The following is a 57,671-nucleotide window of genomic DNA, read 5'->3' on the forward strand; positions in this document are numbered from 1 at the left end:
AATATTTGGTTTAAGGTAGCAGAGCATCCAGAAGCAGCTCCTTATGTTGGTGAAGATATTATTTTTAGTGATGGAACCAGCGTTCTGGGTGCCGATAATAAAGCCGCTGTAACGGTTGTTATGGAATTAATGAATAAGCTGCAGCATGCTGATTTTGATTGTGGCGATATCTACGTTGCGTTTGTACCGGATGAAGAAATTGGCCTGCGTGGCTCTAAAATTATGGATTTATCCCGCTTTAACGTTGATTTTGCTTATACCATTGATTGTTGCGCACTTGGTGAGGTTGTGTATGAAACGTTTAATGCCGCTTCTATCGAGGTTTCAATTAAAGGTATTACCGCACATCCCATGTCAGCTAAGAATGTATTGTTGAATCCTATTCGTGTTGCACATGATTTTATTGGTTGTTTTGACCGCTTTGATACCCCAGAACACACAGAGCATCGCGAAGGCTATTTTTATGTCACAGATTTAATCGCAAACCCAGATAATGCTAAAATTAAAATGGCGATCCGTGATTTTGACCGCCATAGCTTTGCGGCACGGAAACGTTTTATAGAACAAGCGATTGATTTAATAAAAGCTCGTCATCCGCGTGCAAAAATTGAGTGTAATATTGTTGATGTGTATAGCAATATTAGTGACTCATTGGGAGATGACCGTACAGCGATCGATTTAATTTTTGAAGCACTGAAAATCCAAGAGGTTGAGCCTAAGGTAATTCCGATGCGTGGTGGTACTGATGGTTCTGCTTTATCGGCAAGAGGCATTTTAACTCCCAATTATTTTACGGGAGCACTTAATTTCCACTCATGCTTTGAGTTTCTACCTGTCCGTTCTTTTGAGAAAAGCTATTTAGTATCAGAAACCATCTGTCGTTTAGTTGGAAAAAAATAGCGTATCATTTTATTTTTAATATTAAGACCACTCAATAAGGTGGTCTTTAATTATTAATCACTATGAATCATTCCTTTAAATTATAATTTAATATTATTTTTAATAAAACAAAGATAAATAAAAAAGTGTATATAATTTTTTTATTTATTCATTTATTATTTTTACAATTAATTTTAAAGTCCAATAGGGGAATTAATTGATTAATATAATAATAATTGACGATAATAATATTGCAATTCGTGGTTTCGAAGCGTTTTTTTCACGTCATATACGCTATAAAGTTGTTGCTTCTTTTCCATCAGTGGAACATGTGGTTACATGGAATAGATGCCAAAAAGCAAATATGATTTTAATCAGCAGTGATAGTTTCCGCTATGACTCACTAAAAACCATACAAACACTCCGTCGAACTCAGCCGGATGTCGGGATCATTATTTACAATGTCAGAAATAATCCTTCGTTTTTTTTAAAAGCGTTAGATATCGGTATTTTCGGTTTACTAAGTATCAATGTGACAGAAGAGGATATCATTGAAGCTATCCAAGTTGTGAGTGTTAAACGACGGATTATATCTCCAGATATTGCCCAAGATCTTGCTCTTCAGCGGTTAGTCTATAGTAATCAACAAGATTTATATGATTTATTATCAGGGCGTGAATTAGAAATCATGTTGATGATCACTCAGGGAATGCCTATCAAGCAGGTGGCAGAGTCACTTTCCTTGAGCCCTAAAACAGTCAATACCTATCGATATCGAATGTTTAGTAAACTTAATATCTGTAGTGATGTAGAATTAACTCATATAGCCATCAGTTATGGTTTAATTACAGCAAAACAGGGTTTATTCGAGTGTCAGAACAGTTCGAGCCAAAGGCTTTTTTAAAAACAGTGACTAATCAACCTGGTGTATACCGAATGTATGACGCTGGGGAAACGGTTATTTATGTAGGAAAAGCAAAGGATCTTAAAAAGCGCTTATCAAGTTATTTTCGTGAAAATGTGGGGAGCCGTAAAACAGAGCAGCTGGTTAAGCAAATTGCTTCTATTGATGTGACGGTGACTCATACTGAAACAGAAGCACTATTACTTGAACACAACTATATTAAGTTGTACCAACCACGTTATAACGTATTGTTACGCGACGATAAATCATATCCTTATCTATTTTTAAGCAGCGAAGCTCACCCTAGAATTTCGATGCACCGAGGGGCGAAACATGCTAAAGGTGAGTACTTTGGCCCTTTCCCAAGCTCTTATGCAGTAAGGGAAACATTGGCATTAATGCAGAAGTTGTTTCCAATACGTCAATGTGAAGATAGCATGTATCGAAATCGCTCAAGGCCTTGTTTACAATATCAAATTGGCCGTTGCCTAGGCCCCTGTGTCAAAGGTTTAGTTTCCGATGAAGACTATAACCAACAAGTTGAATATGTCCGTTTATTTTTGACCGGAAAAGATAAACAAGTTTTGGCTGGCTTAGTTGACCGTATGGAAAAGGCAAGTTTAGAGCTACGTTTTGAAGATGCAGCGCGTTTTAGAGATCAAATTCAAGCAGTCAGGGCAGTCACTGAGGAGCAATATGTATCGGGTGACAGCGATGATCTGGACGTTATTGGTGTTTCTTTTGAATCTGGCCTTGCTTGTGTGCATGTACTTTTTATTCGCCAAGGGAAAGTGCTTGGAAGTCGCAGCTATTTCCCCAAAATTCCAACAGATACACAGCTTGAGGAAGTGGTTCAAACCTTTTTAGGTCAGTTTTATTTGCAAGGTAGTGAAAATAGAACGTTACCTGGCGAAATATTATTAGATTTTGCATTAACAGAAAAAGAATTATTAGCGGAGTCTCTTTCAGAGGTCGCTGGGCGCAAAATTAATATTCAAAGTCAGCCTCGTGGTGTGAGAGCTCGTTACTTAAAACTAGCGAGAACGAATGCATCGATTGCACTTTCAACTAAACTTGCACAACACTCGACGGTGCAACAGCGCATGGAAGCGCTTGCAAAAGTGGTTAATTTAGAAAATATCAACCGTATGGAGTGTTTTGATATCTCGCATACGATGGGGGAGCAAACCGTCGCTTCTTGTGTTGTGTTTGATAAATCGGGTCCAGTGAAATCTGAATATCGTCGTTATAACATTACTGGTATCACTCCTGGTGATGATTACGCAGCAATGCACCAAGTTTTAACGCGCCGATATGGTAAACACATTGATGAAAGCAAAGTTCCTGACATTATCTTTATCGATGGCGGTAAAGGGCAACTAGGGCAGGCAAAGGATGTATTTAATTCACTTGAGGTTGATTGGGATAAAAAACACCCATTGTTAATTGGTGTTGCTAAAGGTAGTGACCGCAAAGCAGGGCTTGAAACGTTATTTTTAAAGCCTGAGGGCGAAGGTTTTTCACTACCACCTGATTCTCCCGCTTTGCATGTTATCCAACATATCCGAGATGAGTCACATAATCATGCGATTACGGGGCACCGGCAACGAAGAGCAAAAGTCAAAAGTACGAGTGCATTAGAGTCAATCGAGGGAGTTGGGCCAAAACGTCGGCAGATGTTGCTAAAATATATGGGTGGGTTACAACCTTTACGTAATGCAAGTATAGAAGAAATCGCAAAAGTGCCCTCGATCTCATACGCCCTTGCAGAAAAGATTTATAATGCATTGAAACAGTGAGTGTCTTAGGGCAACATATTCATAATATCCAACTTGGTCAAAAAGTTAGTGAGCGTGATGAAATTAAACATACCAACGTGGTTGACATTATTTCGCGTCATCCTAATACCGTTTTTTGTATTAGCCTTTTATCTCCCTGTCGCTTGGGGGCCGTTTGCATGTGCGCTTATTTTTGTTATTGCAGCGGTAACTGATTGGTTTGATGGTTTTTTAGCAAGGTTGTGGAAGCAAACTACAAAGTTTGGTGCTTTTTTAGATCCTGTTGCCGATAAAGTTATGGTTGCAACGGCATTAGTATTAGTTACAGAAAGTTATGATGTTTGGTATGTAACTTTGCCTGCAGCAACGATGATTGCACGTGAAATCATTATTTCGTCTTTACGTGAATGGATGGCAGAGATTGGTAAACGCAGCAGTGTGGCCGTTTCTTGGATTGGTAAATTTAAAACAACTGCTCAGATGATGTCATTAGTCGGTCTATTGTGGCGTCCAACGCCATTAATTGAAAATCTTTCAATTGCACTAATGTATGTTGCGGCTATCTTAACATTTTGGTCAATGTTCCAATATTTAAAGGCTGCATGGGCCGATTTGAGCGAAGCGTGATCGAAATGATTGAAAAAACAGCGAACGATCCAATTATTTAAATAATTGTATTGACTCGATAGGTGAAATCAGTAGAATGCAACGCATCGAACGGCAACATGGTTTACGAAAATAAATAAGTAAATCAGCCAGTTTGAAAAGCATAAGCTGAAAAGTGAAGCTTTATGCGGGAATAGCTCAGTTGGTAGAGCACGACCTTGCCAAGGTCGGGGTCGCGAGTTCGAGTCTCGTTTCCCGCTCCAAATTTCGAAAGAAATTCGGATAAGGCGCGTTAGCAAAGCGGTTATGCACCGGATTGCAAATCCGTGTAGCTCGGTTCGACTCCGGGACGCGCCTCCAAAATTTAGCCCAGGTGGTGAAATCGGTAGACACAAGGGATTTAAAATCCCTCGGCCTTTATGCTGTGCGGGTTCAAGTCCCGCCCTGGGCACCATCTTAAAGTAATCTAAACACGATTAAGTGTTTTATTTTAAGTTTAGCTGACTACAATATATCAAATATATGGGTTAGCCGGGTAAGTTAATAATTTATCCAAGTTTTTGAGAACGAAAATTTAGCCCAGGTGGTGAAATCGGTAGACACAAGGGATTTAAAATCCCTCGGCCTTTAGGCTGTGCGGGTTCAAGTCCCGCCCTGGGCACCATCTAAATTTAAATCAGTTATGGTTTGAAATTAGCAATTAACCACCTCTAGGTGGTTTTTTTGTATTTACTTCCTTTCAAGTATTTTATACCAGCTCAATTAATATCGATTCTTTGTAATGTTTCCTATTTATATTCAATGGTTTATTAAAAAATGAAGCTGTTGTTTCATTGTGTCAATTAACTCGCTATTCGTGTAAAAAACCGTAAGTCAGACCGTTCCGTTAGTATTTTATGTCACTATTCTGATCCTTGAAGAGGAACGAGCTATGTCTAACATGAAAACTGAAGTTGTAGTTGTACGATTAACCAAACACGAACGAGCATTATTAGATACAGTGAAAACAAAACCTTTATTAGCCGACTGGTTGAAGGAAATTGCCATGGCAGAGGTTAAGCAGCAGGAAAATAAGAAAGAGTAAGGCAGATTTAATTATGCAGAAATCAATCGAGTCATTTAATGTGCTTATAGAAAAGTTAATTTTTTGATTAATTATTCGTTTTTGATAGTATCAAATTAGATGACTTAATTGGAATTTGAGAAGTGATGATAAAAGGAATTTTGTTTACGTTAATACTCGTACTCGTTTCTGGTTGTACAACGAAAAAACTAGATGCCCCTTATGGTTTTAAGTGGGGGCAAACCCCCGAGCAGATACGAAAACTGCATTTAAAAGGATTGCAATGTACTGAGTTTCAAGAAGGAGGTGCATTATGTTCATCAACAGACTCCCCTCAAATAGCAAATAAGCTGTTTTTATTGATGTTTTCTCGGGAGAATAATACGTTAATGCTAGTTTCTTCCCAAGGAAAAGATAGTCGAGACCAATCAGCCATTTTGGCTGAGTATGATGCAATTAACCAGAAAATGTTTGAAGTTTATGGTTTACCAATGCAAACCATTGAACGCTATAAACGGGATGTTTATTTCTTAGATAAAATATCGGATGACGAAACAACGCCATTTAAGCGGGTTTATGAAAAAAGTGGCATGCAGATTATGGTCGGTATTGTTAGTAATGCCCATTTTCGTAAAATCCACGATAAAAAAGACATTGTTTACTCAGTGATGGTTATCCATAATTTAATACCAACTATGCCACAATAAGCAGCTATTAAGCTATTTCATACTCGTTAATGCTATTTGTTCTTTCGTTTGGCAATGCGTTTTCATCTATGGTTTTGTCTCTAGATGCACTCTTCAATGGCTGTCGAGTAGGCGGAAATACGCGTCGATGTTGGACAGGTACAATAGCGCGGGAATTAGATCCGTTACGACGTGCTATTAAAGTTCTACTGGTTTTAAATGAACAATTAATGGGAAAGTCATCAGTAAACTGGTCTGTTCTCCTTATTTATTGTCACTCTGTCTTAAGTAAATGGATAATATCAGGTATATTAGAGCCTGATTGTTAGCTACCAAGAAAAAATTACTATGATTATCAAACCTAAAATTCGTGGTTTTATCTGCACTACAGCTCATCCAGCAGGATGTGAAGCCAATGTGCGTGAGCAAATTGCCTACGTGAAATCACGTGGCGAACTGAAAAATGGCCCTAAGAAAGTTTTAGTTATTGGTGCATCCACCGGTTACGGTCTTGCCTCTCGTATCAATGCTGCATTTGGCAGTGGTGCGGCTACCATCGGCGTATTTTTTGAAAAGCCAGGCAGTGAAGGTAAAACAGGCTCTGCGGGTTGGTACAATTCTGCAGGTTTTGACAAAGCAGCAAAAGAAGAAGGCCTGTATGCGAAAAGTATTAATGGTGATGCTTTCTCTGATGAATGCCGTCAAACTGTCATTGATTTAATTAAACAAGATTTAGGCCAAATTGATTTAGTTGTTTATTCACTGGCCTCTCCAGTGCGTAAAATGCCTGAAACGGGCGAAATTGTACGCTCAGCATTGAAACCTATTGGCGAGCCGTATAAATCTGTTGCGTTAGATACCAACAAAGATGTACTGATTGAAGCGGTTGTTGAACCTGCAAATGAACAAGAAATCGCAGACACAGTAAAAGTCATGGGCGGCCAAGACTGGGAACTGTGGATGGACGCATTAGATGAAGCAGGCGTTTTAGCCGATAATGCACAATCCGTGGCTTATTCTTATATTGGTACGGACTTAACATGGCCAATTTACTGGCATGGTACATTAGGCAAAGCGAAAGAAGATTTGGACCGTGCGGCTTATGCAATCAACCAAAAATTGCAAGCTAAGGGTGGAGCCGCTTATGTCGCAGTACTAAAATCTGTTGTAACTCAAGCCTCTTCTGCAATTCCTGTCATGCCTTTATATATCTCTATTGTCTTTAAAATTATGAAAGAGAAAGGGATCCATGAAGGTTGTATTGAACAAATTCAGCGCTTATTTGCTACTAAATTATTCAATGACTCAGTGCCAGATACTGATGAAAAACATCGTCTACGCTTAGATGATTGGGAATTACGTGATGACGTACAAAATACATGCCGTGAAATTTGGCAGCAGCTGAATGATAATAACATCAATGAGCTAACGGATTATCAAGGCTATAAAGCTGAGTTTCTCCGTTTGTTTGGCTTCGGCTTAAATGGTGTCAATTATGATGCAGATCTCAGCGGTGAAGTAAATTTTGAAGTGAAAGAGCTGATTTAATCATATTGGTCATTATGTAATATTTCTTAGAAACCCGCTATTTGCGGGTTTCTATTTTTAGCTATCTTTATAAATCACATATTTTATTTTGTCTTGTTAGCTGAATTATTGTAATACGATAATTTCGCCATCGCGGATCACTGCTTTAGAAATAACAGTTCCATTTTCATCAAATTCGGTGAGTGTGCCAACGAGATCTCCATTTTTAAAAGTACCAGTAATATTTGGCTTATTACTTGGAGTATTGTGGTAAATTTTAAATGGTCCTGATAATTTGCCTTGTAGCGCGGTTAATTCGACATCAATACGGCCATTTTCATGATAGTTACGGACAGTCCCATCTATCTTGCAGTTTTTTAGTTGAATTAGGGATTCTGGTTTGCCATTTTCATAATAGGTTTTGATGTATTTATCCAAGCATCCTTTAGATACCCATGCTTTGAATTTTGGCTGACCATTGTCATACTCAGTTTCAAATGCCCCTTCAGCAAGGCCTTTCGGTGCCTCTGTGGAAGGAAACTCCATCGTTTTTAACTCACTTAATTCTCCAAATTTTGAATCTGAGTTTGAATTGGAATTTGTAGAGCCTCCAAGTTGGCATCCAGAAACTAATAAAATTAAAGAAAGTAATGCAACAGATTTAATTGGTTTTAGCTTGAACATGTAGCCCCTATTATTGCTGTAAAAAAATAATGTATTCAATTGCATATAAAACTATAGCCTTTTTATGACTATATATTGTGAGAATTATCCTAAACTATTTGCTTTAATGAATTATGAGCGATTTTTAGGATGTTGGAGTTGAACAAATATTGATGTTAGTCATCTTGATAATAAGGTAGTTTAGTAAGTTAATACGATTTGTATATTCAGGGAGTCATGAATGTTAGTTGTTGAAATGTTGAGTACTGGTGATGAAGTTTTGCACGGACAAATAGTTGATACAAATGCAGCTTGGTTAGCAGACTGTTTTTTTCAGCAAGGTCTCCCTTTGAGTAGCCGAACCACTGTTGGCGATAATTTAGAAAGTTTAGTAGCTACTTTTCTTGAACGTAGTTTATCTGCAGATGTTCTGATTGTGAATGGAGGGTTAGGGCCAACGAGTGATGATTTAAGTGCTTTGGCTGCGGCTAAAGCTGCGGGAGTTCCATTAGTTGAGCATTCGCAGTGGATTGAAGTTATGGAGCGTTATTTTATTGCTAGAGGGCGAGTTATGCCTGAAACAAATCGCAAACAAGCGCTACTTCCTGCCAATGCTGAATTAATTGACAACCCTGTAGGGACGGCTTGTGGCTTTTCCTTAGTTTTGAATGATTGTCTGATTTTTTTTACTCCTGGGGTACCTTCTGAGTTCAAAGTCATGGTAAATGAGCAAATTTTGCCAAGGTTACGTGCACGTTTTACTTTGCCAGAGCCGCCAATTTGTTTACGCCTAACGAGTTTTGGCCGCAGCGAAAGTAGCCTTGCGAAGCAATTTGATAGCTTACCTTTACCTGAAAATTGTGTTTTAGGTTACCGTTCTTCAATGCCTATTATTGAATTAAAATTAACAGGCCCTGCGTCACAAAAAGAGTTGATGGAGAGGGATTGGCAACTCGTGAAGCAAGGAGTAGGGGATAATTTGATATTTGAAGGTACTGAAGGTTTAGCTCAAAAAATTGGAAAATCCCTAAAAGAAAAGAAATTACATGTAGTCGTCAGTGAACAATTTAGTGCAGGGTTGTTAAGTTGGACATTAAATTCTGCAGGAATAGTCATGTCTTCCAGCCAAATCCTGTCTCTTGATGCGGGACAAACATTAGAAACCCTTGTGCAAAGAGCTCAAAAAATAGCGGCTAATCATCCGTTATCTATTGCTTTAGTCGTTGGTGAATATCATGAGCAATATTTAAACGTTGTATTATCAACACCTGATAAGTGTTATGCGCAAAGAATTCACTATTTACCAAACAACCATTCACAGAAAGAAAAGCAAGAAGTCAGTGTAATGTTAATATTAGATATGCTATCTCGTTGGTTAAATGGTCGAGAGGTTATTGGCTATTATGAATGGTTAGTACAAACTGAAACACTTATCCTTGAGAGTTAGCAGGTTATGAAGTTAAACGATTATGAGTATATTCCTGTTCTTGAAGAGAAACCGTTTCAATCGGAATTTAAGTTAATTATAACTGAATCTATTAATTGGCTTAGGTGCATATTAAAAGAAAAACTCCATAGCGTTTATGTGTATGGCAGTGTGGCAAAAGGCTGTGCAAAGCCACAACAATCAGATTTAGACCTGTGTATTATACTGTGTGATGGTCTTACTCAATTAGAGGCTACCAAACTTAATGAATTACAAATTCAATTAACGATTAATCACGCCGAAGTCAGCAAAATTGATTTTGATATTGGTATTATTACGGATGTGATGAGTGAGGCTAATTTATATAGTTGGGGGTATTGGATTAAGCATCACTGCCGTTGCATTTATGGGGATGATTTAGCAACATGTTTTAGCCAATTTACCCCTTCACGAGCAATAGCCGAAGCCGTTAATGGTGATTTTGTTGATGTGCTTAATGCTTATGTCGACCAAATCAATCATTGTAATGATGACGCTGAGTTAAAGTTATTATATCGGGCGGCATCGAGAAAGCTTATTCGTTCGACTGATATTTTACGTTGGAAAAATGATAATGACTGGCCAGAAACATTATCTGAATATACACAGAAATTCGTTCAACGTTATCCAGAACGACAAAATGAAATAAATTATTTTTTATGTCAAAGTTTACAGCCTTTTGTTGATGAGCAATTCTTGGAACATTTAGTCCAGTTTATCTGCTGGTTGGATGTTGAACATTCAAATATTATTAATAAATGAGCCAATTATGGCTCATCCGGTTGTAGTGCATTAATGATGTAATTAATACTTGAAACCCCTTTCTTGCAGGCTTTGTCTTTTAAAACTGTCGGAGTTTTATCAATGGCCATTTTTACAGAAGACAATTGATCTGTGTAGGTTTGTGCTCCAATAATCTCAGGATTATTATTTAAGTATTCAATAACCTCATCGACTCTTTGATAAAATTGCTCACATGAGTCACCATCAGTTTCTAAGGCTTTTAGTTCATTAAGTGCGTTTGGAATAAGCTGCTTCGTTTGCAACTGTACTTGTTCGATATACTTCCCAGACTTTACTTGCTCAACTATAGTCATTACCTGATTTTTCATGTTAAAAAACAAAGTAATAGCTATAACTAAAGCAATGGCTAGAATAATATTGATGCTAATACTGATCCAAAGTAAGTATTTTTTCATTACATTCCTTGAGCGAAAAATAAATCTGTAATATCAATATATAGTTTAGTCTCGTGATTAATACTTGTATTTAAGATTAACACGAAAAAAAAGGTAACCGAACAATTGGCTACCTAGATTATTATAGTTGATAGAGGTTATCGAACAGTCAAAACAGAAATTTTTGAATTCTGAATAACCATCGATGCGGTTGAGCCTAAAAAATATGTGGACATGCCAGGGCGCTTTGAGCCAATAACGATTAAATCTGCTGAAATTTCTTCAGCAACACGTAAAATCTCATCCCTTGGTGTTCCCATTAAAACTTGTGTACTGTACTTATTACTAGGAATATTAAATTCTTTAATTATCTCAGCCAGCTGCTTCGTGACATTTTCATGTTCACTATCCGCTTTTTCAGCAAAACCAAACCCCATTGTGGTATAGAAAGGAACAGTAGGAATAACCGTTAGAAAATGAATATGTGCTTTTTCATATTTAGCAAAGTATTGAATATGAGCCATAACTAATTGTGCTAAGCTTTTTTCTGTTATATCAATAGGAACCAAAATATTATTGTACATGTTTTTCTCCGGCTTTTATTTATTGAGTCCATGCAGTAATCGGGGTATTGGTTTATAAGGAGTAACTCAGTTAAATCAGTAAATGGCCTAGTTAATTAAAATAAGGTTAATTTACGTATAGGGCTTACATTATTCGGAATTTATGATAGCAGATTAATATGATAAATACTTTGACGGCGGATTCAACTTAAGCAACTTAGTGGTGTTGTTTGTAGGCTGTTTTTCATGCGCTTTGTGCTATGCAAAACTTGAGTACTTTGAATCATCATCCTCCTGTTATATGATCTATACATGGTTTGTATACATATCATATTGTTGAGGTTATTTTGGGTATCGTAAAAATTTCAGATGAACTGCATGATTATCTACGCCATGCGAGCCAGGTTATGTCCCGTTCAATTAATTCACAGGCAGAATTTTGGATTAAAATTGGTATGCAAGCTGAACTAAACCCGAGTAAGACATTTACTATGTTAATCAATGAAATGTTAGAGAAAGAGTCAATTGAATTAAAAGGAAAGGTTCATGAATAATATTACAATTAAAACAGCAGAAGAAATTGAACTGATGCGTGAGTCTGGACGACTTTTGGCTAGTGTTTTCAAAATGTTGGATTCATTTATCGTACCGGGTATTTCCACGATGGAAATTAATGATAAAGTTGAAAGCTATATTGTTAATGAGCTAGAAGCAAGGCCTGCGAGTAAAGGCCAATATGGCTACCAATATGTTTTGAATACATCGTTAAATGAAGTTGTTTGCCATGGTGTTCCAAAAACAGATGAAATTTTAAAAACAAAAGACATTATTAATGTAGATATTACGCTAGAAAAAAACGGTTTTATTGCTGATTCAAGTAAAATGTATGTGATGCCTGAAGCTTCACCACTGGCACGTAAATTGGTCAAAGATACTTATGCTGCTATGTGGGAAGGTATAAAGCAAGTTAAACCAGGCGCAACGCTAGGTGATATTGGTTCTGCTATTCAACATTATGCAGAATCTAAAGGTTATAGTGTTGTGCGCGAATATTGTGGGCATGGTATTGGGCGTGAAATGCATGAAGATCCACAGGTTCTTCATTATGGCGTACGAGGAAAAGGGGTTGAATTAAAAGAAGGAATGACATTTACGATAGAGCCAATGATTAACCAAGGTGGAATGAAAATTAAAACAAAGAAAGATGGCTGGACGGTCGTAACTAGAGATAAAAAATTATCTGCACAATCCGAACATACGGTATTAGTCACTAAAGATGGATACGAAGTTTTAACATTACGTGATGAAGAAAAATAGCGTTAAAAATAGACTTTATAAGCTTGTTACCATAAAGGTAACAGGCTTTTTTTAGATTAATTTTTACTATTGTCTCAATGCTACTGCTATACGGTTAAACGCACTCATTAAACTAATAGCGATAGTTAAATCAGAAATTTGTTCATCAGAAAAATGGTGTTTTAATTCATTAAAGAGAGCATCTGATGTATTGCTGGTAGCTATATTAACGACAGCTTCGGTCCAAGCTAATGCAGCGCGCTCTAATGAATTAAAATGATGACTAACCTGCCAGCCAGCGAGTGTGTCTATTTTTTTGTTACTGACACCATTTGAACCTAATGAGCTTGCATGCATATCTAGGCAAAATGCACAGCCATTGATTTGTGAAACTCTTAAATAAACAAGCTCTATTAGTTCTTTACCTAACCCGCTTTTATCCAATGCATTTTTGCATTAAATAAGCCCTTTATAAGCTTCAGGTGATAAATTGTTATAAGCTAATCTCAGTTCGCTCATGGGGGTTCCTTACATATTTTGTTGTCAGATGAAATGCAATGTTTGGTGCGGTTTAGTTGGAAGGTTGCGCTACTTTATTTTATAAAGAAATCAAGCTCAATAGCATTAAGTGGCATTTGTGGAAACCAATATTAGATTAGTACGACAAAAATCTATAAATTCTTGCTGAATATCGAGTGGAAGTTGGTTATCTGTAATAATATCTGTCAATTCGTCTATTTGAGCGACACGAAATAATGACCATTTACCATATTTACTACTATCAGCAAGCATAACAGAGCGTGTAGCATTTGTTATTAGATCACGTTTTAGACCTGCTTTTTCTTCTGTTGGTGTTGTAATTCCTTTTTCTAAACTCCAAGAGTTACAACTAATGAATGCGATATCAGGATAAATGCTACGTAATAAAACACGCCCATGCTCACCAATACAAGATTGGCTACTATCGTCAATTCTTCCACCAACAATTGTGACTTCAATTTGTTTGAATTCAGAAAGAAAAAGGGCAATATGGAGGTCAGAGGTGATAACACGCAGGGGCATATGAGTGAGCTCTCGCGCTAGCTCAAGCATGGTTGTTCCTGCATCAAGTAGAACCGTGCTACCTGGTTCAATTAAACGGGCTGCCGCTTTCGCAATAGCCCGTTTCTCTCTTAGATTACGCTGGTTTTTTTCGGACGTAGTGGGCTGAACAGGAATGAAACGGTTTAGGGTTACACCGCCATGCGTGCGAGAGATAACCCCAGTTTCATCAAGTTTAATGAGATCACGCCGGATAGTGGCCGCTGACACGGATAATGCTTGTACTAGTTCCTCAACAGTGACGAGGTTATGTTGTTTAAGATACTCAAGTATTAAATCTAATCTATCCATTGTGCTCATTAGTTATACTACATTCATCGCAAGTTTAAGTGAGATGGCCATACTTTCAGGATTTGCTTTACCCGTCCAAGCAATATCAAATGCGGTTCCGTGATCGGCTGAAGTGCGCAAGAACGGAAGACCCGCAGTGATATTAACACCATCATAAAAACCTAATAATTTCAAAGGAATATGACCCTGGTCGTGATACATGGCAACAACCATATCATATTGCCCTTGATAGGCTTGTAAAAATACAGTATCTGGAGGACAAGGGCCATAAACATTAATACCTTCAGACCTTACCTGTTCTATAGCTGGTTGTAAATATACGATTTCTTCATCACCAAATAAACCATTTTCCCCAGCATGAGGATTAACGCCTGCGATCGCAATACGTGGTTTTTCATAGCCAACGCGTTTTAAAAAGTCTGATGCGATACGAGACACGGTTATGATACGCTCGCTATTTAATGTATCTAAAAATTTACGCAATGCAATATGTGTTGTGACATGGATGACTTTTAATTTTTCGGTATAAAGCACCATGGCATAATCTTTGGTATTGGTTAGCTGGGCAAGTAGTTCAGTGTGGCCTGGGTAGTTGTGCCCAGCAAGGTGCAATGCTTCTTTATTTAAAGGTGCAGTGGCAATCGCTTTCACTTCACCTGCGAGAGCTAGTTCAGTCGCACGTTTAATACAACGAAATGCTAAGTCACCAGCTTGAGCTTGGACTTTCCCCGCAATAAGTGCGCTAGGGTCGGCTAGGGGTTCATCAATAATATTGATGGTATCCGCTGAAAATTGAGCTTCTTTGATATTTTGTATCACATTGATTTTTATCTGAGGAACTACCCCTGATTTAATTAATCGCTGCATTGTTGATGCACAACCGATAACAACGGCAGAGGCTCCTGCCAGTTCACCTTCTGCAAGGGATTTGACGATAATTTCTGGGCCAATACCTGCAGGATCTCCCATGGTAATAGCAACAACATTATTTTTCACAATAAATTTCCTCAATATATTTGATGGCTTCGCATAAAGTGGTTATTTGACCAAACCCTCCCGCTTTGGTGATCACGGGTAAGTCATCAATTTCACTGTCAATAAAAGTGCCGCAAGGTATACATGGCAGCACCTCAGATTGAATTCGATAACCTTTTGCTCCCAAAGTATTGGCAACCGCAATCGCAATATCTCCACCTGTTAAAAAAAGTCCCCCGATGCTGGCAACAGACAGCGTATTTAAGGTCAGCAAACTAATAAAGTCGCTGATATTTTTCCCCAATTCATTACGAGTCATACCGTAGGTATTGCATAGGTCATCAATATGATGCCTATCTTGCACATCTCGGCTGGTTCGTATGATGGTGTGTTTTTGTTGGTTTAATGTTTGACTAATTTCTTTGATGAGCGCAGTCATGTAGTTATCTTGTGTAGTGGCTGCAAGTACTTGTGTGACATCAACATCAATGACACTGGCATCACAATGTGTTTGTGCATAGTTTACCTGTTCAATTGTTGCGCTGCTCATTGAGCCAGCGACAATAAATAACGGTAGCCCTTGCTTTTTATCCATGAAAATATTCTCAGGCAATGCATTTGCAAAGCCCGCAGCTCCAACGAGTAGGCAAGGTTGATCTATTGAAAATACGGCTTCAGCAATTAGTGCTAAATCTTCATCATTTTCAGCGTCCATGACGATGATACTGCCTTGCGTTGGCTCTTGTGCTTGTAACCATGTTGCGAATCGCCCTGAACGTATTTGGTCTAGATTCACTTCAATAACGGGCAGGGTAGTCTGCTGATGGAGAATAGTTTGGATACGTGATGAAACTATTGGTGTTTTAGGGTCAGAAGCAAATTCAGTTTCAATAAGTGCTTTTCCATGAACGAGACATTCACCATTTAACGTTACACGTCCTGCCGCAGGAATAGCTGCGGCAACAATAGCAAGTTTTAAGCCTGTTTCTGACATAATTGTCTCTATTTCTGCCCCGATATTACCGCGAAATGTTGAGTCAATTTTTTTATAAATGACAGGTTTATCCTTCTGAGATAAAAATGGTTTCAGGCTATTTCGTAGGTTTTCTGAAGCAACTTGTGCATTTAATGCGCGACTTTCTGTATTAAGCACAACGACATCAGCAAACCAAGAATGTTTTTGTGTATTATCAAGAAGTATCTCTGTGCGCGCATGCTTTTTAGCAAATTGAACACCGGTATCATTTGCCCCTGTAAAGTCATCCGCAATAACTAATAGTTTCATAAATACCTCCTTACTCTTCAGTTTGTTGGGGATGTCTTGCTTGTTGACGTTTAGCAACCCAAGAGGTCAGGATAGGGGTTAGAATAGCGGTGGTGATCACGGATGCAGCAATCAAAGGAGCCGCAGAAAGCGCAATAGCCTCTAAGGATGGGTCGGCTTGTGCGATAGCGAGTGGTGTTGCCACTGCATTTCCTGCGGTACTTGAGGCTGCAGCGCCTGCGATACCTGAACCTCCTACTAGACGGTCTGCTCGAATATTAAACCAGCCGCCAACAAACGTAGTCAGCACACCGAGCAAGATACCTGCGAGTCCACCTTGTAATAGCATTTCTAAGTTGATCCCTGCGCCTAGTGCAAAAGCGAAGAAAGGAATTAATATTGGCCCACCTTTTGTTAGAAAATCGCGCATATGTGGGTCTAGATTTCCTAAGATCATGCCAACAATTAACGGAACAAGAACCGCAACTAATGCCATTAAAGGGATATTTGCCATACCAGCTGCGCCTAGCGCAATCATGGTAAAGAAAGGCCCATCATTAAGAGATAAAATTGAGATAGCACCAACGTCTCGTTTATTACCAAACTCCCCAACTAAAGCGGCATATAAGCCACCATTTGAATTGCTCATTGCTGCAATAATTGCAACACCAGTTAAACCAAAAATCCCTTCCATTCCAAAGAGATAATCGACGCCTAGACCAAGAGCAATCGCAACGACTAGTTTTGTTAAGGTAATTGTACCTCCTTGTAATAAAGCTTGTGGCGCCGCTTTAAAACTAATTCCTGCACCCATACAAAGCAAGAATGCACCAATAAGAGCAGGGGCACCATTTTTAAACAGTGATGTTGTAAAGCCACCGATTTCGAGGGCTTGAGGAGCAAAGGTGTTGATTAGGGCACCGAGTACTAATGGCACAACCATCATGCCACCAGGTATACGTTCAATCGATTTTTTTATTTGCATGGTTTTCTCCGCCATGATTTATTTTAGTCACAATGATTATATTTAATCAATTAAAAACAACAGTGATCAAGATCGCAATAATTCCATTTACCATTAATTGAAATTATACTCTGATTTTCATTATTATATTGGTTTAAAATAATATAAATTTGGTTTTTTGATGAGGTTAATGTTATTTAAAATGAACGAGATAGTGATTATAAATAATCATACATGTGTTTTATGATTGAAAATAAGCATTAATAATTTAAAAGGATAAAACTAGGTTTATAACAAAATTATCTGTAATGGCTCAGCGATTCATTTTTACCAAAATAGAAACAACAGATTTAGTGCTTTCAAATTTAGGAATGTTAGACTTGTAGTTAGAAAATAAGTGGTGACAATAAGGCGCTTTACTATAATTATTAATTTGATAGGGATTAACTCATGCAATTTAAATCAATGATTAAATTGGTTGTTGGCGCTGCATTACTTCTAGTTATTGGTCTCGTAGGTATTAATTCATACACTATTGTACAAGATGGCTCGGTTAAGGTGGGAACATTTTTAGGAAAAGTTGATCCAGTTGCCTATGATGCAGGTTTACATTTTCCAATTAACCCGTTTACAACGTTTGATACATACTCGACAAAAGATATCCGTGTATCACTTAAAGAACTTAGAGTACCTTCTCAAGATAAATTAAAATCTATTGTTGATATTACAGTGATGCTTCAGTTTGATGGTGCTAAAGCTCCGGTATTACGTATTAATGGTGGTACCGAAAGTGAAGCTTTAGATAAATATGTACGCCAAAAATTGATTTCAACTATTTTGGAATTTGGTAAAGATGTCGCTAATGCGCAAGATCTTTATACTGCAGATACACAAAGAAAATTACAAGAATCTATTCGTGATGCTATTCAAGGTTACGCTTCCCCTTATGGCTATACAATAAAAGAAATCATGATCCAAGATATTACTTTGCCTGAAGTTGTTCAAGAGCAAGTGGTTAATACTAAAATGCGTCAAGAGCAAATTAACCAAGCAAAAGCGGAGGCAGAAAAAGAGCGTGAATTAGCTCAGAAGAAGGTTGTTATTGCTGAAGCGGAGAGAGAGTCTGCGGAACAACAAGCCATCGCTAGAGAGCGTAATGCACAAGCAAGCTCATTTGCTATGCGCCAAGAAGCTGATGCAAAATTGTATGCTGCACAGAAAGAAGCTGAAGCTAATGCAATATTGCAACGTACTATTACCCGTGAAATGATTAATTGGAAACAGTTAGAGATTGAACAAATTAAAGCACACAAATATAAAGGTGAGGTACCTAATATTGTTGTTGGTGCAGATTACGATGGTAAAATGATTATGGATATGCGTAATAGCCAGTAATATTAATTAAAATAATTACTGTATTTAAAACCCGTTCTATTAAGCTTGAAGTGACACACACAAAGTTGTGTACTGTTAGTCAGCGGGTTGTATGGCCTGATTTCGATATTCAACCGGAATCAGGCCATTTAATTTATAGAATGGTACACCCAATTTTTCTATAAATTAATCACAAGATGGTTTACCTGTACGATGATTCAACGCGCCGTTATCAATAAGGAATTTTTGCATTTCTGGAAGATTATTCTTACATGCATAAGTTAATGCACTTTGGTCATAAGAAAACATGGTCACATCATCAGTCGTTGTACTTCGGTTAATATCTGCACCTTGCGATAATAAGTATTTAACCGTTTCCATTCTATTATTACTCGCAGCTATCATGACTAATGTTTCACCATCACTTTCAATTTGTTGATTATTCAAATCTACTTCATTTTTCATTAGCTGATGGACTTTTTTTACAACATTGACATTATTACCAAGCACCGCTGATTTTAGTACGTTATATACGTCACCTGTATCGGTAGCCCAAAGATTTGCATTTTGCGATATAAGATAATCAACCATTGCTTCATCGCCAATAAAAGCAGCCCATCCCAGAGCTGTTTGGTCTAAGCTACCTGTGTCTTTGGCTTCTATATCTTGCCCCTCAGTAACCATTTGTTTTACTTTATCTAAATCTCCCTGCTTTACGGCATCAAACCATTCGGCATTGGCGCCTTCGCTAGGACTTTCATAGAAGACTCTCCAAGGTAAGCGTTCTTTATTCGCGAGTTCAAGCATCGTAGCGTAATCTGTTTTGAACTGCCTATATTTTAAAGGATTATTATTATTAATAACTTGGGCTTGAGATACTGCCCCAAAAGTAATTAATGAAAAAGCAAATATAAATTTTTTAATATACATATTGAAGCCTTATTAATATTTGGTTATGTATTAGTATTGAAAAATAAACGACACAAAGCAATACAAATCATACTCATTATACTTTTATGTGGTTATTCTGGTTTATTTGAATATATTAATTTTTATCTTTATCTCAAGGAACGATGACATAATCTGGAGCTGCGATAGCAAATAACTCATTTTTCTAACTCAGGTGGATATATCTACTAGGGATTAATTTCTTGTTTTATTTATTTTACGAGCACTATTAGCGCGAAGTATTTTGTGAACTTATAGTCTAATATAATCGTGCGAAACGCCTTAAAGAGTTAGAACTACTAATAGTAATAGGATTGGTCATGATTGCGGTAAGCGCTTGTTTATTAGGGTATTGTGTAAGATATGATGGGAAGCATCAATTATATACCCCTTTGAAAGAACTCTATGAGGATGGTCTGGTCATCAGTATTTGCCCTGAAGTTTTTGGTGGGTTACCAACACCAAGAGCATCGGCAGAAATAATGGGGGGAAATGGTGATGATGTACTCGCTGGTCGAGCTAGTGTGGTCGGTAGCGATAATGTCGATGTCACGCAGGAGTTTATTCGCGGTGCGCATATTGCATTAGAAAAAATCCAACTAATGAATGTGCGATTAGTTGTACTTAAAAGCAATAGCCCCTCGTGCGGTAGTCAGCATATCTATAGTGGCCAGTTTGATGGTAATTTAAAAGTTGGCATGGGTGTTTGTGCCGCACTATTTAAACGGCATAATATTGATATATTGGATGAAAACTCACCTGATTTAATCATGAAAATTAACGGTTATTTAGAAATATTGTAATGAAAATATCTATAGATAATCAATTTAGGGGAGGGGAGTACTGCATTAGTGAGTTTGTGCTTTATTGTTAGCTAATTGGGTGTCGTATTATGATACCTAATTGCTGTTATTATCTGAAATTTAGTAAAAAAATAGTACTGCCTAGATAATTGTATTGTTCTTGTGCTATATCATTAGTAAATAAACTTTATGAGCTAATGCAATGTTCAATATTTCTGAGTTGATCAATGACTCTCCAATCGATTCCATTCTTTTATTTGTGATCACATTTATCTTGTTAGTTATTTCCGCTTATGTCGGTAAATATATTTTCAAGCGTAAATCAGCCCACGAAGAAGCGACAGATGATGAAGCTAAAATTATTTTAGGGGCGATTTTATCTTTATTGGGTTTATTGATAGGGTTTGTTTTATCAATTTCGATTAATGGTTATAACAACCGCCAACAAACAGAAGAAAATGAAGCTATTGCTATTGGTACAGCATACCAGCGAGCACAGCTATTGAGTACAGATGATAGAAGTAAAGCCTTACAGCTTATTCAACAATATTTGGAAGCTCGGATTGAGTTTTTTAAGTCGGGTATCAGTGACGAAAATAACCAATGGCGGATGACTTCTTTGGAGAAGCAAAGCCAGTTGTGGGAAATAGCAGTAAAGGAAGCCAGCCAAACACCAAACCCGATTGTGGCTTCTGTATTAAGTGCATTTAGTGACCTTTATCTTTCTCAACAAAAGACGATGGCAAGTTGGCGACACCAAATTCCAAATGCCACTTGGTTTTTACTGATCTTTTTTGCTATCTGTTCAAATATCCTTATTGGCTACAATATACGCGGAACAAAAGGGAAAAATTGGTTGATACTCATATTGCCTTCATTAACCACGTTGGCTCTATTTATGATTGCTGAAATTGATGTTCCTGGTGAAGGTATGATCCACGTGACACCGGATGATTTGATTTTATTACAGGAATTCTTATTTAGGGATGCTGCTTGGTTGGGAAAGTAGGGTAGCTGTAAAAAAACTCCCCGCTAGCAAATTTGCCATGGGGAGTTCTGTTTTAGCGGACGATAATACCTAATAGAATTCCGATTGCGCCAAAGTCAGCGTCACTGAATGTAGTATTAGCAATACCAATATCCCCAAGAACAGGTAACAGGAATACGGGTAGGAAGGTAATCAATAGTCCTTGAGCGAATGCACCCAAGATAGCGCCACGACGACCGCCTGTTGCATTACCAAATACACCAGCAGCTGCACCTACGAAGAAATGGGGGACAACGCCTGGAATAATAACCGTCATATTTAATGCATATAGAACGAACATTCCCAAAACACCCGCAGCAAAACTACTTAAAAAGCCGACTAATACTGCGTTTGGTGCATATGGGAAGACCACTGGGCAGTCTAAAGCAGGTTTTGCGTTAGGGACTAATTTGTCAGAAATACCTTTAAATGCAGGGACGATTTCTGCAATAACCATACGCACACCTTGCAGGATAATGTATACGCCCGCAGCAAATGTAATAGATTGCATTAATGAGAACATGAACCAATTCTTACCACCACTGACTTCGCGAACGAAATCACCGCCTGCGAATAAGCATGTAATGATAAAAATAATGAACATGGTGAAAGAGATAGCGACAGGTGTATCTCTCAAAAATAGTAAGCTTTTCGGGACATTCATATCTTCTGTTGAATGTTCTTTATTACCGAATTTGCTTCCAATGAACCCTGCTAGGACATAAGAAATCGTTGAGAAATGGCCAATCGCAACATCATCTGAACCCGTCACTTTTTTCATGTAAGGGTGGGCAATGGCTGGGAAAAATACCATACAAAAGCCAACAATCAGTGAGCCAACAGTGACTAATAGTGTACCTTCCATTCCCGCGGTGGCTAAGATAACCGCAATCATCATGGACATGAATAAAGTATGATGCCCTGTGAGGAAAATAAATTTCCAAGGCGTTAAGCGGGCAATCAAGATATTGATTAGCATCGCAAAGAACATGATCATGGCCATTTCACGACCGAAGCTTTTTTGTGCAATAGAAACAATAGCTTCGTTATTTGGTACCACACCATTAATACCAAAAGCATGTTGGAAAATAGCTGAAAAATCACCTAGCGAGCTGACAACTAATCCAGCACCAGCACCTAAGATCACAAAACCCATGATGGTTTTGATGGTGCCTTTAATACATTCAGTTACTGGTTTTTTCTGCGCGATCAAACCAATAAGTGCGATTAAACCCACAAGAATGGCTGGCTCAGATAAAACATCCTGCATCAGAAAACGAAAAAATGACATAGTGCCTCCGCTTACATTGCACCAAGTTTTTGTAAAGCAACAGTCAGGCGTTCTTTCATTGCTACTTTATCAATCATATTTTCGAGAGCAACGATTTCGCCACCAACTTGTTGTGCAACTAATTGTTCTGCAATATCGCTTGTCCCAACAAAGATGTCACTCACAGTGCCTTTTGCAGATCCTAAATCGACATGGTCAACATCAGCGTTAACTTGCAAGTCTTTCAAGATATTTTTGATGCTCATTTCCATCATCAGACTGGTACCTAAACCATTCCCACAAACAACAGTAATTTTCATAATGTTTACCTTAATATTGAGTTTATTCGTATTTAGCGATGATTTTTAGAATGTCATCGACGTTTTCTGATTGCATGATGTTATCTACATCTTCTTGATTATCAAATAGTTCAGCTAATTTTGCGATAGCACCAATATGGCTATTGCTATCAGTTGCTGCCAATACAATTAATAATCTGATTGGGTCATTGCCTTCGGAACCAAACTCAACGCCTTGCTTAATAACGGTTAGTCCAAGAGATAGTTGGTTTACTCCGTCTTCTGGGCGTGCGTGAGGCATGGCAATACCAGGGCCTAATACATAGTAAGGGCCAATTTTTTCGTGTGATTGAATTATTGCATCAATATATCTCGGTTCGATGAATTTATTATTAATTAATGGGTTACAGGCGATTTTTATCGCTTCTTGCCAATTACTGGCACTGTCGACGACTTGAATGACGTTAGGGGTCAGTAATGTCGTTAGCATCGGGTTGCTCCTGGTAGAGTGAAATTATTATCTTTGTAATGGTTGAATGAATAGTAGTGCTCTATGGTAGCGCTATCTAGTTGAATATTTCATTTTCGTGATAGCGCTATCATTTTAAGAAAATATAGCGAACAAATATGAAATGAGTACACTTGTCGGCTGATTAACAAATTCAACCTGTGGTAAGTTAACCCGAGTTGGTGATTTTTACTGTTTCTTTAGATTTAAGACAATCATATTGGCTGTTTTTAATGTATTAGTTTGAAAACACGAGAAAAAGTAAAAGTACAGGGTAAATGGCCACCAAAGATCTGAATATCTTAGGGTTAATAATAGTTTAGGCTAAGTAAAAGTATTACATGCAAAAAATACGAAAAAGAAAAAATACAGGGCGAGTCACATTGCAGGATGTCGCAAAATACGCAGGTGTTGGATCCATGACGGTATCTAGGGCTTTGCGCACACCTGAATTAGTATCCGATAAGTTACGTGAAAAAATTAATGCTGCAGTTGAAGAGCTTGGTTATATACCTAATTCAGCGGCAGGTATTTTAGCTTCAGGCCAAAGCCGTACTGTTGCTGTTTTAATTCCGTCTTTGCGTGATCATGCTAGTTCAGTTTTTCTGCAATCTTTACAAGAAGCGCTGAACAAAAATAGTTATCAAGTCGTTATTGGTAGCCATGATTACCAGCAAAAAAAAGAGTCTGAGGTCTTATCAACACTATTACAGAGCAACCCCGCAGCTTTGATTGTTTTTGGGGCGATAAACTCAGAAAGCGTTTCGAATTATTTGAAGAATTTAGATATCCCTGTGGTCAGTGTTGCGGGAGAATCTAATCATCCAGTCACGTTGAATATCAAAAGTAATGTTGGAGACGCGGTTAATTTTTTAACCAACTATATGTTACAAAAAGGGTATAAGAAGATAGGTTATATTGGTGCTCAAATGGACAGCAAAATGCAAAGTCAGCAACTAAGTGGCTGGAACCGAGCAATGCTGGCGTATAACCAAAGTGCAGACCAAAGTATTACAACTCCGTATGTTGCAACGATGGACTTTGGTCGCCAAGCAATTAGTGAGATGCTGACCCGCCAACCTGAGCTTGAAGCGGTGATTTGTAGCCATGAAATGATCGCGCTTGGTGTCATTTTTGAGTGCCAAAGGCGTTTAATTCAGATACCTAAAATGTTAGCAATTGCCTGCGTCGAAGGCTCTTCAAATTGTGATCACATCCACCCATCACTGACTTCAGTACGGATTGATTATAGTAAAATGGCTAGAGAGACAGCGAAAAGATTACAAAAATGGCTTGCTGATGCCGATTGTGATTTCATTGAACGTAAAGAAGGGGTTGTTTTCCCCTATAAATTTGAAGCAAGGCAAAGTGCTTAAATTTAATTTATCGTTATTGATCACGTTTTTTTGAATATCTTGCTTGTCCTTAGTAAATAATGGTGCATTTGCTCACTATTTCGGGGGCTGAAAAGTGGTTTTTTTTTCTCTCGAAATAAGATTGTCGGCTTGGTCACTATATCTTTTTTATTCTCTGTTAATGTATGAAAACTGCAGGTAGATGAATTCGGTTCAGCTAGGATTTTATTGAATGCTTGCACTATTTTTGCCGTATTAGATATTAACAGGGGAAAATTATGAAATTACTAAAAACAGCTATCTCCAGCGCAATTTTATTTTCTTGTGGTGCGATGGCTACGATGACGGGTTCTGAAATTCTGAAGGTACAGGATGGGGGAACACCGAATAAAGTTTACACTTCAGACAAACCAACCATTAAAGTAGCCACTTATAACATTGGTAAAAATGAGTTGGCATCAGATGTCAGTGACCTTGATGGGCTGAATAAAGCGATTGCAAAAATAGATGCGGATGTGATTGTTTTAACTGAAATTGATAACAAAACAGCTCGCAGTAAAAAAGTTCACCAGCTAGAAGAAATAGCTAAAGCCAATAAGATGGATTTTGCTTTTGGTAAGGCTCTGGATTTTGATGGTGGAGAGTACGGTGTGGGAATTTTATCAAAATATAAAATCGATAAGTCTAAAGTGATTAATTTACCCTCTGGTGATGCAGAACAACGTGTTGTATTAATATCCCAGATATCAAAACCAGGCTTTGATGCGCCAATCATTGTAATGGGTACACACCTTGATTGGCAGAAAGATCCAACCATTCGCATTGGGCAAGTGCGCCATATTTTAGATGCGAGTATTGGGGACACGGATACGGGATTTGATAATATTGCGGCCTCAATAAAAATATTAGCGGGAGATTTTAATTCAACAGCTAATGAACAGCCTATCCAAGAAATTCGTTATATGTGGAACCCAGTTGAGTTAAAAGGTGTTGATTATCGTAGTTGGCCAGCGGTGAACCCAGCCATTGATATTGACCATATTTTTACATTTAAAGGCCAAGTTTGGGATGTGAAAAAAATGGAAATCCCAACGGATAGTAAAGAGTTTCAATGGTCAAATGTTAGTGACCACCTACCTATAGTTGCTGAATTAGAGCTACAAGAGCAATAAATACTTAACAGAAAAATTTTCGATAAAAGGCCTCATTTAGTTTGTAGGCCTTTCCAACTGTAATGATAAGTTAATTGGCTAGTATTTTTTTCCTTTCAATATAGCGTTTTTCAGCTATGCCTAAATAATACTCAACTGTTGAGTATATCTGCTGCCGCTGCTCAGTTAATTGTTGTGATGTATCTAATGTTGCACTCGTCTGCTGTTTAAATACGGTAAGGAATTTTTGAATGCTATCGAAATGACCGACGATATTAGCATAGTAAAATTGATATACATAAGACTCTTGAGAGTGGCTTAGCTCTGTGTTGTTTTTGATGTTATTAGTTGCAAGTAATAGTAATTGAATATTTGTCATGGTTTACCCTTTTCTTTGGAAAGCAATGCTACATGAGATGGAAAAAATATTTTGTCAAATTTAGCCGGATAATTTTATGTATTGGCTAAAAGAAGCAATTCTTTCTAGGAATATTCTGTAATTTGATTTGGTGGGATATATCAAAAATTGGGAAAAAGTAGGTATATATAAGAGTCTAATGGTAAATTACTATATAGATATTGTTAGGAATTCTTATGTTTTTTGGGTTTGTCTATTATGATTAACTTTTTAATATCAAAAAATTAACATTTTAGTAATTGATTTGTTTGTTATTTTGTTTTTATTAATCAATTGGTTAAAATCTATTGCGCTTAAGGGAAAGCGGCAATTTGGCTAATTCATTCTAAAAAAAATGCAAGATAACGAGACGTTAAGAATAAAGATGGAAGATAATTTAAATCAATGTGAATATTTTCATTTAATTGAATTTAAAGTATTTTTTTGTTTTTGGCTGCGAGAGTAGGCCAATGGGCACTTACTTGAAAATAACGAATAAATTATTAATTAATTCAAACTTACGCTTTTATTGAGTTAAAACACCCACTAAGTGAGTTAATTAATATTTCGACATAACTATTATTAAGTTGAATTGTTTTATTACATATTTTTTCTCATTTTTGTTAAATTATAATGAACACTTAAATCTTATTATTGTTTTCTGTTTTTGGTAAAATAATTTTTTTTAGTTAAAAAATTCAAATTGAAACAGTTAATGTTTTAAGTACTATTTATATTCATAGTTTAATATTGACGTTTTTACTCTCTTGGTGCGTGAAGTAAAGTATAAATACGGATGGTTATATAAAACTAATTGTGTTTTTTACTCTGTTGGTGGCAGCTATCGAGGGTGATAATTAGAAAAAACAGGTCATCTAATAAGGTATTCTTATATAGATAGGGTTAGCCATTATTAAAAAAATTATTATTTACTTACAATTGACTCAAGGTAACTATTTAAGTCTATTCTTGGGGCAAAATTTTTAGGTCATTTTGGTCAACTGGTTTGTTATTGAATAAATGAGAGCTTAAGAATATGAATATCATAAAGTTGCTCACAATTTTATTGTTAGCTGGGAGCTCTTTTATATTAGGAGTGACATTGAACTACTCCCCTAAACCTGATCTTGTGAAAATGGCAAAGAGTAGTGTTGAAGACTATTTATCTTTCCCAGAGTCTGCTTCATTTAGAAATGTGAAATATAATTTTATTCGTCAAACTACGGATAAGGGGGAGTTAGGTTATGTCTGTGGTGAAGTGTTTCGAATTAAAAATGCAAGGTTAGAAGGGTATAAAAAATTCATTATGAAAGCGTATAGTGATAAACAAGGGAAAGTATCCTTGTCTATTCCAATGGTTGAGGGAGATTACGATTTGATGCCAAAGGAAATGGTTGATTCGCTATGGACAAGATATTGCTTTTAAAAGTGAGTTATAACGCCCATCTTCTTATTGAATTAACCTTGATAGGTCATACGCGTTTTAATAAAGAAAGCCGGTTTACGGCTTTCTTTAGTCTAAATATGGCTTGAGAGTTGTATCTACGTGATTAACCTTTTAACTCTCTAGCGCATTGTTGCAAATGCAAGAAAGAGGCGAATCTTGCATCATGACGAGTCTTATAAGCGTTATTTGCTTGGTAGGTTAAGTCAATCGCACTAAATTGATCCATAGCCTGTGCGACATCCTCACAGACTTTCCCTGCAACTGCTCCAAGGATTGCAGAGCCAAGCAATACAGGCTCACTGGCTTGTGTTGAAATCACTGGGACACCACACGCATCAGCAAGTAGCTGGCGGATCAACGGGTGTTGACCAGCACCGCCACTGACAACAATATTTTCAATCGCAGCACCAGAATTTGCTTGTGCTTCAATGATTTGTCGTAATCCATAGCCAATTCCACACACACCAGCAACATAGAAAGAAAGTAAATTTTCCATGCTGTTATCCATGGTTAATCCAGCAATGACGGCTCTGGCATGAGGGTCGGCAAAAGGTGCTCGGTTCCCTAAAAACTCAGGAACTACGTGTATTTTTTCAGCTAGCTCAACAGACTGTGATGGTGAAGATGCTTTTTCTAATACTAAATCCGCTAACATAACAGGCAAAGGTTTACCTTGCTCTTTTGCCGTGAGTTTTGCTTGTGCAAAAGCGGGATGCAAGGAAAGTAGCTGGTCAATTGCTGCGCCAGCCGCACTTTGGCCACCTTCATTTAGCCACATACCCGGTACCATTGCACTGAAATAGGGCCCCCATACACCCGGTATAAATACAGGTTCTTTGGTGGTTGTCATTGTGCATGAAGAGGTACCAAATACATATGCCATATTGGCGGTTGCATCGCCATTAACGCCAACAGTACCAATACCGCCTGCGTGAGCATCTATCATACCAGCGGCGACAGGAGTTCCTGCTAGCAAGCCCATTTGTTGGGCCGCGGCTTCAGTTAAGCCTTCACCACAAGGCGTTCCTGGTTCCACAATAAGCTGGCCAATACGTGCGAAATTCTCATCTGCTAGTTCAGATAAACCAATCTGTTGAAAGTAATCCTCATCCCAGCGTTTCTCATGGGCAAGATATGTCCACTTGCAGGTGACAGTACAGGTTGAGCGAGCTAAGGAGTTAGTCGATTTCCATGTTAAAAAATCGGCTAAATCAAAAAATTGCCATGCGTTATCATAGGATTGACGTAAATTTTCTTTTAGCCATAAAATCTTAGGCGTTTCCATTTCAGGCGAAATCTTACCGCCAACATAATTTAGAACAGGGTGTTTTAATTGATTAATGCGCTCAGCTTGCTCTGTCGCACGGTGGTCCATCCACACAATAATGTTGCGCTCAGGGTCATTCGATGGGCTAACAGTAATAGGCTGTTTATCTGAACCAATGACAACCAGTGAGCAGGTTGCATCAAAGCCAATACCTGCAACTTGTTGTGGTTTTACTGTTGATGATGCTATTGCTTGCTTGACACAATAACAAACAGCTTCCCAAATTTCGTTACTTGATTGCTCTGCAAAATTGGCATTGTCACGAAATAGCGTAATATCACGTTTGGCAGAGGCTAACATATTGCCTGACATGTCAAAGACACCTGCGCGAGCACTGCCTGTGCCAACATCGATACCAATAACGACTTTATCGTTATCTTTTATTTGTGTATGTAAATTATTCATTTTCCCTCCAAGGTGCTAACTGCAATGAATTGCGAGATGACAAGTTAGAGATCAACACTGTTTGGCACAATAACAAGGTCACGAATAGTGACATTGCGTGGGCGAGTTAACATAAATAATACGGCTTCAGCGACTTCAATCGGTTGCATTAAGCTACCATTTGCTAAGGCTTCTTCCATTTTTTCTTTTGGCCAATCATCGAGTAAGGCAGTGACAACAGGGCCGGGTAATACTGCACCAACACGAACACCATGTTCAGAGACTTGGCGGCGCGTTGAATGGACGAAGGCTTGAACAGCAAATTTTGATGCGGTGTAAATCGGTTCCCAGATCACGGGGACAACACCAGCAATTGAACTGGTGAATAATACATCACCGGATTTTTGGGCAATAAAATGAGGTAACACCGCGCGGACACAACGGAAAGCCGCATTAATGTTTAAATTTAATACCTTATCCCACACATCTGGGTCACCCTCAGCAACAGGGCCACCAATATAGGCACCGGCGTTAGCATGGAAAATATCTAAACGGCCAGCTTTTTGTAAGATGGCATCTAACATTCCATCAACTTGTTCTGGTTTCATTAGGTCGACAACTAATGGGATCGCGTTTTCACCTAATTCTTCAACAAGTTGGTTTAATCGCTCTTCTGCGCGGTCAATTAAAACGACTTTTGCGCCTGCTTTAATTAGTGTACGTGCACATTCAAGACCGATACCTGAAGCAGCTCCGGTAATTGCTGCGACTTTGTTCTCAATAGAAATGGCCATAATTTACTCCAATCGGATATTTTAGCGAAATGTAAGAATAAAAAGCGTCTGAAATTAATGAAACAGCAATGAGTCACAGGGATGGATAGGTGGCTACATGCGATGGTTGATAGTATTTATTTTGCAGTCTATCAACTCAGGCATCATCAATTTCAATGTTGCTCAATCGATGTAGCAGTATTGCGACTTTTCGACTTTGGTGTCAAGCTAGTAAAAAATGGAGATGAGAATCTGTGACAAAGATCAGACAAAATAAGAAAACAACGATCTATGACCTTGCTGAATTAGCCGGAGTTTCAGCGAGTGCAGTGAGTGCAATACTTAATGGTAATTGGCAAAAAAGGCGAATTAGTGCACAGCTTGCTGAAAAAGTGATCCGCATCGCCGAAGAACAAAATTATGCAGTCAATAAGCAAGCTAGCTTGTTGCGCAGTAATAAATCCAAAATAATCGGTATGTTAGTCCCGAAATATGACAACCGCTACTTTGGCTCTATTGTCGAACATTTTGAGGAAATGGCGCGTGAAAGAGGGCTGTTTCCAATCATTACCTGCACGCGACGTGACCCTGAGTTAGAAATAGAAGCCGCGCGCGCAATGATCTCTTATCAGGTGGATTGGTTGATTTCAACGGGGGCAACGAATCCAGATAAAATTACCGAAATTTGCCAAGCTTCGGGGGTTTCAACCTTAAATTTAGACTTACCGGGCTCGTTGGCGCCTTCGGTTATTTCAGATAACTATCTTGGTGCAAAAAATTTAACTCAACGTATTTTAAGTAAAAATAAGCCTCAAACATCAATAAATGAAGCCTTAATTTTCATTGGTGGTCGTGAACATGACCACAATACACGTGAACGTATTCGTGGGTTTATTGATGCACATAATGAAAAAGGTATCACGGTTCCACAAGAAAATATTTTGGCTTGTGGTTATGCCCCCGAAAAAGCAGAAAAAGCGCTTTCTCAGTTTTTTGAACAGAATAGTAATGATCCACAGAAAATAGTGAAATGCGGTTTATTTATTAATTCAACCATTTCATTAGAAGGGGTTATTGATTGGTTAGGTAAAAAGGGGTATATCGGTTCGCACCAACCTCATTTAGGCTGTTTTGACTGGGATCCCTTTGTTGCACTTTTAGGTAATGACATCGAAATGGTCAAACAGGATGTGCCAACGATGCTAAATCATATTTTTAAGTTGATAGATAATGAAAATAGCAAAGCACAATTAATTGAAGTGCTACCTGTGGGGGTGGTCAAAGGGTGATATTAAGAAAGTACCGCTTATCGTTGATGACCAATAAGCGGTGGGAGGTCATTATTTATTCAGTGTTGTAACCAATAATTGGTGGCGTTGGTTATAGAATTTTGTATAGGTCATATACCCAGCTAGTATGGTCGAAAGGCTGGCTGTGCCTAACAGCATAAAAGTCACCATAATCTGGTACTTAACGGCTTGTAACGGGTCAACTCCAGCAAAAATCAGCCCTGACATCATACCCGGTAAGCTGACAATTCCGACTGTTTTGGCTGAGTCCACCGTTGGGATCAGTGATGCACGAATACTGTCGCGAATTATAGATGCGGAAGCAATTTTTGGGGGCGCCCCCAAACTTAACATTTCTTGAATTTGTTGTTGCTGGCTTGAAAACCGTTGACCAAGGTTATTAAAGCATAGCCCTACAGCAATCATGGCGTTACCCGCAATCATTCCCGTTATAGGAATGACCTGCATAGGCGTAAATGCGATGGCATTGGTTAATATCAGAATTAACAATGTAAGAAATGTACCAGAGCTAATGGCTATTAATGCGGTAACATAAATTTTATCAATATATTTACTTCTTTTCTTAGCGTTCCACGCGGCATTGACGCAAATAAACATCACCAATGCAATCGTGAGCAATTCGTGATCCACTCTAAATATGTATGTTAGAATATAGCCTGCGATCAACAGTTGAATAATCGCTCGGCAAGTACTCCAGATAATATCTTTTTCAAGGGACAGTTTTTCTTTATGGCTAATAAAAATAGCCACTAGGACTAACAGGATAGAAAAGGTTAGTGATTCATTGGAAATCGTTGGTTGATGCACAGTGGTATCCTATGATTCGGTGTGGTGAACAGGAAGCGTAATAATTTCATTGGTATGAGCGATTTCATCTTGGTCATGAGTTACCCATAGCACCCCTATTTTTTTGTCACTTGCTAAATGATGAATAAATTCGTTCACTTTAATTTTATTTTCTTCATCTAGGGCACTGGTGATTTCATCTAATAGCAAGACTTGCGGAAGAAATTGTAAGTTTCGAATAAGTGACACTCGCTGTTTTTCCCCTCCAGAGAGCTCATTGATCCCTTTCTCTAAAATAGAAGGATGCAGAGAAAACAGCTGTAAATCACTGATGACTTTGTCTTTATTAAATGGCAATTTTCGGATTTGATACGGAAAAACGAGGTTGTCATACACGGTTTGCCCAAATAAAGTAGGCGTTTGAGTACAGTATGAAACCTGCTGACGATACGTCTCTGGGAGGATGGTAGTGATATCTTTCCCTTGAAACTTGATTGTTCCTTGAGTGGGGGAAATTAACGAGGCCACTATTTTTAATAAGGTACTTTTACCACAGCCAGAAGGGCCCGTAATCAGCTTAAAGTCGCCTGCCTGTAAGTTAATCTGCACATTATCAAGAATTGTTTTTTGCTCAATACTATAGCCAATGTTATTCAGTTGTAATAGTAAGTTACTTTCTTCCATATTATCAATAACCTATAAATTAAATGTGCAGTATTTAGTGTAAATGATATTCATTCCAATATCTTACTCAATCACTCACGGTTGATATTGTTCAATATCAATTTAGATATAACTAATATTATGCGCCAATTAACAGGAAAATTATAGGGGAAGAAAAAATACACTTTTGACGGGGTGTTACAACGTAAATGAATTTTTCGGAGGGTTTTCACAGTCAAAAATAAAGTACAAATATTCATTTAAATTATTATTTTGAACATATGCCCATTTAGAATTTAATGAGATATTTAATTTGAGAGATATCTCTTTTTTTTAGATGAATAATATAGAATTTAACCAGTGATAATATTATATTAATAATACCAAGTAATTTAACCTTCGCTTAATATTTTGTTGTCTCTCTAAGGCAACCCTATATTTATTTCACCTATATATTGAATATCACATCATGATATTAAGGAATTGAAATGAAAAAATTTAGTGGCTATAGCACCAACTTTTCACTCGATGGCAAAGTTGCATTAATTACAGGGGGAGCAGCAGGTATTGGTTTCGCGATTGCTCAATTGTATGTTGAAAAAGGGGCTAAAGTCACCTTAATCGACAAGTCAGATAAAGTGATAAAAACTGCGGAAAAATTAGGGAATTCAATTGGTATTCAATGTGATATTACAAATTCTGAGGCAGTTTCTCAGATGGTAAAACAGGTTGTTGAGCATTATGGTACGTTAGATATTGTCGTCAATAGTGCAGGGATAGTCGCACTTGCTCCCGCGGAAAATTTAAGTGAATCAGACTGGGACTTAACCATGAATGTGAATTTAAAAGGGACTTTTTTGGTTTGCCAGGCTGCAGGTAATGTAATGATTAATAATGGAAAAGGGAAGATTATTAATATGGCATCTCAAGCTGGGGTGATTGCCTTAGACCAACATGCAGCCTACTGTGCCAGTAAAGCAGCGATTATTGGTTTAACCCAAGTATTAGCACTTGAGTGGAGCCCAAAAGGTATACAAACCAACGCCATTTCTCCAACGATTGTCATGACTGAACTCGGTAAAAAAGCGTGGGAAGGTAAAAAAGGTGATGAAATGAAAGAAAAAATTCCTGCAAGGCGTTTTGCGGAGCCATCTGAAATTGCCGCATGTGCGTTATTTTTGGCCAGTGATGCATCTGATATGATTACAGGTCATAATTTAGTAATTGATGGTGGTTATAGTATCCAATAAGGATATTAAATTAATAATGAATAAAGCGAGTATGAATAGGTACTCGCTTTTTTATTGTTTATGATTTTATTTAGATAAAAATAAGCCAAATAACATAGATATTATTTGGCTTGTAATAGGAAATTACAAAGTAGGATAACAGATATTAATTATTCCTATATCAATTAATCATTAGGTTTTAATAATGAACGTGACATAGTAATAAGCTTTTCTACGGTAAACCCAAAATATTCAAACAATTTACTTGCAGGGGCTGATTCTCCAAAACTGTTCATTCCCATAACTAATCCATCAATCCCTACATATTTACGCCAGTAATCACTAATACTGGCTTCGATAGCAATACGATGGCGAACATGATTTGGCAAAACGCGCTGCTGGTACTCTAAGGGTTGTTGGTCAAAGGTATCTGTTGATGGCATCGAAATAACATTTACATGAAAACCTTGTTCAGTCAGTTGCTTCCATGCTTCAACCGCTAATGTGACTTCAGAACCAGTAGCAATTAATAGTAATTCAGGCGTCTCACTATTGCTGCGCAAAATATATCCACCACGCGCAATATTAGCGAGCTGTTCGGCTGTTCGTGAATATTGAATTAGATTTTGGCGGGATAATACAAGTGCAGTTGGCTTTTGTTGATGAATGATAGCCTGTTTCCAAGCCACAGCGGTTTCTACTTGGCAACAAGGGCGCCATACCGACAAATTAGGCGTGGCACGCAGCGAAACAAGTTGCTCAACGGGTTGGTGTGTTGGACCATCTTCACCTAAGCCAATTGAATCGTGAGTATAAATAAGAATTTGTGGCAATTTCATTAACGCAGCCATTCTCACGGCATTTTGTGCATATTCAGAGAACATCAAGAAAGTTGCCGTGTAAGGGCGAAAACCGCCATGTAATGCAATGCCATTGGCAATGGCGGTCATACCAAACTCTCTGACGCCATAGTGAATATAGTTGCCTGAAGGTTGTTCATTAATTGGCTGTGACCCAGACCAATAAGTCAGGTTGCTTGGGGCTAAGTCTGCGGAGCCACCGATTAATTCAGATAAAACAGGACCAATAATATTGAGTGTATTTTGTGACGCTTTACGTGTAGCTATCGTTGCCGGGTTATCATTTAATTGTTGAATGAAGTTATCAATGATATCTGTAAATTTTTCAGGGAGTTGATTGGATAATCGTTGCGTTAGTTGCTCTGCGAGTTCTGGGTATTGTTTGGCGTATTCTCGTAGTGCTTGTTCCCAACGTAATTGCTGTTCAGCACCACGTTCTAAGGCATTCCAAGGTTGGTATATTTCATCAGGGATCACAAAAGGCGGATACGCCCAACCGAGTTGTTGGCGAGTCAGTGTTATTTCATCTTGTCCGAGAGGAGCACCATGAGAATCTGCGGTACCGGCTTTATTGGGCGAACCATAACCAATCGTGGTTCTGCAGATAATGAGTGTGGGTTTCGAGGTTTGTTGGCGTGCTTGTTCGATAGCCGCTTTAATCGCAGGGCGCGAATGCCCATTAATTGATCTAATTACATGCCAGCCATAGGCTTCAAAACGCTTTGCGGTATTATCGGTAAACCAGCCTTCCACATCTCCATCAATAGAAATGCGGTTGTCATCATAAAACGCAATGAGTTTATTGAGTTTTAATGTTCCTGCTAATGAACACACTTCATGGGAGATCCCTTCCATTAAACAGCCATCACCTAAAAATGTATAGGTATAGTGGTCAACAACGGGGAACCCCGAGCGATTAAACGTAGCCGCTAGGGTTTTTTCTGCGATTGCCATACCAACCGCATTGGCGATACCTTGCCCCAGCGGGCCTGTCGTGGTTTCAACACCGGGGGTATAGCCTAATTCAGGGTGACCCGGTGTTTTGGAATGGAGTTGTCGGAACTGTTTTAAATCATCAATGGATAACTCATAGCCTGTTAAATGAAGCAAACTATAGAGCAGCATTGAGGCATGGCCGTTTGATAATACAAAGCGGTCACGGTTAGGCCAATGTGGGTCTGCGGGGTTGTGCTGTAAATAATCTCGCCAAAGAACTTCAGCAATATCAGCCATTCCCATTGGGGCTCCAGGGTGGCCTGAATTGGCTTGTTGTACGGCATCTATTGAAAGAAATCGAATGGCATTGGCTAATTTATTTTGTGGTTGAGTGGACATTACAAAGCTCCCAAAGTAAAAGCGCCTAAAGTAAAACTAACGTTCCCCATTTTCATACTCACTGATTCGAGCCACTTTCGGCGCTGACCGTCCCCCTTCATAATGGGAAGCTAGCCATGTGTCGACAATGGTTTTAGCCAGTTCAGGGCCAATCACTCGTGCCCCAAAGGTAATAATTTGCGCGTCATTACTTTTCTGAGCTCGCTCAGCGGAGTATGTGTCATGGCACAGTGCTGCACGGATCCCTGTAACTTTATTGGCAACAATGGACATACCAATTCCGGTACCACAAATTAGAATACCGCGCTGGTGCTTACCTTGTACGATTGCAGTTGCAACCGCATGGGCAACATCAGGGTACATTTCATCTGCAACCCCTGTATTTAAACAGTAATCAGTCACTTCAATGTTTAATGCTGCTAAGTGAGCCTTAATCAAATCTTTCATTTCAAATGCAGCGTCATCCGCGCCAATAGCAATAGATAGCATGATAGAGATCCTTATTGTTGAACAAAAGTTCATTAGTCAATCAAATGTGCCACTTAGAAAATAGGATCTTATGAACAAATAATCAATAGGTGAACATATGTTTTTATTTTTATGATGATGAATTCTGTGATCTACAGCTTCAAATTTAATTTTTTTTGCCAAAAATGTAAAAAACAGGCGTTTTAAGACGATTTTATGAGAATTTTTGCACTGAATCACACTTTCACACTCTCACTATGGGCAAGGATGAAGAAAAGAGGGTATGGTTAATTTGTATCTTCATTGAACTTATGTTCATTTTACAAACCGCCGAGGATAGAACTATGTGTGAACACTGTGATTCAAAAGCAACGATGAGCGCAGGCATTCCAGAAAAAATGAAAGCCGTGGTTGCTTATGCACCAAAAGACTACCGTTTAGAAACTGTCGATGTCCCTAAAATTAGTGAAGAAGAAATTTTGGTTCGCGTAGAAGCTTGTGGTATCTGCGCGGGTGATGTGAAGGCTTTTGAAGGTGCTCCTAGTTTTTGGGGTGATGCAGAACAGCCCGCTTATATCAAAGCGCCAATGATCCCAGGGCATGAATTTATTGGCCATGTTGTAGGCTTTGGCTCAAAAGTTGAAGGTTTTGCATTAGGTGACCGTGTTATTTCTGAGCAAATCGTACCTTGTTGGGAATGCCGCTTTTGTAAACGCGGTGAATACTGGATGTGTGAAAAACATGACTTGTATGGCTTCCAAAACAATGTGAATGGCGGTATGGCGCAATATATGAAGTTCACCAAAGAAGCCATCAACTACCATGTGCCTGTTGAGATGCCAATCGAAGATGCCATTTTGATTGAACCTTACGCCTGTTCTTTACATGCCGTGCAGCGCGCTAATGTCAAGTTGGGTGATGTTGTCGTGCTTTCAGGGGCTGGAACATTAGGTCTCGGTATGATTGGAGCGATTAAAAAATCGGGTGCTGGTAAGTTAGTCGTTCTGGATTTATTTGATAAACGCCTTGAATTAGCAAAAGAATTTGGTGCCGATATCGTATTAAACCCTAAACGTGATGATGTAGACAAAATTGTCAAAGAGATGACTGAAGGTTATGGCTGTGACATTTACATTGAAGCTACTGGGGCGCCTAAATCGGTAGAGCAAGGCCTTAAGATGATCCGTAAATTAGGTACTTTTGTTGAGTTTTCTGTATTTAAAGACCCAGTGACCGTGGACTGGAGCATCATCAGTGACCGTAAAGAACTGGATTTATTAGGTTCTCACCTTGGCCCATATTGCTACCCATTAGTGATTGAAGGTATTGGTAATGGCGATTTCCCAACCAAGGGGGTTGTGACGGATATTTTACCTTTAGATAAATTTGCGGAAGGTTTTTCGATGATGGCGAAAGGCGACCCGCACATTAAAGTGGTTCTCGACCCGAACCTGTAGAGCTGTCGTGGGTTGAAAAAAAGACGAAATTAAAAATATAACGATAAAAATTGGACCTGAATAAATGTCACCCTACCAAGGCTTGTTATTCAGGTCCTAACCCAGCGAACAAGCACTGAGGTCAACAATATGATAATCAATAAACTGTCTAAAGTAACGGGGTTTTCACCAAAGTTACTACTTGGCTATTTTGGCGTCCTGATCTTTATGATGGGGGAAGGCCTAGAACAAGGCTGGCTGTCACCTTTTATAATTAGCCGTGGAATGAGTATTGAAGAATCATCATTACTATTTAGTGTGTATGGTTTTTTTGCTGCTGTCGCCGCGTGGTTGTCCGGTGTGTTGGCTGAAATTTATACCGCCCGTCGTGTGATGATTTTTGGTTTTGTGATGTTTGTCATTGGCTCGATTATTTTCTTGTCTGTTGGCTTACCGAGTAACAGCCTGTCTATCATGATCCCAACCTATGCGCTGCGTGGTTTTGGTTATCCAATGTTTGCCTATGGCTTCTTAGTTTGGGTAGCCTATGAGGCGCCAATTAAAAAACTGGGCTCTGCAGTCGGGATCTTCTGGTTTGTTTATAGTGGCGGACTCGGTGTTTTAGGCGTGATGTATTCAAGTTATGCGTTGCCAGTTTTAGGTGAAATGGCAACGTTATGGAGTGGACTGATTTTTGTCACTATCGGGGCATTTATTGCTATCGCGCTTAACCGCAACAAAGCGGGAGATACAACGGACTCACCGAAAGAAAAAGTATCGCTCAGCTATGTATTTAAAGGGATCACCATCGCGTTTGAAAACCCCAAAATTGGTTTAGGTGGCATTGTTCGTACTATTAATACCTCTGCAGCGTACGGTTTTGTGATCTTCATGCCAATGTTTCTTGCTGACTTTGGTTTTTCCCGCACAGAGTGGTTACATATCTACGCAGCACTTTGGACAGTGAACATCGCTTTTAATCTGATCTTTGGTGTTGTCAGTGACCGTATTGGTTGGCGCAATATTGTGATTTGGTTTGGTTGTGTCGGCTGTATGGTTTGTACCTTAATGTTTTACTACGTGCCTTATTATTTTGGGCACAATTATACCCTGATGATGATTGCCGCTGGGTTATTCGGCGCATGTCTTGCCGGATACGTACCGCTTTCAGCCATCATGCCGAGTTTAGCGCCTGAAAATAAAGGCGCTGCAATGTCAGTACTTAACTTAGGTGCAGGCTTAAGTACTTTTGTCGGACCTGCATTAGTTGGGCTCTTTATTAGTAGTGTTGGAGCCTTTGGCGTGATTTGGATCTTCTCAGGGCTCTATTTATTTAGTGCGATATTGATGAAATTTATTACTGTGCCGGAAGAATTACTTGAACAGACGGCAAAGATGCAGCTAACACCAGAAAATAAGTAAATGAGGGAATTATGAATAGAATCATTAATGAACCTGATCTCGTTGTTGAAGATGCGATTCAAGGTTATTTGAAAGCGCACCCTGAATATTTTGCACAAACTGATAACGCGCGCGTTCTAAAATACCCAAAAGCCCCAATACAAGGGAAAGTGGGCATTGTCACTGGTGGTGGTTCAGGTCATGAACCTGCGTTTTTAGGCTACGTGGGTGAAAACATGTTAGATGCGGTAGCCATTGGGGAAATTTTTTCCTCACCCACTGCGGGCGCTTTTTTAGATGCGTTTAAAGCAGCCGATAGCGGTGCGGGTGTTGCCTGTTTATATGGTAACTATGCGGGCGATAACATGAACGTCAAGATGGCGATGAAAAAGGCAGAAAAAGCGGGTATGCAAGTCAAAACCGTGGTTGCTACCGATGACGTCGCTTCAGCACCTGCGAGTGAAAAAGAAAAGCGCCGTGGCGTTGCTGGCGAAATTCTCATGTGGAAAGTGGGCTCTGCCGCAGCAAGCAAAGGCTATGATTTAGACGGTGTTATTAATGCAGCACAAAAAGCGATTAATAACTGCCACTCTATTGGTGTTGGGTTAACGTCTTGCACCATTCCAGCAGTGGGTCATCCAAATTTTCATATTGAAGACGGGATGATGGAGCTAGGCATTGGCCATCATGGAGAGCCAGGCATTGAAATCATGCCAATTCAATCGGCCGCGCAAATGGCACAAACCATGTTAGCGCCAATTTTAGATGATATGCAGGCAAAACAAGGTGATGAAGTTGTCGTCTTGGTTTCAGGGCTAGGTGCGACACCAGTTATGGAGCTGTACATCTACTATGCAGAGGTTGAAAAACAACTCAGTGAGAAAGGTGTGCGGATTGTTCGTAACTATGTTGGTAACTATTTTACCTCACTAGAAATGATGGGGGTCACACTGACATTAATGAAAGTGGATGATGAATTAAAAACATTGATGGATGTCCCTGCATATTCATTGGGTTTAACACAGGTTAAATAAGGAGACAATTATGCAAGTTATTTCAACGGGCAACGGCAAGGAAATTACCCTTGATTTAGTGAACATTATTGTTTCTAACCGTGAATACCTCAGTGAAATTGATGGCGCAATAGGGGATGGAGACCATGGCATTAATATGGCTAAAGGTTTTAATCTATGCGCTAAAGCAATCGCGGACCGTGAATTATCACTCAGTGAAGGCTTTGAAGAGATTTCTGATGCCTTGATGGAAGGTATTGGCGGTTCAATGGGGCCACTTTATGGCAGTTTCTTTATGGGAATGTCAGACAGCATTTCAGGGAAAAATGAGTTATCGCAACAAGATTTTCTTGCTATGTTGAAAAATGGGCTATCCGAACTGCAAGACATCAGCAGTGCAACAGTGGGTGACAAGTGCCTAATGGATACATTGATCCCTGCGGTTAATGCCTTTGAAGAGGCAACAAAAGCAGGGAAAAACTTTAAACAAGCGCTTGATGCGATGCAGGCAGCTGCTGTTGCAGGTCGTGATTCCACAGTAGATTTAGTGGCTAAAATTGGCCGTGCAAGCCGCCTTGGTGAACGTTCAAGAGGGGTATTGGATGCAGGTGCCACTTCTTGTTGTTTATTATTGTGTCAATTAGCGCAGAGTATTGAAAAACAGGATGCATTAGCTAATGCATAATTGTTTTATATAATTCTTTCGTGGATATATAGTCAAATATCATTGCTATATATCCACTCTCTTTTATAACTCACTTATTAATTGCCACTAGAAACGCTATACTAAAACCTTATCACCCTTGTTGCGATTAACACCAATAAAGAGGAAACCACTATCTTATGGATAGATCACAAACATCTTCCGAAATCGAGCTACTGACTGAAATTGCGATAGCTTATTATCGTGATGAAATTACTCAGGAAGAGATCGCCAATAAGTTTGGTATATCGCGAATTAAGGTAGGCCGCTTACTCAAGCGGGCAAAGGAAGAAGGTATTGTAGAGATCAATGTTCGCTATCATCCTATTTTTAGCACTCAGTTAGAACAACAGTTACTTTCTCGCTTCCCGATTTCCCGTGCATTGATTGCCCTCGATCATCCCGACGAAGAAGAGCAACGTTACCAAGTCGGCACTCTCGTCGCTAACTATTTATCAACAACGTTACGAGACAACATGATAGTCACGGTCGGCCAAGGTCGCAATGTTGCGGTAGTGGCTGATAGCGGTGGAGCCGTCCCTGAAAAAGATTGCCGTTTTATTTGTGGAATAGGCGGAACCCATCGCCCAGGTGATTCCATCAATGCGGATCATATCAGCCGTCGTTTAGCCAAAAAGTTTGGTGGAACCAGCGAAACCTTATACGCGCCTGCTTATGTCGAAAATAACGAATTAAAGCAATCATTTATGAAAAATGGCACCATTAAGGAAACCTTAGATCGTGCCCGTAAAGCGGATATTGCCTTAATTGGTATTGGCGATATGAATGAAGATAGCTATATGGTCAAGCTAGGCTGGTTTACACCGCGTGAAATTGTTGATGCGAGTTTGAATCAAGGGGTGATTGGCGATATCGCAGGTTATGATTTTTTCAATGCGCAAGGGCAACATGTTGATACCGTGATGAATGACCGCGTGATAGGCCTAAGTATAGACGAACTCAAGAAAATTCCTTGCGTAATAGCGATTGCCTCAGAGTCATCAAAAGCGATGGCGATTATGGGGGCCCTGCGTACGGGGGCGATTGATATTATTGCAACGAGTGCGAGTAATGTGCGGACGATTTTAAAGATGTCCCAATAGCTCGTCATACTTCAAGCCGTCGCGTTGTTGACTACGTTCATTCGCATTAGTCACATACTTGTGTATGCTCCTAATGACTCATTCACTTGTCGCCTAGCGACAACTTGAATTATTTAGAGCTATTATTTGTCATACTTCAAGCCGTCGCGTTGTTGACTACGTTCATTCGCATTAGTCACATACTTGTGTATACTCCTAATGACTCATTCACTTGTCGCCTAGCGACAACTTGAATTATTTAGAGCTATTATTTGTCATACTTCAAGCCGTCGCGTTGTTGACGACGTATACTCAGTCATTGGTTCATTGTTTGACTATGACTCTAATTATTTAGAGTATCTATTATAAAATAGGTTTACATCACCTAATTAGTTACCTTATTATTTTTATATAAATCTTTGGGAGATGGCATTCCTCCTCATGTAAAACCGCCCGTTGAGGGCTGATGATGCCTACGTTAACCTTTTCATTTGATGGGGTACGTAGGTATTATGTGCCCTAATATAGGGCATAAATGATCTATACTCGTCATACTTCAAGTTACATGGTTGTTGACTGCACAGCACTAGCCAAATCACATACTTCTGTATGTTCATTGGACTATCTTCGCTTGTCGCCTACATGTAACTCGAATTATTTAGAGTATAACAGGGAGACTTTCCTTTCGTTTATCCCGCCAGACATTAAAGGAAGTTTCTATGTACGCCTCTTTATTTGCAATCGCGATTGGTTCTGTTCTTGGTGGATGGCTAAGATGGTTTGTTAGCCTAAGACTTAATCACCTTTACCCCAACATTCCCCTTGGTACGGTTGCGGTCAACTTAATTGGCGGCTTTGTTATTGGTTTTGCCATCTCTTACTTTGCCAATGCAAATATTAGCCCTGCCTATAAATTATTCATTGTGACGGGTTTCTGTGGTGCATTTACCACCTTTTCGACCTTTTCACTCGAAGTGTTGGTGCTAATCCAAGAAGGTAAATTGGGCTTCGCCATTAGTACCATTGCCATCCATGTCATTGGCGCCTTAATATTTACCTTGCTTGGAATGTTATGCCATCACTGGCTAGCACAGGGGTGATTTATTAGCTAATAAATGATGTGCAGTAGCTTCATCGGTCACTAAACCTGTTACCCAACCACCATTCATAACGGCTTGAATGGCTTTTGTTTTGTGCGCGCCACCCGCAAATGCGATCACTGGTTTATTCGGGGAAGGGAAAAGCGGAACACTGGTGTGCGTGTCATCTAGCGCGGTAGAAAGCCGCTCTCCGTTAGCTTGGATAAAATGTCCCAATAACTCTGCGGCTACACCCTTTTCTAACAACATTTCCAATTGTTCATCCGTGACAAAACCTTCAGAATTGAGTGGGCATCCTTTGCCGACTTCACCAATACCAATAAAGGTAATATCTGCATTTAGGGCTTTTTCCGTGACTTCCTTATACACGCGATGTTGGCACCACATTGCTTTATCTTCAGGGCTATCGGCATAAAGCGGTGCAGGTAGAATGTAGTGCCGGCACTGTAATTTTTCTGCAAAACGTAATGGAATATCATAGCGTGTTGCTGAGCTATCACGAGCAATCGCACCTATTAGTGAAACACACTGGTGCTGGGCGGTTTCTAGGTAAGGAAGGGCATCAATAATACTGCGTAATGTTCTACCTGAACCGATACCAATAACTTGAGGTTTATCGGGGTCGATTAATTGCTCCATAAGCTCAGCACCGGCCACCGAAATCATATCGAGCGTCGCTTCTGTATCAAGTTGGCCTGAAGGGACAACAAAGCAATGTGTTAGGTGATACTTTTGCTGGATATCATTAGCGAGTCTTAAACACTCCGTAATCGGGTGCGTGATTTGCACCTGAACCATACCTTGTTCTTTTGCTAGTGAAATAAGGCGTTGGGCGACTTGTCTCGACAGCCCAAGTTCATGCGCAATTTCCTGTTGTGTTTTGCCTGCCACAAAATATAGCCATGCCGCACGTGCAGCTTGTTCCATTTTTTTTAATTCTTTCTGCATGGACATTCTCCTGCTGGTTTCGCTTATTGTAATTCTGGGCAATTGTTTATTAAAAGGGCAAAAGTTAATACTGTGAGCATTATCGCAGTAATTGTGATCGGATTGAAACTAAAATATAACAAACGGGCATATGCCCAAAAAAATAGCAATTATTTAATTTTAGGGTAAGGAGTCACAATGCTAAAGCAGAAATCAGTGTGGATGCACATCGGTGCTGGGTCATTTCATCGTGCTCACCAAGCGTGGTATTTGCACCGCTTGATTCAACAAGGGGATGATAGTTGGTCAATTGCCTTAGGGAATATTCGCAATGATGCGAATGCATTGCTTGATAACCTAACCAAGCAAAATGGGGAATATACCCTTGAAACAGTTTCACCTGAAGGTGAGCGCCATTATGAAAAAATCACTTCAGTGCGTAAAGTATTGCATTGGGATGAGAATTTAAGCCAATTAGTGGAACAAGGCTGTGATAAAGCAACACGTGTTATTGCTTTCACGGTCACGGAGGCGGGCTATTATTTAACCCCACAGCATGAATTAGATGCAGAACAGCCAGATGTTAAAGCAGACTTAACGGGCAAAATGAGCACCATATATGGTGCATTAACACAAATTTTACGTGCACGTTTAGCGGCTCATGGTGAACCTGTGACCTTGTTAAATTGTGATAATTTGCGCCACAATGGCGAACGGTTTAGACACGGCTTTTTATCGTTTTTGCAATTAAAAGGCGAAACCGAGCTGTACCAATGGGTGAAAGAAAATACGCGTTCGCCGAATACCATGGTTGATAGGATCACGCCTCGTCCAACCCCAGATGTGGCTGAACGTGTAAAACAGCATACTGGTTGGGATGATAAAGCACCTGTTATGGGAGAGGCATTCATTCAGTGGGTGATTGAAGATGACTTTATTAATGGACGCCCTGCATTAGAAAATGTCGATGTAGAAATGGTTGAGTCCGTTTTACCGTGGGAAGAAGCGAAAATTCGTATTCTGAATGCGAGCCACAGTTGTATTGCTTGGGCAGGAACCTTAATTGGTTTGAGCTTTATTGATGAAAGCACCCGCCAATCTGCTATCAAACAAATGGCATGGAATTATGTCACACAAGACGTGATACCGTCATTGTCACCGAGCCCTCTCGATTTAGAACAATACCGTGATGTGGTACTCGCACGCTTTAGTAACCCTTATATTCAGGATACTAACCAACGTGTTGCCGCTGATGGTTTATCAAAAATTCCCGGTTTTATCACGCCAACACTGCAAGAATGTTATCAGCGCCAGCAGACTCCGGCTGCGACGGCTGTGCTGCCTGCTTTATTCTTCGTGTTTTTACAGCGCTGGGCTCGTGGTGAATTACCGTATGAATATCAGGATGGTGTGTTAGATGTGCCGCTATATCAAAAAATGATGAATAGCAGTGACGCATTGTCGCAATTTGTCTCAAGTGAAATGTTGTTCGGCTCACTCGCTCATTCTACTGAATTCCACGAATTGATGAGCAACACGGTTGAAAAAGTTGAAAATTGGCTCAAGTCACCTCAACAACCTCTGTAAGGAGAAAGGCGATGTACCTCGGAATTGACCTAGGCACTTCAGAACTTAAGGCTGTATTAATTAATGCTCAGGGCGAAATTGTTGCCTCAAGCCATATGGCATTAACCGTACAAAGGCCACATTCTCAGTGGGCCGAACAATCGCCAGATAGTTGGTGGGAAGCCACCAACGCGGTTGCGGCGACCTTGCGCCAAAAAGCCCCAGAAGCATGGGCTGCGGTGAAAGCAATTGGTTTATCAGGCCAAATGCACGGTGCAGTATTATTAAACAGCGAGCACCAAGTTCTTCGCGACTGTATTTTATGGAACGACACCCGCAGTGCGAAGGAGTGTGAATGGTTGATGGAAAATCACCCTGAGTTCCTAACGATTGGCGCTAATTTAGTTATGCCAGGTTTCACCGCACCCAAATTATTGTGGGTTGCACGCCATGAACCTGAAATATTCAAACAAGTTGCCAAGGTATTGCTTCCTAAAGACTATTTACGTTGGAAAATGACGGGGCAATTTACCAGTGATATGTCTGATGCTTCGGGGACATTGTGGCTGGATGTGGCTAAGCGTGATTGGTCCGATGAATTATTGGCTGCAACTAATCTAACTCGTGAACAGATGCCTTCTTTAGTTGAGGGTGCTGAACAAAGTGGTGTGCTACGGGCGGATTTAGCATCGCAATGGGGGCTGAGTGCCAATGTGATTATCGCTGGTGGAGGCGGTGACAATGCAGCCTCAGCAGTGGGCGTTGGCGCAATTAATGACGGTGATGCCTTGATTTCTCTGGGCACCTCTGGCGTCATTTTTGTGGTTAATAATCAACTACAAGCAGCACCACATCAAGGTGTCCATGCATTTGCTCATGCATTGCCAAATCGCTGGCACCAAATGAGTGTGATGTTAAGTGCTGCCAACTGTTTGCGTTGGCTTTGCCAGCTTCTTTCCACAACTGAAAATCAGCTGATGGACGAAGTGGGTCAATTGAGTGATGACCAGAAGAAGCAAGCTCCAGTATTTTTGCCTTACCTCTCAGGGGAAAGAACGCCCCATAATGACCCTTATGCAATGGGCTCATTTTTTGCGTTAAGAAATGAAACAACGCGAGCCCAGCTTGGTTATGCGGTAATTGAGGGAGTGACCTTTGCTCTGGCGGATGGCATGCAGGTTTTAACACAAACGGGAACGCAAATTAGCCGGTGTAGCTTAACAGGGGGAGGAGCGCGTAGTCCGGTTTGGGCGCAGCTGATTGCAGATGTGATCGATATACCGATTGTGACTCACCCTGCGAGTTCATCGGGGGCTTTAGGTGCAGCTCGTTTGGCATGGTTGGCAGAAGGAGGCAATACAGAAATTGTGTGCCAGAAACCAGAAGTATTGAGTACTTATTTACCGCAAAAACAGTACCAAGTTTGGTTAAATCAACGGCTTGATGTTTTCCGTTTATTATACCAACAGCAAAAACAAACAAGGGAATTATTGCCACAGTAGGCGAGTGTGGCGGTGTTTCCCTACACATCACCGCCACAGTTATCTCTTCGCGATTGATTAAAATAACAAAATTACAATGAGGAAACTGCAATGGAACAGAAGCAGTATTGGCTTGGTCTACCTAAGCATTTGTTCTGGGGTTTTATTGCCATCGCTATTTTTATGAGTGGTGATGGTTTTGAAATGGCTTTTTTATCGAAACATATTACTGATTTAGGGTTTACACCGGCACAATCAGCGATGGTATTTACTGTCTACGGCTTAATGGCAGCTGTTGCAGCATGGGCATCTGGCGTCGTAGCTGAAATTATCACGCCCCTAAAAGCCATGATGATTGGGTTTATTCTCTGGATTGTCATGCATGCCTTATTTATGGCATTTGGCTTAGGTATGAAAAGCTACAGTATGATGCTGTTATTTTATGGTATTCGTGGATTAGCTTATCCATTGTTTATCTATTCATTTATGATGATGTTGGTGCAAGTCATCCCTCGAGCGCATCTTGCTGCGGCTACCGGTTGGTTCTGGGCAATGTACTCGGTAGGTATTGGTGTTATCGGCAGCTATCTGCCTAGTTTCTCAATCCCAATGATGGGGGAAACAGGAACATTATGGATGGCCATCGGTTGGGTTGCACTTGGTGGTGCGATTGCGTACTTTAGCCTACGCAATGTTCCAGTTGACCGCTCTAAAGTCAATTTACCGATGAAAGATAAAATGGCCGAATTATCGCGGGCTGCCACCATTTTATTTACCAACAAAAACATCTTTATGGCGAGTTTAATCCGTATTATCAATACAATCTCATTGTTTGGTTTTGCGATTATCATGCCATTACTGTTTGTTGACCGTTTAGGGTTCACCATTTCTGAATGGTTACAGATTTGGGCTGTTTTCTTCTTTGTCACTATTTTTACGAATATTTTTTGGGGAATTGTTGGTGAACACATTGGTTGGGTTCGCCAAGTTAGATGGTTTGGTTGCCTAGGTATGGCAGTATCTAGCCTGATGTTCTATTACTTACCGGTTTATTTTGGCCATAATTTTGCGATTGCGTTAATACCTGCGATTTTACTGGGGATCTTTGTGGCGGCTTTCGTACCGATGACAGCCGTTTTCCCAAGTATTGAACCTCACCATAAAGGTGCTGCCGTCTCAATTTATAACCTTTCCGCGGGATTAAGTAATTTTGCCGCACCCGCAATAGCCAGTTTAGTATTACCTTTCTTTGATATTGTGGGCGTTGTTTGGGCATATACAGGTTTGTATATCTTTGCAGGAATACTGACATTCTTTATTAAAGTGCCACAACCTGGGTTTGAAAATAATCGCAAAATAAAACCAGCCAAGGTAGCGACTGAGCAACAAACGAGTCATTAAATTATTTTATCTATTACTCATTACGCCCCGTAGGTAGTTAATTATCTATGGGGTTTTTCTTTATTTAAATAAACTTTATTGCCAAAACAAACTAAATTGGAGAGGAAGGGGTATCATCCTTTTCAACGGCAATATAAAGAGAAACGGTTTAAAAATAAAATAAAGTAGAATATTTTCTATAAATAGAAATATTGGTCATCTTTATAAGGCGATTTTTCGTCATATTGCGATAATTATTGAAAATACAGCCATGGACAATAGAATATAATTTCATAGATTAAAAAATCAACTACAGTTGATTTGTTTATAAAAAATAACTTAAATGACATAAAATATTAACTTATAAACCTGCATTTAGAGAATATTAAGGGGCTTGGCCCCTTTCAATGTTATATCTGACTATTTAGTTCACTGCATAGCTTTATTCCAAGCTGTTTAAATCCGGTTTAACTCTCTATACATCTGAATTTTCGGTGTTATGATGAATTTTGTTGCAATTTCGTGTATTTGCAGCGAAATGCTCTCTATATTGGTGTTTTGTTGTGCTAAATAAAATTTATAATCTAATCCTAATTAAAATTAATAGTTTTCAATACCAAGAAATAATCTAATAAAAAAAGATAAGTGCGGGGAAAAAGTTATGTCACAGATGTTAGCTCTGTTTCTGATAGTGGGAATATTATATATCGGGGATGCTATAGCCGTTAGAACTAAGGCTTGGATCCCCTCCGTATTTGTATGCGCAGTGCTCTTTCTTTTAGGTTATTGGACTATTTTCCCGAAAGATATTGTAAGTATTGCCGGTATTCCTCAAGTAGTTGCGGTTACCTTGATGTATTTGTTAATTACAAATATGGGAACCTTATTATCGTTAAAAGAATTGTTGCGCCAATGGAAAACCATTCTTATCTCCTTAGCTGGGATTTTAGGCATCATTTTCTTAACCTTTATCATTGGGGTTGCCCTATTTGATTTAAATACTGTATTAGTTGCAGTTCCTCCGTTAGTTGGCGGTATTGTATCTTCGTTAATTATGTCAAAAGGTGCGGCTGAGGCTGGTTTAGTCGACCTTTCAGTTTTCGCTATTTTAATTTACGTCATGCAGGGGTTTGCGGGCTATCCATTAACAGCCATCATGTTAAAAAAAGAAGGGCGCCGAGTTTTAGAAAAATATCGCAATGGCCAATGGCAAGAAACCTTATCGGTAGACGGGGCAAAAGAGGTTGAAGTTAAAACGGTGGTATCTGAAGATGAAATGCCACGTATGTTCAAAAAAATCCCTAATCACTATAACACCAGCTATTTTAAATTCTTACGCTTAGCTGCGGTAGGGTATTTGGCTTATTTAGCCTCATCTTTTGCTGCTCCTTATGTGAGTATTAGCCCATTTGTGTTGTGTTTATTATTTGGTGTTATTGCCTCTTCATTAGGTTTCTTAGAAAGACAGCCGCTACAAAAAGCCAATGGCTTTGGGTTCGCTATTATGGCCTTAATGTTGTTTATCTTCGATACATTAAACCACGCGACCCCAGATATGTTATTGCGCCTAGTTTATCCGATGGTGGTGTTAATTTGCGCTGCGGTTATTGGGATGTACCTTGCATCATGGGTGGTTGGTAAAATATTAGGCGTCACCAAAGAAATGGCGTTTGCTGTTGCTCTAACAGCGTTATATGGCTTTCCAGCTGACTACATTATTACGAATGAAGCGATCAACGCGTTAACAAAAGACGAAAAGGAACGCCAAGTATTAACTAGCCATATGTTAGGGCCGATGCTAGTTGGTGGCTTTATTTCTGTGACCATGGTTTCTGTTGTATTAGCAGGTATTATGGTGGCTTATATTGTTCCAATTGCAGGGTAAAAATAATGGAAACAAGTACTTCAAGAATTCAGCGCCACTTAGAACAATTGGCAGAATATACCGCAACACCGGGTCAAGGTACTACGCGGATGAGCTACAGCGAACAAGATAAACAAGCGCGTGATTACCTAAAACAAGAAATGCGAGTCCTAGGTTTACAAGTCCGTGAAGATGCTATTGGTAATATTTATGGGCGCTTAGAAGGCCAGCAACCTGATTTGCCTGCGGTGATTGTGGGTTCTCATTTTGACTCTGTTCCTCATGGCGGGGCATTTGATGGCCCCGCAGGGATTGTCACCGGTTTGGATGTTGTCGCGCGTATTCGCGAGCAAAACTTAACACCAAAGTACCCCTTAGAAGTGATAGCCTTAGTTGAAGAAGAAGGTACCAGTTTTGGCCGCGGTTTGATGGCTTCAAGTGTAATAACGGGTTTGATTGGTACTAAAGAATTATACCAACTCAAGGATAGCCAGGGCGTGAGTGCTGCAAAGCGTATGGCAGAGGCAGGGTTCAATGCAGACAATGCATCCCAAGCTGTGCTTGACCCTAAAAAGGTTAAAGCATTTTTAGAGCTACATATCGAACAAGGCCCGGTGTTAGAACAGGCCAATGAAGATGTAGGGATCGTAGAAACCATCGTCGGTATCAGCCAGTTAGAGATTAAACTGACAGGTAAAGCTGGCCATGCAGGTACTACGCCAATGAATATGCGGGCCGATGCATTAGTGTGTGCTAGCCAAATTATCAGCCATATCCCTGAACTCGCAAAAGCGGCAGGGGATAATACAGTTGCGACCGTGGGACGTTTAGCGGTATTGCCGAATGGGGCGAATGTCATCCCAAGCGAAGTCACCTTTAGCGTTGATATCCGTTCTAAAAATGATATCGCATTACGTAAAGTGATTGAGCAAATAGTTGAGTTAACAGAACAAATTAGTAATTCGTTAGCAATTTCAAGCGGTATTGTTCAGCCGTTATATGTTCAGCCAACGGAGCTCAATAGCGATATTCATCAACTGATGCAACAGCATGCCAGTGACCAAAACTTACGTTTTCGTTCAATGGTCAGTGGTGCAGGGCATGACACAATGATTTTTGCAGGTATTACTCAAACAGGGCTGATATTTGTGCCAAGCCGCAATGGATTAAGCCATCATCCAGATGAATGGACGGATTATGCACAAATTGCACGAGGGGCAGATGTGATGTTTGCTACTGTTAAGTCATTAATAGAATGCTAATTAATAAATAAGCCAGATACAGTATCTGATTGAGCAATAGGGTAAAAGGTAGAAAAATGATCAACAAAATAATTACAGCCGCAATCAAAAAACACACACCTGAAATGATTGCTTTTCGTCGTGACCTACACGCTCATCCTGAACTACCATTTGAAGAAATACGTACCACAAAACGTATTGCTGAAGAATTAGACAAAATTGGAATAGCGTATCGATTAACCGAGCCTACAGGCGTTATTGCTGAAATTAAAGGCGGTAAACCGGGCAAAACGGTAGCTTTACGAGCAGATATCGATGCATTACCCGTTTTGGAATTGAATGATTCATTAGAATATAAATCAACAATTGAAGGTAAAATGCATGCTTGTGGCCATGATGCACACACAGCGATGCTATTAACCGCAGCCAAAGCGCTGTATGAGGTGCGTGAAGAACTAGCCGGTAATGTGCGTTTAATTTTCCAACCCGCAGAAGAGATCGCCCAAGGCGCATTAGCCATGATCAAACAAGGCGCAATCGAAAATGTCGATAACGTTTTTGGCATGCACATTTGGACAACGACACCATCAGGAAAAGTGTCTTGTAATGTGGGAGGGTCTTTTGCTTCCGCTGATTTACTGAAAGTTACTTTTAAAGGTCGTGGTGGGCATGGATCAATGCCAGAAGCGACCATTGACGCTGCGGTTGTTGCTTCTGCATTTGTCATGAATTTACAAGCGATTGTGTCCCGGGAAACCTCATCTTTAGACTCAGCCGTGGTCACGATCGGTAAAATGGATGTCGGGACACGCTTCAATGTTATCGCAGAAAATGCAGTATTGGACGGTACGGTACGTTGTTTTGATATTGAAACTCGTAACCGAATCGAAGCCGCTATTCGCCGTTATGCAGAGCATACTGCGGCTATTTATGGGGCGACTGCACATGTTGATTATATCTATGGGACATTACCTGTTATCAATGAGGAACGTAGCGCGTTATTGGCGCAATCCGTGATTTCGCAAGCTTTTGGTGAGCAAGCTCTGATCCACGAAAGACCGACACCGGGCGGTGAAGATTTCAGCTTCTACATTGAAAATATCCCAGGGTGCTTTGCTCTGCTAGGTACAGGAAATGCCGAAAAGGACACTCAGTGGGCACATCATCATGGCTGCTTTAATATTGATGAAGACACGATGGCGACAGGCGCTGAGCTTCATGCACAATATGCATGGAGTTATTTACAGCAACAGGAGTTTTAATTGAGCCTGTTAATGCTATTAGGGTTAGTTGTTTTACCAATACCGGGATTACCACTAACCCTACTGCCTATTTATTTTGGTTATTAAGATAAGTTAAGAGCGCGAATAGCGGCGAGTTGTGTGGCCGCTATTAATTATGATGAATAAAAATAGCGTCTCTTAAACGCTGTTGTTGTTCAAATCGTTGCTCTTGGTTGAGCTGTGGGTCATGGGATAGCTGCATTAGCATTTCATTCATATTATGAACTGAGTTTTCATCAATCAATTGATTCACTTTTTCAACAATTTCATCATAGTAGGACATCACACAGCCTCCAATTAATATTCACTAGAGCTATCATAACGCAAAATCTATTGGGCTAGATAGGCGATTAATTCTGTTTATCGATCACCATAACCGCCATCGTATTCGGTTCTAAGGCTCGCATTATATGCGGCTCATCTCCAGGGTAGTGAATATAGTCCCCAACTTGTAATTCAACAGGGTTATCCAATGGGCCGACTAATGCTCTACCAGACATAATAATGATGTGCTCGCTAACGCCACGCATATGAGGCTCTGAAATACGGTCACGGCCGGGCTGGGTAATCACAGTATAAATATCCCGTCGCGAATCAGCAGGGGCAGATGAGAGCAAAAAGGCCAAATAATTTGCGTGCTCAGCACTAACAGGTATTGCCTCCCCATGGCGGATCACTGTGATAGTTTCTTGTTTCTCTTCAATTAATCGAGCGAAAGGAATATCTAACGCGACACAAAGTGCCCATAAGGTTTCAATACTTGGGTTACCACTACCAGATTCCAATTGAGAAAGTGTCGATTTAGCGATACCCGCTTTGCGAGATAGCTCTGATAGTGATAGCCCACTTTTTTGTCTTTCACGGACAAGGGCTTTCGAAATCAACTCAATGGGAGGAGAAGGTAGATTCAATTTTAATTTCCTATTTAGATTGCACTTTATATTGCCTATCGACATAATGAACGAATGTATTATATATCGAACGGTTTAGGAATGCTAACGTCAATAAGCTCAACATTAAATCATAGCACAGTGAAAAACATAGCTCTTGTCTGTTTTGCTGACTTAATTGTCGGCATTTCTTATGGCGCATTGGCGCTTTCACAAGGATTTGACTGGTGGGTACCACTCACTTTATCTATTTTAGTGCTCGCAGGGGCGTCTGAGTTTTTGTTTATTGGTGTTATTTTTGCAGGGGGAAGCCCACTTTCTGCTGCACTTGCGGGGTTGTTAGTCAATTCACGGCATATCCCTTTTAGTTTTGCGACCAGTGATTTAACGGGTAAGGGAGCAAAGTCATTACTGGGCTATCACATTATGAATGATGAGAGTGTTGTATTTGGTTTAGCTCAAGAAACTGAGTCAGAAAAACGTGCGGCCTTTTGGTTATGTGGAATAGGTATTTTACTGTGTTGGCCAATAGGTGTTGTGATAGGTGAGGTATTGGGCAGCTTTATTAGTGATACACATATATATGGGATGGATGCGATGTTTCCTGCGATTATTTTAGCGCTTTCATTACCTGCGTTATCGGATAAACGGCTTAGATTAACCGCCATTATCGGTGCAATCATTGCGGTTGCGACCACACCGATACTACCAGCAGGGATCCCCGTATTACTCGCACTATTGAGCTTGGTTATTTATATAAGGAAATAAATAATGACAAATAACCCATGGTTAATTATTAGCGGTATCTTACTGCTGGCGATTGGTACTTATTTAATGCGAGCGTCAGGCGCTTTGCTGCGCGGTCGAGTGGTACTTTCTGAAAATAGCAAAATGTTATTTTCAGCGGCAGCTATTGTTATTTTATTCTCAGTTGCGGCAACATCTACGTTATTTTCTGGTGATGAAGTTTCTGATTGGCCTAAAATTGTAGGGGTGCTAGTGGCAGGGGTACTAACGTGGTTTAAAAAGCCATTTATTATCATTGTCTTGTCAGCTGCGATTGTGACTGCGTTACTTAGGTTAATTTAAGGGGTTAATTTGAGCTGGTTAATCTAAAAAAAGTTAATATGAACAATGGACTGGTCTGAGCCGTAGCTAATTGAATAGTGCTGATTTATGTAAATTATATAGTCAACAGCTAAAAATAGTGAACAGATAGGAATAGCTAGCAGATAAAAAAGTAGCCCCGACTTGAAAGGAGTGGGGCCACTGAAATTTACTCAGTTAGATCTTTTATTGTTTCAGAAGAGCCATTTTTTTGGACAGAGGCAATCCCTTTAAGCGCAGATTGCTTAGAAGCATACATTTCACTTTTAGCAATCACTTCGTGATTCGCTGCTTTTAAAACGAAATAGTAAGGCTGAGCAACGTCTTTAGTGGATTTTTTTAATTCAAAATACCCCATGATAAGCTCCTGATTTTCTATTGAAAGGGTGTCAAACAAAGTGTTAATAAGTCGCAGTTATTAACAATCTGCTTGAATTAAGATTAGTCGCTATTAGGTGTTATTACTAGGGGAAAGGGTTCAATTCAGATAAACTTTTTTTCTAAAAAAAAAGCCTCTGGATACAGAGGCAATCGTAGGATATATAGAACTCTTTATTATTTAACTAAAATATCGGTTTTTTCTCTCAACAGCTATCTGGTTGTACATATCAATATAAAAGGTTTTGCCGATAACTTAATTAATATTCATTAATATTAGCTATTGATTTGCTGCTGGAGTACGCATTGGTTCCGGTGTTGGCATCGTATTCATTGCTTTAAATTCAGGGGCTTCCATCACTGTGACTTTGACCACATAGCGTTTGCCATCTTCAATTTTTGGGGTGCTATTGGCCAGTTTTTTTACAGTTTCATTTGGTGTCGTCGTTTGTTCTGTAACGCTATATACCATATTGTGGTGGTTACCCATGTGCTGACGAGGCATTTTGTGGTTAACGCCATTTGCTGCCGCAGTAAAACCGACGGTTAATAATGCTAATGCTAATAAACTGGTATTTAATTTTTTCATTTCAATTTCCTCTGTATTGGTGATGAGCAAATCATTCACCAATTCATTTTGTCTCGCAATCGCTTTTACCTCCCCTGACGGAAGCTTCATAATTACTGCACTTTTTATTCAAGCTTGTTCCATAATTTTTATAAAACAGTGGGTTAGTAGACGATAATTTACATTTTTAGACCACTTGTGCTAATGCAAGTTTCAGTGCTGGAGACATCAAAGAGGATAGTCTAGGATGGTAAGTTAGGTTCAATAAAACTCTTACAAAGTGAGTGTGTATGTCAGATAAAAAAATCCCCCTTTCTTTACTCGATCTTGCGCCAATTATTGAGGGTTCGACAGCGAAAGAGGCCTTTGCTCATTCCCTTGACATCGCCCAACTCGCAGAAAAACTGGGTTATCACCGCTATTGGCTAGCGGAACACCATAATATGACGGGGATCGCTAGCGCCGCTACGTCGGTATTGATTGGCTACCTTGCTGCGAATACGCAATCACTACGACTCGGTTCAGGTGGTGTTATGTTACCAAACCATTCACCGTTGGTGATTGCAGAGCAATTTGGCACATTAAATACACTTTACCCTGAACGTATCGACTTAGGTATCGGGCGTGCGCCAGGAAGTGACCAACGAACGATGCAAGCTTTACGACGTCATATGAATACGGATATCGATAATTTTCCACAAGATGTGGCTCAAATTGTAAATTGGTTTGATGCAACTAACCCAGAGCCAGCCGTGCGCCCCGTTCCGGGTTTTGGTGAAAAAATTCCTGTTTGGTTATTGGGTTCAAGTTTATACAGTGCAAGGCTAGCCGCGCAAATGGGGCTACCATTTGCCTTTGCTTCCCATTTTGCCCCTGATTTATTGTTGCAGGCGCTGGATGTTTATCGTGTTAATTTCCAACCATCACAGAGACTCTCTAAGCCATATGCGATGGTGTGTATCAACATTATTGCCGCGGATACTCAACGTGAAGCGGAGTTTTTATTTACCTCGATGCAGCAAGCGTTTGTCATGTTACGTCGTGGCCAGCCTTCTCAATTGCCTGCACCGGTCGAGAGCATGGAAAATATCTGGTCGCCTGCCGAGGAGTTTGGTGTTCAACAAGCACTAGGCATGTCATTGGTAGGGGATAAAACCAAAGTACGTCATGGGTTGGAAACGATATTGCGACAAACTCAAGCAGATGAAATTATGGTTAATGGCCAAATTTTTGATCATCAAGCTCGTTTACACTCTTTTGAGTTGGCAATGCAGGCCATGAACGAAATTATGTAGTGTATATAGTGGAATGCTTAACACCAATGCAAGGACGCA

57 protein-coding genes, 4 tRNA genes, 1 pseudogene and 1 riboswitch (1 of these 63 only partly in view) are annotated in these 57,671 nt (G+C 39.6%); of the genes and pseudogenes, 38 read left to right on the forward strand and 24 right to left on the reverse strand.

Annotated features, from left to right (window positions below; translation table 11 throughout):
• The 11 genes from pepT to fabV form a co-directional block, all read left to right on the forward strand.
• Positions 1–900, forward strand: the 3' portion of a protein-coding gene (gene pepT, locus CYG50_RS05870) for a peptidase T (protein ID WP_102139274.1). The gene continues 333 nt to the left of window position 1, outside the view; 900 of the gene's 1,233 nt are visible here — the last part of the coding sequence; the start codon falls outside the window, past its left edge; its stop codon occupies positions 898–900.
• Between the two features lie 196 nt (positions 901–1,096).
• A complete protein-coding gene (locus CYG50_RS05875) occupies positions 1,097–1,783 on the forward strand; it encodes a LuxR C-terminal-related transcriptional regulator (protein WP_102139273.1) in 687 nt (228 codons plus the stop codon).
• Positions 1,750–3,582, forward strand: a complete 1,833-nt coding sequence (uvrC, locus tag CYG50_RS05880; RefSeq protein ID WP_102139272.1) for an excinuclease ABC subunit UvrC — start codon at positions 1,750–1,752, stop codon at positions 3,580–3,582. The genes CYG50_RS05875 and uvrC overlap by 34 nt, the downstream gene beginning before the upstream one ends.
• A 57-nt stretch (positions 3,583–3,639) precedes the next feature.
• A complete protein-coding gene (gene pgsA, locus CYG50_RS05885; protein WP_102139271.1) occupies positions 3,640–4,188 on the forward strand; it encodes a CDP-diacylglycerol--glycerol-3-phosphate 3-phosphatidyltransferase in 549 nt (182 codons plus the stop codon).
• Between the two features lie 166 nt (positions 4,189–4,354).
• Positions 4,355–4,430 (forward strand) — tRNA-Gly (locus CYG50_RS05890).
• Between the two features lie 23 nt (positions 4,431–4,453).
• A tRNA-Cys gene (locus tag CYG50_RS05895) sits at positions 4,454–4,527 on the forward strand.
• 7 nt (positions 4,528–4,534) lie between these two features.
• A tRNA-Leu gene (locus CYG50_RS05900) sits at positions 4,535–4,621 on the forward strand.
• Between the two features lie 123 nt (positions 4,622–4,744).
• Positions 4,745–4,831 (forward strand) — tRNA-Leu (locus CYG50_RS05905).
• A gap of 267 nt (positions 4,832–5,098) precedes the next feature.
• The gene (locus CYG50_RS05910; RefSeq protein ID WP_102139270.1) at positions 5,099–5,251 is read left to right on the forward strand and encodes an MbeCy; all 153 of its coding nucleotides are present in this window, start codon (positions 5,099–5,101) and stop codon (positions 5,249–5,251) included.
• Between the two features lie 125 nt (positions 5,252–5,376).
• On the forward strand, positions 5,377–5,937 hold the full coding sequence (locus CYG50_RS05915; protein WP_102139269.1) for a hypothetical protein: 561 nt from the start codon (positions 5,377–5,379) through the stop codon (positions 5,935–5,937).
• A gap of 327 nt (positions 5,938–6,264) precedes the next feature.
• On the forward strand, positions 6,265–7,464 hold the full coding sequence (gene fabV, locus CYG50_RS05920; RefSeq protein ID WP_102139268.1) for an enoyl-ACP reductase FabV: 1,200 nt from the start codon (positions 6,265–6,267) through the stop codon (positions 7,462–7,464).
• Positions 7,465–7,569: 105 nt separating this feature from the next.
• Here the strand turns inward: fabV and CYG50_RS05925 are convergent, their stop codons facing one another.
• A complete protein-coding gene (locus CYG50_RS05925) occupies positions 7,570–8,127 on the reverse strand; it encodes a toxin-antitoxin system YwqK family antitoxin (protein WP_102139267.1) in 558 nt (185 codons plus the stop codon).
• 220 nt (positions 8,128–8,347) lie between these two features.
• On the opposite strand from CYG50_RS05925, the gene CYG50_RS05930 reads away from it, so the two are divergent.
• On the forward strand, positions 8,348–9,553 hold the full coding sequence (locus CYG50_RS05930; RefSeq protein ID WP_102139266.1) for a nicotinamide mononucleotide deamidase-related protein YfaY: 1,206 nt from the start codon (positions 8,348–8,350) through the stop codon (positions 9,551–9,553).
• Between the two features lie 6 nt (positions 9,554–9,559).
• The gene (locus CYG50_RS05935) at positions 9,560–10,333 is read left to right on the forward strand and encodes a nucleotidyltransferase domain-containing protein (RefSeq protein ID WP_102139265.1); all 774 of its coding nucleotides are present in this window, start codon (positions 9,560–9,562) and stop codon (positions 10,331–10,333) included.
• A gap of 5 nt (positions 10,334–10,338) precedes the next feature.
• On the opposite strand, the gene CYG50_RS05940 is transcribed toward CYG50_RS05935, so the two are convergent.
• Positions 10,339–10,770 carry a DUF5339 family protein gene (locus tag CYG50_RS05940; protein WP_102139264.1) on the reverse strand — a complete coding sequence of 144 codons (432 nt, stop codon included), beginning with the start codon at positions 10,768–10,770 and terminating at the stop codon, positions 10,339–10,341.
• Between the two features lie 137 nt (positions 10,771–10,907).
• Complete coding sequence (locus CYG50_RS05945; RefSeq protein WP_102139263.1) at positions 10,908–11,333, reverse strand: universal stress protein; 426 nt, start codon at positions 11,331–11,333, stop codon at positions 10,908–10,910.
• A gap of 326 nt (positions 11,334–11,659) precedes the next feature.
• On the opposite strand from CYG50_RS05945, the gene CYG50_RS05950 reads away from it, so the two are divergent.
• On the forward strand, positions 11,660–11,866 hold the full coding sequence (locus CYG50_RS05950) for a ParD-like family protein (protein WP_102139262.1): 207 nt from the start codon (positions 11,660–11,662) through the stop codon (positions 11,864–11,866).
• Positions 11,859–12,629 carry a type I methionyl aminopeptidase gene (gene map, locus CYG50_RS05955; protein ID WP_102139261.1) on the forward strand — a complete coding sequence of 257 codons (771 nt, stop codon included), beginning with the start codon at positions 11,859–11,861 and terminating at the stop codon, positions 12,627–12,629. Before CYG50_RS05950 ends, map begins: the two co-directional genes overlap by 8 nt.
• Before the next feature lie 66 nt (positions 12,630–12,695).
• On the opposite strand, the pseudogene CYG50_RS05960 reads toward map, so the two are convergent.
• The 5 genes and pseudogenes from CYG50_RS05960 to CYG50_RS05980 all read right to left on the reverse strand — a co-directional run bounded on the left by CYG50_RS05960 (position 12,696) and on the right by CYG50_RS05980 (position 17,224).
• Positions 12,696–13,127, reverse strand: a pseudogene (locus CYG50_RS05960) (carboxymuconolactone decarboxylase family protein).
• A gap of 105 nt (positions 13,128–13,232) precedes the next feature.
• A complete protein-coding gene (locus tag CYG50_RS05965) occupies positions 13,233–14,009 on the reverse strand; it encodes a DeoR/GlpR family DNA-binding transcription regulator (RefSeq protein WP_375373109.1) in 777 nt (258 codons plus the stop codon).
• A gap of 3 nt (positions 14,010–14,012) precedes the next feature.
• Positions 14,013–14,969 carry a D-threonate 4-phosphate dehydrogenase gene (locus CYG50_RS05970; protein ID WP_036958696.1) on the reverse strand — a complete coding sequence of 319 codons (957 nt, stop codon included), beginning with the start codon at positions 14,967–14,969 and terminating at the stop codon, positions 14,013–14,015.
• Between the two features lie 16 nt (positions 14,970–14,985).
• Positions 14,986–16,260 carry a D-threonate kinase gene (gene dtnK / locus CYG50_RS05975; protein ID WP_102139259.1) on the reverse strand — a complete coding sequence of 425 codons (1,275 nt, stop codon included), beginning with the start codon at positions 16,258–16,260 and terminating at the stop codon, positions 14,986–14,988.
• 10 nt (positions 16,261–16,270) lie between these two features.
• Positions 16,271–17,224, reverse strand: coding sequence for a 2-keto-3-deoxygluconate permease 1 (locus CYG50_RS05980; RefSeq protein WP_096863928.1), 954 nt, complete (start codon positions 17,222–17,224; stop codon positions 16,271–16,273).
• A 429-nt stretch (positions 17,225–17,653) separates the two neighbouring features.
• Between CYG50_RS05980 and CYG50_RS05985 the strand changes: the two genes are divergently transcribed.
• Positions 17,654–18,598: an SPFH domain-containing protein gene (locus CYG50_RS05985; RefSeq protein WP_004263460.1), complete on the forward strand. Its 945-nt coding sequence runs from the start codon at positions 17,654–17,656 to the stop codon at positions 18,596–18,598.
• A gap of 165 nt (positions 18,599–18,763) precedes the next feature.
• Here CYG50_RS05985 and CYG50_RS05990 read toward each other — a convergent pair whose 3' ends face one another.
• Positions 18,764–19,507 (reverse strand): ankyrin repeat domain-containing protein, encoded by a 744-nt coding sequence (locus CYG50_RS05990; RefSeq protein ID WP_102139258.1) that lies wholly within the window; start codon positions 19,505–19,507, stop codon positions 18,764–18,766.
• A 338-nt stretch (positions 19,508–19,845) separates the two neighbouring features.
• Between CYG50_RS05990 and CYG50_RS05995 the strand changes: the two genes are divergently transcribed.
• Positions 19,846–20,328 (forward strand): 2-thiouracil desulfurase family protein, encoded by a 483-nt coding sequence (locus CYG50_RS05995; protein ID WP_102139257.1) that lies wholly within the window; start codon positions 19,846–19,848, stop codon positions 20,326–20,328.
• A gap of 202 nt (positions 20,329–20,530) precedes the next feature.
• Positions 20,531–21,337, forward strand: a complete 807-nt coding sequence (locus CYG50_RS06000; protein WP_102139256.1) for a bestrophin-like domain — start codon at positions 20,531–20,533, stop codon at positions 21,335–21,337.
• Between the two features lie 52 nt (positions 21,338–21,389).
• On the opposite strand, the gene ulaA is transcribed toward CYG50_RS06000, so the two are convergent.
• From ulaA to CYG50_RS06015, 3 genes are read right to left on the reverse strand one after another with little or no spacing between them, the layout of a single operon-like run.
• Complete coding sequence (ulaA, locus tag CYG50_RS06005; RefSeq protein WP_036958647.1) at positions 21,390–22,646, reverse strand: PTS ascorbate transporter subunit IIC; 1,257 nt, start codon at positions 22,644–22,646, stop codon at positions 21,390–21,392.
• Positions 22,647–22,657: 11 nt separating this feature from the next.
• Positions 22,658–22,945, reverse strand: coding sequence for a PTS sugar transporter subunit IIB (locus tag CYG50_RS06010; RefSeq protein ID WP_102139255.1), 288 nt, complete (start codon positions 22,943–22,945; stop codon positions 22,658–22,660).
• A gap of 22 nt (positions 22,946–22,967) precedes the next feature.
• A complete protein-coding gene (locus CYG50_RS06015) occupies positions 22,968–23,414 on the reverse strand; it encodes a PTS sugar transporter subunit IIA (protein WP_102139254.1) in 447 nt (148 codons plus the stop codon).
• A gap of 359 nt (positions 23,415–23,773) precedes the next feature.
• Here CYG50_RS06015 and CYG50_RS06020 point away from each other — a divergent pair, with 359 nt between their 5' ends.
• Positions 23,774–24,808, forward strand: a complete 1,035-nt coding sequence (locus CYG50_RS06020) for a LacI family DNA-binding transcriptional regulator (RefSeq protein WP_102139253.1) — start codon at positions 23,774–23,776, stop codon at positions 24,806–24,808.
• A gap of 257 nt (positions 24,809–25,065) precedes the next feature.
• Complete coding sequence (locus tag CYG50_RS06025; RefSeq protein WP_102139252.1) at positions 25,066–25,959, forward strand: endonuclease/exonuclease/phosphatase family protein; 894 nt, start codon at positions 25,066–25,068, stop codon at positions 25,957–25,959.
• Positions 25,960–26,029: 70 nt separating this feature from the next.
• Here CYG50_RS06025 and CYG50_RS06030 read toward each other — a convergent pair whose 3' ends face one another.
• Complete coding sequence (locus CYG50_RS06030) at positions 26,030–26,317, reverse strand: hypothetical protein (RefSeq protein WP_102139251.1); 288 nt, start codon at positions 26,315–26,317, stop codon at positions 26,030–26,032.
• A gap of 1,114 nt (positions 26,318–27,431) precedes the next feature.
• Here CYG50_RS06030 and CYG50_RS06035 point away from each other — a divergent pair.
• Complete coding sequence (locus tag CYG50_RS06035) at positions 27,432–27,761, forward strand: hypothetical protein (protein ID WP_229597600.1); 330 nt, start codon at positions 27,432–27,434, stop codon at positions 27,759–27,761.
• Between the two features lie 124 nt (positions 27,762–27,885).
• On the opposite strand, the gene CYG50_RS06040 is transcribed toward CYG50_RS06035, so the two are convergent.
• The gene (locus tag CYG50_RS06040; protein WP_238706852.1) at positions 27,886–29,493 is read right to left on the reverse strand and encodes an FGGY-family carbohydrate kinase; all 1,608 of its coding nucleotides are present in this window, start codon (positions 29,491–29,493) and stop codon (positions 27,886–27,888) included.
• 65 nt (positions 29,494–29,558) lie between these two features.
• On the reverse strand, positions 29,559–30,287 hold the full coding sequence (locus CYG50_RS06045; RefSeq protein ID WP_102139248.1) for an SDR family oxidoreductase: 729 nt from the start codon (positions 30,285–30,287) through the stop codon (positions 29,559–29,561).
• Positions 30,288–30,520: 233 nt separating this feature from the next.
• Between CYG50_RS06045 and CYG50_RS06050 the strand changes: the two genes are divergently transcribed.
• Positions 30,521–31,555, forward strand: a complete 1,035-nt coding sequence (locus CYG50_RS06050; RefSeq protein ID WP_102139247.1) for a LacI family DNA-binding transcriptional regulator — start codon at positions 30,521–30,523, stop codon at positions 31,553–31,555.
• Positions 31,556–31,606: 51 nt separating this feature from the next.
• On the opposite strand, the gene fetB is transcribed toward CYG50_RS06050, so the two are convergent.
• Both fetB and fetA read right to left on the reverse strand, forming a co-directional pair.
• Complete coding sequence (fetB, locus tag CYG50_RS06055) at positions 31,607–32,383, reverse strand: iron efflux ABC transporter permease subunit FetB (protein WP_102139246.1); 777 nt, start codon at positions 32,381–32,383, stop codon at positions 31,607–31,609.
• 9 nt (positions 32,384–32,392) lie between these two features.
• Entirely contained in the window at positions 32,393–33,046 is a 654-nt protein-coding gene (gene fetA / locus CYG50_RS06060) for an iron efflux ABC transporter ATP-binding subunit FetA (protein ID WP_102139245.1), read from the reverse strand.
• A gap of 467 nt (positions 33,047–33,513) precedes the next feature.
• Here fetA and CYG50_RS06065 point away from each other — a divergent pair, with 467 nt between their 5' ends.
• A complete protein-coding gene (locus CYG50_RS06065; RefSeq protein WP_102139244.1) occupies positions 33,514–34,275 on the forward strand; it encodes an SDR family oxidoreductase in 762 nt (253 codons plus the stop codon).
• Positions 34,276–34,439: 164 nt separating this feature from the next.
• Here CYG50_RS06065 and tkt read toward each other — a convergent pair whose 3' ends face one another.
• Both tkt and rpiB read right to left on the reverse strand, forming a co-directional pair.
• Positions 34,440–36,449 (reverse strand): transketolase, encoded by a 2,010-nt coding sequence (gene tkt / locus CYG50_RS06070; protein WP_102139243.1) that lies wholly within the window; start codon positions 36,447–36,449, stop codon positions 34,440–34,442.
• A gap of 36 nt (positions 36,450–36,485) precedes the next feature.
• Complete coding sequence (rpiB, locus tag CYG50_RS06075; RefSeq protein ID WP_102139242.1) at positions 36,486–36,938, reverse strand: ribose 5-phosphate isomerase B; 453 nt, start codon at positions 36,936–36,938, stop codon at positions 36,486–36,488.
• A 323-nt stretch (positions 36,939–37,261) separates the two neighbouring features.
• On the opposite strand from rpiB, the gene CYG50_RS06080 reads away from it, so the two are divergent.
• The 6 genes from CYG50_RS06080 (at position 37,262) to crcB (ending at position 43,652) form a co-directional block, all read left to right on the forward strand.
• Positions 37,262–38,374, forward strand: a complete 1,113-nt coding sequence (locus CYG50_RS06080; RefSeq protein ID WP_004910265.1) for an MDR/zinc-dependent alcohol dehydrogenase-like family protein — start codon at positions 37,262–37,264, stop codon at positions 38,372–38,374.
• 129 nt (positions 38,375–38,503) lie between these two features.
• The gene (locus CYG50_RS06085) at positions 38,504–39,775 is read left to right on the forward strand and encodes an MFS transporter (protein WP_102139241.1); all 1,272 of its coding nucleotides are present in this window, start codon (positions 38,504–38,506) and stop codon (positions 39,773–39,775) included.
• An 11-nt stretch (positions 39,776–39,786) separates the two neighbouring features.
• A complete protein-coding gene (locus CYG50_RS06090; protein WP_102139240.1) occupies positions 39,787–40,788 on the forward strand; it encodes a dihydroxyacetone kinase subunit DhaK in 1,002 nt (333 codons plus the stop codon).
• A 10-nt stretch (positions 40,789–40,798) separates the two neighbouring features.
• Positions 40,799–41,452, forward strand: coding sequence for a dihydroxyacetone kinase subunit DhaL (gene dhaL, locus CYG50_RS06095; RefSeq protein WP_102139239.1), 654 nt, complete (start codon positions 40,799–40,801; stop codon positions 41,450–41,452).
• A 158-nt stretch (positions 41,453–41,610) separates the two neighbouring features.
• Positions 41,611–42,573: a sugar-binding transcriptional regulator gene (locus tag CYG50_RS06100; RefSeq protein ID WP_004910275.1), complete on the forward strand. Its 963-nt coding sequence runs from the start codon at positions 41,611–41,613 to the stop codon at positions 42,571–42,573.
• Between the two features lie 392 nt (positions 42,574–42,965).
• A riboswitch (Fluoride riboswitch) is annotated at positions 42,966–43,035 on the forward strand.
• A gap of 236 nt (positions 43,036–43,271) precedes the next feature.
• Positions 43,272–43,652, forward strand: coding sequence for a fluoride efflux transporter CrcB (gene crcB / locus CYG50_RS06105; RefSeq protein WP_102139238.1), 381 nt, complete (start codon positions 43,272–43,274; stop codon positions 43,650–43,652).
• On the opposite strand, the gene CYG50_RS06110 is transcribed toward crcB, so the two are convergent.
• Entirely contained in the window at positions 43,638–44,600 is a 963-nt protein-coding gene (locus CYG50_RS06110; protein ID WP_102139237.1) for a sugar-binding transcriptional regulator, read from the reverse strand. The two genes, crcB and CYG50_RS06110, sit on opposite strands and share 15 nt — an antisense overlap.
• Positions 44,601–44,777: 177 nt before the next feature.
• On the opposite strand from CYG50_RS06110, the gene dalD reads away from it, so the two are divergent.
• The 6 genes from dalD (at position 44,778) to CYG50_RS06140 (ending at position 53,373) form a co-directional block, all read left to right on the forward strand.
• Positions 44,778–46,166, forward strand: a complete 1,389-nt coding sequence (dalD, locus tag CYG50_RS06115; RefSeq protein ID WP_102139236.1) for a D-arabinitol 4-dehydrogenase — start codon at positions 44,778–44,780, stop codon at positions 46,164–46,166.
• 11 nt (positions 46,167–46,177) lie between these two features.
• Positions 46,178–47,647: a xylulokinase gene (xylB, locus tag CYG50_RS06120; protein WP_102139235.1), complete on the forward strand. Its 1,470-nt coding sequence runs from the start codon at positions 46,178–46,180 to the stop codon at positions 47,645–47,647.
• 90 nt (positions 47,648–47,737) lie between these two features.
• Positions 47,738–49,027 (forward strand): MFS transporter, encoded by a 1,290-nt coding sequence (locus tag CYG50_RS06125; protein WP_102139234.1) that lies wholly within the window; start codon positions 47,738–47,740, stop codon positions 49,025–49,027.
• 640 nt (positions 49,028–49,667) lie between these two features.
• A complete protein-coding gene (locus tag CYG50_RS06130) occupies positions 49,668–50,891 on the forward strand; it encodes a hypothetical protein (protein WP_102139233.1) in 1,224 nt (407 codons plus the stop codon).
• A 5-nt stretch (positions 50,892–50,896) separates the two neighbouring features.
• Positions 50,897–52,132: a Zn-dependent hydrolase gene (locus CYG50_RS06135; RefSeq protein WP_102139232.1), complete on the forward strand. Its 1,236-nt coding sequence runs from the start codon at positions 50,897–50,899 to the stop codon at positions 52,130–52,132.
• Between the two features lie 56 nt (positions 52,133–52,188).
• Entirely contained in the window at positions 52,189–53,373 is a 1,185-nt protein-coding gene (locus tag CYG50_RS06140) for an amidohydrolase (RefSeq protein ID WP_102139231.1), read from the forward strand.
• 130 nt (positions 53,374–53,503) lie between these two features.
• Here CYG50_RS06140 and CYG50_RS06145 read toward each other — a convergent pair whose 3' ends face one another.
• Both CYG50_RS06145 and CYG50_RS06150 read right to left on the reverse strand, forming a co-directional pair.
• Positions 53,504–53,677: a DUF2526 family protein gene (locus CYG50_RS06145; protein WP_102139230.1), complete on the reverse strand. Its 174-nt coding sequence runs from the start codon at positions 53,675–53,677 to the stop codon at positions 53,504–53,506.
• Positions 53,678–53,744: 67 nt separating this feature from the next.
• Positions 53,745–54,305, reverse strand: a complete 561-nt coding sequence (locus CYG50_RS06150) for a helix-turn-helix domain-containing protein (RefSeq protein WP_102139229.1) — start codon at positions 54,303–54,305, stop codon at positions 53,745–53,747.
• Positions 54,306–54,386: 81 nt separating this feature from the next.
• Here CYG50_RS06150 and CYG50_RS06155 point away from each other — a divergent pair, with 81 nt between their 5' ends.
• Together CYG50_RS06155 and CYG50_RS06160 are read left to right on the forward strand one after the other, a co-directional pair.
• The gene (locus CYG50_RS06155; protein WP_102139326.1) at positions 54,387–55,052 is read left to right on the forward strand and encodes an AzlC family ABC transporter permease; all 666 of its coding nucleotides are present in this window, start codon (positions 54,387–54,389) and stop codon (positions 55,050–55,052) included.
• Positions 55,053–55,055: 3 nt separating this feature from the next.
• The gene (locus CYG50_RS06160; protein WP_102139228.1) at positions 55,056–55,373 is read left to right on the forward strand and encodes a branched-chain amino acid transport AzlD family protein; all 318 of its coding nucleotides are present in this window, start codon (positions 55,056–55,058) and stop codon (positions 55,371–55,373) included.
• Between the two features lie 187 nt (positions 55,374–55,560).
• Here the strand turns inward: CYG50_RS06160 and CYG50_RS06165 are convergent, their stop codons facing one another.
• Positions 55,561–55,749, reverse strand: coding sequence for a YegP family protein (locus CYG50_RS06165; RefSeq protein ID WP_004263611.1), 189 nt, complete (start codon positions 55,747–55,749; stop codon positions 55,561–55,563).
• 300 nt (positions 55,750–56,049) lie between these two features.
• Positions 56,050–56,448 carry a hypothetical protein gene (locus CYG50_RS06170; protein ID WP_229597568.1) on the reverse strand — a complete coding sequence of 133 codons (399 nt, stop codon included), beginning with the start codon at positions 56,446–56,448 and terminating at the stop codon, positions 56,050–56,052.
• A gap of 179 nt (positions 56,449–56,627) precedes the next feature.
• Here CYG50_RS06170 and CYG50_RS06175 point away from each other — a divergent pair, with 179 nt between their 5' ends.
• Complete coding sequence (locus tag CYG50_RS06175; protein WP_102139227.1) at positions 56,628–57,632, forward strand: luciferase-like monooxygenase; 1,005 nt, start codon at positions 56,628–56,630, stop codon at positions 57,630–57,632.
• The last annotated feature ends 39 nt before the right edge of the window (positions 57,633–57,671 follow it).

The organism is Providencia huaxiensis, assembly GCF_002843235.3.
GTDB lineage: Bacteria > Pseudomonadota > Gammaproteobacteria > Enterobacterales > Enterobacteriaceae > Providencia > Providencia huaxiensis.

Coding starts and splice junctions, on each gene's coding strand:
- CYG50_RS06010 (WP_102139255.1), bottom strand. CDS start 22,945: ATGAAAATTACTGTTGTTTGTGGGAATGGTTTAGGTACCAGTCTGATG.
- CYG50_RS06085 (WP_102139241.1), top strand. CDS start 38,504: ATGATAATCAATAAACTGTCTAAAGTAACGGGGTTTTCACCAAAGTTA.
- CYG50_RS05940 (WP_102139264.1), bottom strand. CDS start 10,770: ATGAAAAAATACTTACTTTGGATCAGTATTAGCATCAATATTATTCTA.
- CYG50_RS05985 (WP_004263460.1), top strand. CDS start 17,654: ATGCAATTTAAATCAATGATTAAATTGGTTGTTGGCGCTGCATTACTT.
- CYG50_RS06065 (WP_102139244.1), top strand. CDS start 33,514: ATGAAAAAATTTAGTGGCTATAGCACCAACTTTTCACTCGATGGCAAA.
- CYG50_RS06155 (WP_102139326.1), top strand. CDS start 54,387: ATGCTAACGTCAATAAGCTCAACATTAAATCATAGCACAGTGAAAAAC.
- tkt (WP_102139243.1), bottom strand. CDS start 36,449: ATGTCCACTCAACCACAAAATAAATTAGCCAATGCCATTCGATTTCTT.
- CYG50_RS06175 (WP_102139227.1), top strand. CDS start 56,628: ATGTCAGATAAAAAAATCCCCCTTTCTTTACTCGATCTTGCGCCAATT.
- CYG50_RS06000 (WP_102139256.1), top strand. CDS start 20,531: ATGTTCAATATTTCTGAGTTGATCAATGACTCTCCAATCGATTCCATT.
- CYG50_RS05935 (WP_102139265.1), top strand. CDS start 9,560: ATGAAGTTAAACGATTATGAGTATATTCCTGTTCTTGAAGAGAAACCG.
- CYG50_RS06080 (WP_004910265.1), top strand. CDS start 37,262: ATGTGTGAACACTGTGATTCAAAAGCAACGATGAGCGCAGGCATTCCA.
- CYG50_RS06030 (WP_102139251.1), bottom strand. CDS start 26,317: ATGACAAATATTCAATTACTATTACTTGCAACTAATAACATCAAAAAC.
- fetA (WP_102139245.1), bottom strand. CDS start 33,046: ATGGAAGAAAGTAACTTACTATTACAACTGAATAACATTGGCTATAGT.
- dhaL (WP_102139239.1), top strand. CDS start 40,799: ATGCAAGTTATTTCAACGGGCAACGGCAAGGAAATTACCCTTGATTTA.
- CYG50_RS06020 (WP_102139253.1), top strand. CDS start 23,774: ATGCAAAAAATACGAAAAAGAAAAAATACAGGGCGAGTCACATTGCAG.
- CYG50_RS06135 (WP_102139232.1), top strand. CDS start 50,897: ATGGAAACAAGTACTTCAAGAATTCAGCGCCACTTAGAACAATTGGCA.
- map (WP_102139261.1), top strand. CDS start 11,859: ATGAATAATATTACAATTAAAACAGCAGAAGAAATTGAACTGATGCGT.
- crcB (WP_102139238.1), top strand. CDS start 43,272: ATGTACGCCTCTTTATTTGCAATCGCGATTGGTTCTGTTCTTGGTGGA.
- ulaA (WP_036958647.1), bottom strand. CDS start 22,646: ATGTCATTTTTTCGTTTTCTGATGCAGGATGTTTTATCTGAGCCAGCC.
- CYG50_RS05965 (WP_375373109.1), bottom strand. CDS start 14,009: ATGAGCACAATGGATAGATTAGATTTAATACTTGAGTATCTTAAACAA.
- fabV (WP_102139268.1), top strand. CDS start 6,265: ATGATTATCAAACCTAAAATTCGTGGTTTTATCTGCACTACAGCTCAT.
- CYG50_RS06125 (WP_102139234.1), top strand. CDS start 47,738: ATGGAACAGAAGCAGTATTGGCTTGGTCTACCTAAGCATTTGTTCTGG.
- CYG50_RS06130 (WP_102139233.1), top strand. CDS start 49,668: ATGTCACAGATGTTAGCTCTGTTTCTGATAGTGGGAATATTATATATC.
- pgsA (WP_102139271.1), top strand. CDS start 3,640: ATGAAATTAAACATACCAACGTGGTTGACATTATTTCGCGTCATCCTA.
- CYG50_RS06045 (WP_102139248.1), bottom strand. CDS start 30,287: ATGGCCATTTCTATTGAGAACAAAGTCGCAGCAATTACCGGAGCTGCT.
- CYG50_RS05910 (WP_102139270.1), top strand. CDS start 5,099: ATGTCTAACATGAAAACTGAAGTTGTAGTTGTACGATTAACCAAACAC.
- rpiB (WP_102139242.1), bottom strand. CDS start 36,938: ATGCTATCTATTGCTATTGGCGCGGATGACGCTGCATTTGAAATGAAA.
- CYG50_RS05925 (WP_102139267.1), bottom strand. CDS start 8,127: ATGTTCAAGCTAAAACCAATTAAATCTGTTGCATTACTTTCTTTAATT.
- CYG50_RS06140 (WP_102139231.1), top strand. CDS start 52,189: ATGATCAACAAAATAATTACAGCCGCAATCAAAAAACACACACCTGAA.
- CYG50_RS06110 (WP_102139237.1), bottom strand. CDS start 44,600: ATGCAGAAAGAATTAAAAAAAATGGAACAAGCTGCACGTGCGGCATGG.
- dalD (WP_102139236.1), top strand. CDS start 44,778: ATGCTAAAGCAGAAATCAGTGTGGATGCACATCGGTGCTGGGTCATTT.
- CYG50_RS05995 (WP_102139257.1), top strand. CDS start 19,846: ATGATTGCGGTAAGCGCTTGTTTATTAGGGTATTGTGTAAGATATGAT.
- CYG50_RS06160 (WP_102139228.1), top strand. CDS start 55,056: ATGACAAATAACCCATGGTTAATTATTAGCGGTATCTTACTGCTGGCG.
- CYG50_RS06025 (WP_102139252.1), top strand. CDS start 25,066: ATGAAATTACTAAAAACAGCTATCTCCAGCGCAATTTTATTTTCTTGT.
- CYG50_RS06165 (WP_004263611.1), bottom strand. CDS start 55,749: ATGGGGTATTTTGAATTAAAAAAATCCACTAAAGACGTTGCTCAGCCT.
- CYG50_RS05970 (WP_036958696.1), bottom strand. CDS start 14,969: ATGGGAGATCCTGCAGGTATTGGCCCAGAAATTATCGTCAAATCCCTT.
- dtnK (WP_102139259.1), bottom strand. CDS start 16,260: ATGAAACTATTAGTTATTGCGGATGACTTTACAGGGGCAAATGATACC.
- CYG50_RS05945 (WP_102139263.1), bottom strand. CDS start 11,333: ATGTACAATAATATTTTGGTTCCTATTGATATAACAGAAAAAAGCTTA.
- CYG50_RS06090 (WP_102139240.1), top strand. CDS start 39,787: ATGAATAGAATCATTAATGAACCTGATCTCGTTGTTGAAGATGCGATT.
- CYG50_RS05915 (WP_102139269.1), top strand. CDS start 5,377: ATGATAAAAGGAATTTTGTTTACGTTAATACTCGTACTCGTTTCTGGT.
- CYG50_RS06170 (WP_229597568.1), bottom strand. CDS start 56,448: ATGAAGCTTCCGTCAGGGGAGGTAAAAGCGATTGCGAGACAAAATGAA.
- xylB (WP_102139235.1), top strand. CDS start 46,178: ATGTACCTCGGAATTGACCTAGGCACTTCAGAACTTAAGGCTGTATTA.
- CYG50_RS06100 (WP_004910275.1), top strand. CDS start 41,611: ATGGATAGATCACAAACATCTTCCGAAATCGAGCTACTGACTGAAATT.
- CYG50_RS05990 (WP_102139258.1), bottom strand. CDS start 19,507: ATGTATATTAAAAAATTTATATTTGCTTTTTCATTAATTACTTTTGGG.
- CYG50_RS06145 (WP_102139230.1), bottom strand. CDS start 53,677: ATGTCCTACTATGATGAAATTGTTGAAAAAGTGAATCAATTGATTGAT.
- CYG50_RS06015 (WP_102139254.1), bottom strand. CDS start 23,414: ATGCTAACGACATTACTGACCCCTAACGTCATTCAAGTCGTCGACAGT.
- CYG50_RS05980 (WP_096863928.1), bottom strand. CDS start 17,224: ATGCAAATAAAAAAATCGATTGAACGTATACCTGGTGGCATGATGGTT.
- CYG50_RS05930 (WP_102139266.1), top strand. CDS start 8,348: ATGTTAGTTGTTGAAATGTTGAGTACTGGTGATGAAGTTTTGCACGGA.